A 54,560-nucleotide genomic window follows, 5' to 3' on the forward strand; every position below is an offset into this window, starting at 1 on the left:
GTCGGGGCCTCGACCGGCGACATCGTGTAGCCGTCGAGCCCGAGGGAGAGCCCCTTCAGGTCGTCCGCCGGAGCACTCTCGCCCTCGCCGGAACCGTCGGCACTCGCATCGTGAGTGTCGTGTTCGTCCATCTCCGCACCCTTCGTCCAGTCACTCACGGCACTCGCGGGGATGATGACGCCGGCGAGGCCGAAGGCCGCGCCGAACGCCACCACCAGGCCGGCCCCGAAGAGGCCGAGCCGTGCGCCGGAGTTCATGACGTCCGCACCGCCGAATAGCCCGCCTCGGCGACGGCTGCGAGGATCCGCGTCTCGTCGATGGGGGCGGATCCGGTGACGACGAGCGTGCCGTTCTGAGCGCTCACCTGAACGTCTTCGACGCCGGGAACTCCGGAGACCTCTTCACGGACCGACATCTCGCAGTGGCCGCATGTCATGCCCGTCACCTGGAACTCGTTCTTCGTCATCATGTCTCCTTGTCTTCGTTCTAGTACCCCAGGGGGTATTAGACACAAGCGTATACCCTCTCCGGGTATTCCACGATGGGCGCACGAAAATCGCACCGCACGAACCGGCAGTGCGGTGCGTGCGGTGCGTGCGGTGCGTGGGAGTGCGGGCGCGTCAGCGCGAGGAGATCGCCAGCTCACTCAGGCGCGGCGGGTTCGCGCCGCGCCGGGACACGGTGACGGCCGCGCCCGCGAGCGCGGCCTCGGTCACGCCTTCGAACCGCGTCAGATCGCCAGCGTCGGGATGGAACACCTCGCCGACGAGCGCCGGCGCCAGCCCGCCGGACACCACGCCGTGGATGAGGCCCGACATGAAGGAATCGCCCGCACCGATCGTGTCGACCACCTGGACCGGCGGCGCCTCTCTCTCGACCGGCCCCGCCCCTCCCTCGATGAGCGAGACGCACCCGTCGCCTCCGCGGGTGACGACGGCGAGCCGCGCACCCAGCGCGATCACCCGCGCGAGCACGTCATCGATCGGGCATCCGGGATACAGCCACTCGGCATCCTCATCGCTGAGCTTCACGATGTGCGACGCCGCCATGATCGCCTCAATACGCTCGGTCGCGGCCGCGCGCGGCCCGAGAAGCTCGCCCCGGATGTTGGGATCGTAGGTGCGCAGAATGCCGTCGGGCACCGCGTCGATCATCGCGCGGACGGCATCCGCCCCGGGGTCGAGCACCGCGCCGAGCGAGCCGACATGCACCACGTCGACGCCGGCGGCCTCTGCGATCGCGACCTCCGCTGACACATCCCACTCGATGTCGAAGTCGTAGGCCGCAGCCCCGTCGGCCCCGATCACGGCGACGGCGCGGGACGTGCGCTCCCCTGCTCTCATGCTCGTCGGCACGACGGCGACCCCCTCCCGGGCGAGGTGCTCGCCCAGCATCCGTCCGTGCGGGTCGTCACCGATCCGCGTGAGCAGTCTCGTCGCGAGCCCGAGACGAGAGAGCCCCACCGCCACGTTCATCGGCGATCCGCCGGGGTGGGGCACACCGCCGACGACGTCGACGAGCGCCTCCCCCACGACGAGGCACCGTGCAGTCGTCAGCACGTCAGCTCGGCGACGGCGACACGGGCGTCGAGGAGCGCTCCCCCGAGGCCTCCAGAACGCATGAGCGATGCGCAGCGGCAGGGATCAGCGCCGTGAGCACCCGAACGCCGTCCTCCGCGAAGAGCTCGAGAGACGACACCCTGTCGTTCAGCCGATCGATCCAGATCTCCCAGTCGATCTCGTCCGGGCGAGTGACGGGCATCGACATCGACCCGCCGACCCCTGCGGGAGGGATCAGCTCGGGGCGGACGACGTCGATGCGCCCGCTCGCGCGGTCCTGACGGATCACGACCCCACCCGCACCCGCACCCTCGAGGCGCAGTTCGACTCCTCGCGCGTCTCCGAACGCCGCCGAGACTCTGATCCGCGCGGCGTCCGGCAATTGCTCGGACACCGTGGTCGGGCCCGTCATCGAGCCGAGCTCGGTGAACTCGACGGGCGCGGCGTCGACCGCCGGCGCCTGGCGCAGACGCACCACGCCGCTGCGGTCGCGGGTGAGCGAGAGCCGGCGAGGGAGAGTCATCGCGGTGCGGTACTCGGACGACTCGTCCTGGGGGATGCGGCCGGCGTACTCCCAGTTGTCCATCCACGCGATCAGCGTCCGCTCGCTCTCGGCGAGGCCGTCGAAGGTGACACCGGCGTAGCAGTCCGGGCCGAAGTCGATCCAGCCGTACGCCTCGAGCTCGTCTCGTGATTGACTGCGGTCGACCATCAGCCGCCGCGAGGGAGTCGGATGCGGTGCGCTCGCGCGGAACGTCGTGCCGTCGAAGTCCCCCACGACGTAGTGGGTTCCCGATCCCCCCGCGATGCCCCCGGGGTTGAGGCTGATGAGCAGCACCCACCGCGAGTCGGTCTCATCGCCGTCGACGGCGAGCCGGAACATGTCGGGGCACTCCCAGACCCCGCCGACGGGTCCCGCGGGGCCGTACGACGAGAGATACGTCCAGGTCGTGAGATCGTCGGACCGGTGGAACAGCACCTGCCGGTCGTGGGCTTCGACCGCGACCATGACCCAGTACCCGCCGTCGGCGTCGTCGTAGCGGAACACCTTGGGGTCGCGGAAGTCGCTGGTGCCGCGGTCGAGCACCGGGTTGCCCTCGTGCTTCGTCCAGACGTATCCGCCGTCGGTGCTGTACGCGAGAGCCTGGGCCTGATGCCCTGCAGCGGCCGCCGTGTAGAGGGCCACCAGGGCCGGCTCCTCGGCGGTGCCGAATCCCGAGGTGTTGCCGTGATCGACCACGACGGAGCCGGAGTAGATCTGCGCCGCGTCGTCCGAGAGGATGGCCGGCTCGTGCTCGGTCCACCGTGCGAGATCCGTGCTCGTCGCATGCCCCCAGCTCACGTTCGAGTGCGAGATCCCGTGCGGGTTGCACTGGAAGTACAGGTGGTGGATGCCGTCGTGGAAGACGAGTCCGTTCGGATCGTTCATCCAGTTGTTCCGCGGCGCGAAGTGCGTGCGCGGGCTCGTGGTGCGGACCGGAGGAGAGTCAGTGGGGGTCACCGGGGTAGTCGTCTTTCTCTGTGATGGGGGCGTGCGTCACTTGCCGACGCCGGCGGTGAGTCCTTCGCGCAGCGGCTTCTGCCCGAAGAAGAACACCAGGAGTGCGGGGATCATCGAGAGGATCACTCCGGCGAGCACCGTCGACACGCTGCCCGTGCCGAGGTTGCCCTGCAGTGTGACCAGACCGAGCGGCAACGTGAAGTTCTGCTCGCTGATCGTCATGATCAGCGGACGGAAGAACTCGTTCCAGTGGTAGTTGAAGGCGAGGATGCCGACGATCGCGAGACCCGGGGTCGCGAGCGGCAGGTAGACGCCGAAGAACGTGCGCCAGGGGCCCGCTCCGTCGAGCTGGGCGGCCTCTCCCAGCTCGGTCGGGATGCCCATGAAGTACTGCCGCATCAGGAATGTGCCGAATGCCGTCGGGAGCGCGGGGACGATGAGCGCGAGCAGCGTGTCGGCGAGGCCCATGCCCCTCACGAGCATGAACACGGGGACGATCGTCACCTGCAGCGGCACCATCATCGTTGCGAGGATCAGGGCGAACAGCAGCTTCTTGCTGCGGAACTCGAACTTCGCGAACACATACCCGGCCATCGCGGCCGAGAGCATCTGACCGGCGGCGACCAGCACCACCACCAGCGCGCTGTTCCATGCGTAGAGCCAGATCGGGATCTTGGCGAAGACGTCGGCGAACGCACCGAACCCGACGCTGACCTCCTGGGTCACGGGGTCGGTCGGCGAGAGCGCCGTGATCAGGGTCCAGACGACCGGACCGATGGTCAGCAGGGCGGCGAGCCCGAGAAGGGCGAACTTTCCGCCGGTGCCGAGGGTGTAGAGCCAGGAACGCTTCGAAGACGCTGTCGTGGTCATGATGGGCCTCACCCGTAGAAGACGAATCGGCGGCTCAGCCGGAACTGGATGGCCGTGACGAGCATGATGAGAAGGGTCAGCACGATGCCGATGGCCGATGCGCCGCCGAAGTCGAGCTGTCGGAACGCGGACTCGTAGATCACCATCACCGCGGTGCGGGTCTCGTCGCCGGGACCCCCTCGGGTCAGCACCCACGGCTGGTCGAAGATCTGCAGCGCGTTGATGATCGCCATCACGGATGCGACGAGCAGGGTCGGGCTGACCAGCGGCAACGTGATCATGCGGAACTGGGTCCACCCGGCCGCGCCGTCGAGGGAGGACGCCTCGTAGACCTCGCTCGGGATCGCCGCGAGACCTCCGATGAAAAGCAGGAACGTGAACCCGAAGTTCTGCCACACGTAGACCAGCAGCACCACGACCTTGGCACCGAGGCCGGTCGTCAACCAGCCGACGTCCGCGATGCCGATCAGGTTGAGCGTCTGATTGACGAGCCCGAACTCCTGATTGAACAGGTACGCCATGATCAGCGAGACGGATGCCGCCGACAGGATCAGCGGGAAGAACAGCGCCGATCGGAAGAACGTGCGCAGCCAGTTCGGCATCCTGGACTGGACCAGCACCGCCAGCACCAGAGCCACCGACAGCTGCAGGATGACGGCGACGACGACGAAGCCGATGGTGTTCAGGAACGAGACGCTCACGGTCGGGTTCGCGGCGAGGTCGACGAAGTTGTCGAACCCGACGAACACCGGGTCGGAGATGATGTCCCAGCGGAAGAACGCCAGGACGAACGATCCGATGATCGGCACGAAGTTGAACAGGCCGAGCCCGATCAGCGTCGGCGCGAGGAAGACCCAGGTGAAGACGCGCCCCGATCGGGCGACCGTGCCGGTCTCCCGACGCAGCTTCGTGGGCACCGTGACGGTGCGGGTGCTGCTCTCGGACATCAGTTGCCCCCCAATGCGAGCTCGAGATCTCGCTGCATGGTCTCGAGTCCTCGGCGGACGCCGGACGGACCGTTCGTGATGGTCGACACCACGTTCTTCAGCAGGGCGGATTCGACGGCCGCCTGCTGGGGCGGTGCCGGCATCGGACCCGTGTCGGGGAACTTGTCGAGCGTGTCGTAGAAGACGTCCCAGTGCGCCGGCCCGACTCCCGCGCCGTAGAGCTTGGCGTTGAGTGAGCGACGGGGGAGCGACGAGTCGGGTTTCGAGTGCGCGATCGTCATGCCCTCGACCGAGACACAGTACTTGAGCCACTCCCACGCCTCGTCCTTGCGCGGCGAGGTCTCCATGATCGCGTAGCCGCCCGCGCCGAACTGGTGCCGCTGCCCCGCCATCCTCGGGAAGTAGGTGACGTCGTAGGCGTCGTTCGCGACGCCGGCCTCCTCGAGGCCGCGCACCCAGAAGCCGCCGGCCGGGGTCATCCCGACGGAGCCGGTGGAGAACAGGGAGACCAGCTCGTTGCCGCCGCCCTGCGCCGGGTTCGCCGCGAGCCCTTCCGAGACCATGCGCTCGAGCACCGAGAAGCTCTCGACCGCATGCTCGTTGAGCGCGTCGGCCTGCTTCCACACGTAGCCTCCGCTGCGGGCCGGCTGATCCGGATAGAAGCGGTCCCAGAGCCAGTCGCCGCCGGTCGCCTTCTCCTCATGCAGGAAGCTGGTGTTGTTCACATACAGCCAGGGCACCACTCCGCCCCACAGCCGGTTGTTCCAGAAGTACGGCAGGAACTGCCCCGAGGCGCTCTTCTTCATCGCGCGGGCGGTGCCGAGGAAGTCCTCCAGCGTCCAGTTGTCCGCGGGACGCTCCAGCCCCGCGCGCTCCATGGCCGTCGTGCTGTAGAACACGTTGGCGGCGTTGAAGTTGTCGGGCATCTGGAAGAGGCTGCCCTGGTACATGAACGCCTCGATGAGGGTGGGGTTCACGTCGTCGAAGTACTCCTGCATCTCGGACGCGTCGCGACGCACGAAGTCGTCGAGCGGGTGCGCGAGGCGCGAGGCGAAGAGCTGCGCCCCCTCGGTCGCGACGGTGACGACATCGGGTGGCGTGCCCGCGGCGATCATCGTGAGGATCTTCGCGAAGTACTCGCTCCAGTCCTGACCCTGGATGGCGACGATGCGCACCTCGACGCCGGGGTGCTTGCGCTGGAAGCCGTCGATCAGCGACTGACGAGCCAGCGCATCCTGCGCGGTGCCGAAGAGGGCGACCGTCAGAGTGTCCTTGCCGCGCCCGGGGATGTCCGATCCGGTGAGCCTCGGCCACGAGACGACGGTGCCGACGATGCCCAGTCCGATCGCGCCGAACAGAGCCCTGCGAGTGAGATCAACCACGATGTTCTCTCCTGTGTGATGACTTCGCGGCACGGATCGAGAGTCCCGCGCTGCGGTGCTAAATTGATTCAGCATCGCCGAGAGTAGCACCGTCGAATCGCGGTCGCAACGATTTTGCTAAATCAATTCAACACGGGTGGTTTCGGGGCTCGGCATCCACTGCCTATGCTGGATCGCAGCGACTGGAGGACGCCGATGCCGAAGAGAGTGGATCGCAGACCGACGCTCGCCGACGTCGCGGCGCTCTCGGGCATGTCGAAGGCCTCGGTGAGCATGATCCTCAACGATCGACCGGGGTCGCGACTCTCCGTCGACGCGGCGCGACGGGTCAAGGCCGCCGCCGAGGAGCTGGGCTATCGCCCGAATCCCGCGGCTCAGAGCCTGCGCCTGGGCAAGACGAAGACGCTGGGCTTCATCTCCGACCAGATCACCGTCACCCGCTACGCCTCCGAGATGATCCGCGGCCTGCTCTCGGCGGCGAAGGAGCACGGCCACACCGTCCTCATCGCCGAGACCGAGGGCGACGACGCGACCATCGCCGATGAGATCCAGGCGATGATCGACCGCCGGGTCGACGGCATCCTGATCGGCCTCCTCGGCGCCCGCATGATCGAGGTGCCCGAGACGCCCGCAGACGTCCCCGTCGTGATCGTCAACGGCACGTCGACGACGGGTCACCCCTCGGTCCTGCCCGACGAGCGCGTCGCGGGCCACGCGATGGCGCGCCTGCTCACCGATGCCGGGCATCGCCGTGTCGGCGTGATCGGCAACAATCCCCGTGCGGTCTCGTCCCCCGTGTACTCCGTGACCATCGGCTCGCGATTCGACGGCATCCGCGCCGCGTTCGCCGAGGCGGGCGTCGATCCGCTCATCATCGACGTCCCCGAGTGGAACCCCGACATCGGATACACGCGGACCCTGCAGATGCTCGACGCGCACCCCGACCTCACGGCGATCCTGGCGGGCAACGACGGCGTGGCGTTCGGCACGTACCAGGCGATCGCCGAGCGAGGGCTGAGGGTGCCGGACGACATCTCGGTCGCCTCCTTCGACGACGAGGAGCTCGCCAGCTTCCAGCGGCCGGGGCTCACGACCGCCCGGCTCCCGTACGACGTGATGGGTCGCACAGCGGTCGAGATGCTGCTCGGCGAGCGGCCGCTCGACGCCGTGCTGATCCCCATGCCGGTCATCGAGCGGGCGTCGATCCGCCGTGTGAGCTGACGCGCACGGATCCATTCACGTGCATCCATCTCCCTGAGACAGGCGTAGGCTGGAGACCTAGGACGGACCGTCCGAGAAGATCTCCCGGCACCGTGACCGTCCGGAAGAGGAGTCACTCGTGGCTCAGTACGACGTCTCGAACCGCTCGGCGATCGTGACGGGAGCAGGCAGCGGAATCGGACGCTCGACCGCTCTGCTGCTCGCCCAGAACGGCGCCTCCCTCGTGGTCAACGACCTGAACGCGGACAACGCGAACGCGGTCGTCGAGGAGATCCGCGCCGCCGGCGGCATCGCCGAGGCATCCGTCGGAGACGCGACGGACACCGACTGGATCGCCAGCTCGGTCGAGCTCGCGAACACGCTCGCCCCGCTGCGCATCGGCGTGAACAACGCCGGCATCGGCGGCGCATCCGCTCCTACCGCCGAGTACGACGACGCCGCGTGGGACAAGGTCATCTCGATCAACCTCAACGCCGTGTTCCGCAACATGAAGTCGCAGATCCCCTCGATCCTCGCGAACGGCGGCGGCTCCGTCGTCAACATCGCGTCGATCCTCGGCAGCGTCGGCTTCGCGAACTCCCCCGCCTACGTCGCCGCCAAGCACGCCGTCGTGGGCATGACCAAGTCGGCTGCCCTCGAGTACTCCGCCCAGGGCGTGCGCGTGAACTCGGTCGGCCCCGGCTTCATCGACACCCCCTGCTCGCCACCATGGGCGACGAGGCCAAGGCGTTCCTCGTGAGCAAGCACCCGATCGGTCGCCTCGGCCAGCCCGACGAGGTCGCGAACCTCATCGCCTTCCTCGCCAGCGACGCCGCCAGCTTCATCACCGGCAGCTACCACCTCGTCGACGGCGGCTACACCGCCCCCTGAGGCTCAGTCGCCACGCGCCGCTGTCCGCGCCGCGCCGTTTGCAGGACGAAAACACGGATGCAGGGCGAGATCGACCATCTCGCCCTGCATCCGCGCTCTGTCCTGCATCCGGCACCGACCTACCCGTCGGCACCGGATCAGGCCACCCGACGCCCCTCCGTCACCCGAGACGGTCCAACCGCAGGGTCGCCGTGGCGCTGTGCGCGGCCATGCCCTCGGAGTCCGAGATCACCTGCACGGCGTGCGCGAGCTCGGGCGTGGCCGCACGGCTGATGCGCTGATACGTGAGCGGCTTGAGGAAGCGCGAGACCGAGAGCCCGGCGCTGTGCTTGGCCCCGCCGGCCGTGGGCAGCACGTGGTTCGTGCCCGCCATGCCCTTGTCGGAGTATGCGACCGTGCTCCAGGGCCCGAGGAAGATCGAGCCGTAGTTGCGCAGATTCTCGTGGTACCAGTCGTCGTCAGCCGTGAGCAGTTCGAGATGCTCGGGGGCGAGGTCGTCCATCAGAGCGACCGCCGTCTCGCGGTCTTTCACGACGGTGACGACGCCGTAGTCACGCCAGGCGGCGCCGGCGATGTCGACCGTCGCCAGCGTCTCGAGCTGTCGTTCGATCTCGGCGATCACGGCATGACCGTGCTCGTCGGAGGTCGTGATGAGCGCCGCAGGCGAGTTCGGCCCGTGCTCGGCCTGCCCGAGCAGGTCAGCGGCGACGAGCACGGGGTCGGCCGTCTCATCCGAGATCACGGCGACCTCGCTCGGGCCTGCGAGCAGATCGATCGCGACTGTGCCGAACAGCTGGCGCTTGGCCTCGGCGACGTAGGCGTTGCCCGCGCCGACGAGCATGTCGACGGGCAGGTCGCCGAGCAGTCCGAACGCCATGGCTGCGAGCGCCTGCACCCCGCCGATCACGAACACCCGGTCGACGCCCGACAGGTGCGCGGCGTAGACGACGGCGTCGTTCGCTCCGCCGTCGGGCTGCGGGGGCGTGCACGCGATGACGGTCGGCACGCCGGCCGCCTTGGCCACACCCACGGTCATGAACGCGCTGGCCGTGAGCGGGAAGCGTCCGGCTGGCAGGTATGCGCCGACACGCGAGACGGGGATGTACTTCGCGCCGGTCACGATGCCCGGAACGAACTCGGTCTCGAAGTCGGTCAGGTGCTCGCGGGAGGCGCGGGCGAACGCCTGCGTCCGCTCGGCGCCGAGCTCGATGGCCGCCCGCAGGTCGGGGGCGAGGCGTTCTCCGCTGCTCGCGATCTGCTCGGGGGTGAGCTCGATGTCGGTCCCCTGGTAGTTGTCGAGCTTTCGCGCGTAGTCGAGCACGGCGTCGAGGCCGCGCTCGCGGATGTCGGCGAGCATGGCCGTGACCGTCTCGATCACGGCGGGGTCGCGCTGCGCGGCGGGTGCGTCGATGAGCGGGGTCTTGAGGTGGCGGAAGTCGCCGTCGAAGCGGGCGAGCACTGCAGAGGAGTAACGCATGCAGGAAGGCTAGATCCGCTCGCAACCACGAGACAAGCCTGATGATCCTGCACGATCCATCGGGTTTACCATTGGGTGTGACGATCACCCAGCTCACCGCCTTCCTCGCCGCACTCGACGACGGATCCTTCACGGCGGCGGCGAAGACCCTCGGGATGACGCAGGCCTCGGTCTCGGAGCTGGTCGCGCGCCTCGAACGGGAACTCGGCGTCACGCTGTTCGCCCGAGGCAGCAGACGCCTCGTCCCGACGGCCGCGGCGCTCGAACTGCGGCCGCACGCCGCGCAGGCGGTCAGCGCGGTGCAGAACGGCATCGACACGATCCAGGCGCTGGCCTCGCTCGAGCGGGGCACGTGCACCTTCGGCGTGCTGCGCAACGCGGCCTATTACGCGCTCGCCGATCTGGCCGAGACATTCCACCACCGGCATCCCAATGTGCGGTTGCGCCTGGTCGGCATCAACTCGGCGCACGTCGCCCGGTCGATCGCGGCGGGCGAACTCGAGGCCGGACTGCTCGTGCTGCCGGTCGATGAAGACGGCCTCGAGGTGCGCCCGCTCTTTCGCGACGAGGTGCTCTACGCCTCGGCCACGCGGACGCCGGAAGCCGGCCCGGTCACGATCGAGGAGGCCGCCGACGCCAAGCTCGTGCTCTACGACGCCTTCGCCGGGTGGGACGACCCGACCCGACGCCAGCTGCTCGAACGCGCACGGCTGCGGGGCCTGACCATCGAGCCGGCGGTCGAGGTCGAGCACGTCGAGACGGCCCTCAGCCTGGTCGCCGCAGGCACGGCCGACACGATCGTGTCACGTTCGATCGCCGAGTCCGACGCCTTCCCCTCCGGCATCCGCACGTTCCCCTTCGCCGAGCCGATGCACGACACGATCGCCCTGGTGCAGCGAGCGGGCGTGCTGCTCTCACCCGCGACGCAGAAGCTCGCCGACCTCGCCGAGCGGATGCTGCGCGAACGCCTGCCGGAGCATCAGGGTCGCACGGCACTGAGCTGAGGCCGACTCCGGGTGGGCGGGCGGCGCCACCTCGCCAGCCCACCGCGCGCCGTTTGCAGGACGAGAGCACGGATGCAGGACCAAATCAGCGATCCCGCGCCGCATCCGTGCTCTCGTCCTGCATCCGGCACAGGGCCGGGCTTCACATACCCACTCAGTACAGGTCGGCGCGCCGATCGGCGAACAGGTCGTTGTGCGGCGGCAGCGCCTTGCCGCGGGCGGCGTCGAGCGACAGCACGGCCGTCGCCCCCGTCACTGCGCGGAACGCGACGATCCAGCCCTGCTCGTCGATGATCGCCGTGCCGTCGGTCCAGTCGACGCCGCGCTCGGACCCCCATCGATCGGCGATCACGACGGGCAGTCGCGACGACCGCGCCGACGCCATCGCCTGGATCAGCTCGGGTGCATGTTCGCCGTCCGGCCGGGGCACGAGCGGCCAGTTGACCGGCAGCGCGAGCACATCCGCGCCCGCGAGCGCGAGACGGCGCGGCACCTCAGGGAACTCGTTGTCGTAGCAGAGCGCCACGCCGAGACGACCGAACGGGGCGTCCACGACGAGTCCGGCCTCGGACCCGCTGTCGAAGACGAGCTTCTCGGCACCCCACAGATGCGACTTGCGGTAGTCGGCCAGGCGCGCGTCGCGAGTGAGCACGGCGGCGGTGTTGAAGAGCCGCTCCCCGTCTGCTTCGGCGTATCCGACCACGACGACGGCATCCGCGGGGATCGCCTCCTGCAGCGTCGACCACCGCGGGTCGTCGGCGGTGAGAGCGGCGCTGTGCGCCTCCTCGCGATCCGCGAACACGTAGCCGCTGGTCGCGAGTTCCGGCAGCACGATCAGCTGCGCCTGCCGACGAGCAGCGGCAGAGATCGCCGAGCGGATGCGGTCGAGATTGCCGTCGACGTCGCCGAGCACGATCTCGGGCGACAGCGCCGCGACGCGCAGCTCAGCGGCATCCGATCCCGTCACGGACGCGCCGGGGCGCGAGAGGACAGAACCCCCTCGCGCCCCGTCGTTCTCAGTCATCTTCCGTGGCGGTGACCATCACTCCCAGCGGGGCCAGGTAGCCGTTGGGATCGATGGTCCAGTCGGCGGCGGCCGCCGCTTCGACGACCTCCGGAGCCCACTCGAGGTACACGCGGTCGTCGCCGCCGTTGATCACGAGCACCGTGCCGGTGCCGGACTCGTCGCCCTCGACGCAGACGTACGAGCGCCAGCTGCCCTCCGGAACCGAGAAGGTGTCTCCGGCGCCCAGCGTGACGGCGGTCGACGGGTCGCCGTTGAGGGTGACCTCCCAGCGGCCGGTCTTGAACAGCAGCGCCTGCGTCTTGTCGTGGCGGTGGCGCAGCACTCCCTGACCGGCTTCGGCCCGCACCCACGCGAGGTTGAACGAGTGGGGTTCCGTGACGTTCGGCACCTGGCGACGGTTCTCGCTCATGCCGTATCCGATGGCGGTGGCGAGCTCGACGTGCCCGCCGTCGACCGCCGCGCACAGCAGCGCCGCCGACGAGTACTTGCGGTCGCCGGGCTGGATGACCCGCGAGCGCATGTCCTCGACCGTGTAGGTCGTGAGCTCGTCGATGTAGTGCTGCTTCATCGGGGTGATCAGCGGCACATCGTCGGGCAGCACGTCACCGGCGACCGTGTCGATGAGCTTGTTGTCGGCCGTGAGGTGAAGGCCGTAGGACTCCGCCTCACGCAGCACCGACGGACCCCAGATGATGCCGCCGTTGTCGTCGCGGCCGAGCACCGTGTAGAGGATGCCGTCATCCGGCCCCTCGTTCGTGAATCCGCGGAAGATCCACGTGGGGATCGTCACGATGTCTCCGTCGTGACTGATGTATTCGCCCTGCTTGCCGTCGACACCCCAGCGGAGGCGGAACTCGCCGCCGAGGTTGATGAAGACCTCCGCAGTGAAGTGCAGATGCAGGTTGTTCGAGATGCCGTTCGGCATCCCCGCGGCTCCGGTGTTGAAGCCGTGATTCACCTCGAGGTTCACGTACTGGCTCGCGTTCTGCGAGACGCCGGCGCCGATGAAGGAGTAGTTCTCCTTGCGGTCGGATCCCGGAGTGCGGCAGTCGATGAAAGCGGAGTTGCACGGCACCCAGTCGGTGCGGCGGATGGTGCGGCGTGCGATCTCGTCCGCGGGGACGATGACGTCGACCTGGTCGACGATGGCGTTGCTCATTTCTTCTTCTCCTTGTCGATCAGTCGATGATCAGTAGATGTTGCTGAAGGCTGCCGGCTCGTCGCCGCGGGTACCCGCGATCTGGGCGCGCAGAGCGATGTCGTCCCACAGGCGCACCTCCTTGACGAGGGCTCCCTGATGGAAGGTGAACTGCGAGATGCCGAGCACATCGACGGGCTTGCCGGTGAGGCTGCCGTAGTTCGGGGCTCCGTTGTAGTCGCCGACGAACTTCCAGGTGACCGCGACGCGCAGTCCCGCATAGCGGACGTCGTAGTTGGTCTGGATGTCACGGATCTCGAACTGCCCGGCGGGGAACGACTCGAGGAATCGCAGCAATGCGCGGCGGTAGCCCTCGGGCCGGATGACGACGCGGTTGCCGACCGTGAGCAGCACGAGGTCGCGGTGGAAGAACTTCTCGACCTTCTGCAGGTCGCGGTCGTTCCACACTGTCTGGATCATGTCGATGACGGTCTCGACCTCGGAGCGGTGGTCGTCGGGACGCACGCCCGAGTCGCCCTTCGCGATCGGATCGGCGGGCGCCGGCTCGGTCCACGACCCCGTGTAGCCGCGGAAGGCCTGGGCGCGGGCGAGCTCGTCGAGGTCGTCGCCGCGTTCGAGTGGGCCGGCGAGCGAATCGCGCACGACCCACTCCTCGACCATGCGGCCCTTGCGGTACAGGCAGTTGGCGATGGTGCGGCTGTGCGAGGAGGTCTGCAGGTGCCCCGACAGCACGAGGTGCGAGCTGAGGAACGCATCGTCGCCGCGAGCCTCCCAGATCACGTCTTCGGCCTGGCCGGTGCGATCGGGTGTCGCCGAGATGCGCATGAGCGTTCCTTCGATGACCTCCTGTCGCGTCGTCGAGGTGCCGTAGGCGCCGTGCACGATCGAGTCGGGCTCGTAGTTGTCGCGGATGAAGCTGATCGACCGATCGACCCAGATCAGATCGGTGACCTCACGGATGAAGTCGTCGGGGTCTTGGTAGGGCAGATAGGCAACCGGGTCGAGAGACACGCGTTTCACTCCTTCGAGATGCGAAGCTGCGGTTCATCGGTGATCGCTGGCTTCTTCCTCGTCAGTGTATGCGTATGCACAAAGCAACGCAAGAGACGATCCTGCGCACACGGTGATCATCGCCGAGAGGCGGTCAGTCGGCGCGTGCGGCCGCGAGAGTGCGCCTCGGCACGAAGACGGACTCGAAGCGCGTCTTCTCGAGCTCGGCGCTCGGATCCTCGATGCGGCGCACGATGAGGTCGGCGGCCGTGCGCGCCATGCCGGCGATGTCGTAGCCGATCGTGGCGAGGTCGATGATCGGCCAGGCCGCTTCGGGAAGGTCGTCGAAACCGAGGATCGAGAGGTCGTCAGGCACCCGCAGACCGGCGCGGTGCGCGGCATTGAGCGCACCGTACGCCACCACATCGTTGCCGCAGAACAGCAGGGTCGGGCGCTCCGACCCTTCGAGGAGCTCGGATGCCGCAGCCTCGCCCTCGGCAGCTCCGTAGGGCACCCGGCGCACGTGACTCTCGGGCAGCGTCACACCCTCGGCGACGAGCGCCTCCCGCAGAGCGGCCTCGCGGCTCTGCGCCGTGCTCGTGTTGCTCGGTCCGAGCACCGCGCCGACCCTGGTGTGCCCGAGTGCGACAGCACGCCGAACCGCCTCGCGATAACCGGGAGCCGGGTCGACGACCGTGGCGTCCGCCTCGACGAACGAGCCGGTGCGGTTGAAGTACACGAAGGGCAGCCCGCGATCCTTGAGGCGCAGCGGCGCGACGGAGTCCACGGTGGTGGTCGCGAGGATCACGCCGTCGAGGCCGTTGGCCAGCAGTCGCTCGACGATGGTGTCGTTGTCGGCCGACTCGGTGTGCAGCATCAGCTGATACCCGAGCGTCTCGAGCTCTCGGTGCACCGGGGCGATGATGTGCGAGTAGAACTGGTTGTCGAGATCGGTCAGCAGCAGGCCGATGCGCCGCGTGCGACCGGACGACAGAGCTCGCCCCGCCTCGCTCGGCACGTAGCCCAGCAGCTGGGCCGCCTCGCGCACCCGGAGCTTCGTCGCCTCGGACACCCGCGCATCGTCGCGCAGTGCCCGAGACACCGTCGGCTGCGAGACTCCCGCCAAGCGGGCCACATCACGACTCGTGACGACCATCTGGCGCCTCCCCCTCGATCTCAGGATTCTACCGCCCTTGACGCCCGAATGCATACGCGGTCATAATCAGCACATACGTATGCAACGGAAGGAAGGGCCATGCCCCTGCATCTCAAGACCGCGCCGACGAAGACGTTCGCGGACACCGCTCAGCAGGACGTCGCCGAGCGGGTGAGGGGAATCATCGGCGACATCCGCGAGAACGGCGACGTCGCCGTGCGGCGGTACGCCGAGCAGTTCGACAACTGGAGTCGCGACTCGTATCGGCTCTCCGATGACGAGATCACCGAGATCATCGGCACGCTCGACGCCCAGGTGATCACCGACATCGAGTTCGTGCAGGGCCAGGTGCGCCGCTTCGCTCAGGCCCAGCGCGACTCGCTCGTCGACATCGAGGTCGAGACGCTGCCCGGGGTGTTCCTCGGACAGAAGCATGTTCCGGTTCAGGCGGCCGGTGCGTACATCCCGGGAGGGAAGTACCCGCTGACGGCATCCGCGCACATGACGATCATCACCGCCAAGGTCGCCGGCGTGCCCCGCGTCGTCGCGTGCACTCCGCCCATCCGAGGCGAAATCCCCGCCGCGACCGTGGCCGCGATGAAGATGGCCGGCGCCGACGAGATCTACATCCTCGGCGGAGTGCAGGCGGTGGCGGCGATGGCCGTGGGCACCGACTCGATCGAACCGGTCAACATGATCGCCGGCCCCGGCAACGCCTACGTCGCCGAGGCCAAGCGCCAGCTGTTCGGCGAGGTCGGCATCGACCTCTTCGCCGGCCCGACCGAGATCCTCATCGTCGCCGACGAGCACGCCGATCCCTTCTTCACCGCCGTCGACCTGCTCTCCCAGGCAGAGCACGGCCCCGACTCCCCGCCGTGCTCGTCACGACCTCGCAGGCGCTGGCGGAGGAGGTCATGGACTGGATCGAGAAGATCCTGCCCGGCATGCCCACTCGCGACTACGCTGGCCCGGCCTGGCGCGACTGGGGACAGGTGATCGTCGCAGACGACCTCGACGAGGCCTATCGGATCGCCGACGACTTCGCCTTCGAGCACGTGCAGATCTTCACGCAGAACCCGCGCGAGGCACTGACGCGGATGCACGACTACGGCGCGCTGTTCCTCGGCGAGAACACCTGCGTCTCGTACGGCGACAAGGTGATCGGCACCAACCACGTGCTGCCGACGCTCGGCGCCGCGAGGTACACCGGCGGACTCTGGGTGGGCAAGTACCTGCGCACGGTGACCTATCAGGAGATCCAGAACACCGAGTCGTCGGCCGAGCTCGGAGCCGTGTGCGGCCGCGCTGCACGGGTCGAGCTCTTCGAAGGTCATGCCCGCTCGGGCGATGCCCGCGCCTGGAGGCACGCCGGCACGGAGTTCGCCTGGATCGACGAGAGTCACGCGGCGGTCGGCGCGGAGTCGCGATGACCGACCTCGCCGGTCGCACGGCCGTGGTCACCGGTGGCGGCAGCGGGCTCGGGGCGGCCATCGCCCGGTCCCTGCACGCCGCCGGTGCGCACGTGGTCGTGGTCGGGAGGGACGCCGAGAAGCTCGACCGCGTCGTCGCCGGCCTCGGTTCACGGACACGCGGAATGACCTGCGACGTGTCGGATCCGGCATCCGTCGACAGGCTGCGGGAGCAGCTGGCGGACACCGAGGTGTCGATCCTGGTGAACAACGCCGGCATCCCGGGTCCGGTCGCAGCGCTCACCGACATCGAGGTCGACGACTGGGACGAGGTCTTCGCCGTGAACGTGCGCGGCACGTTCCTGCTCTGCAAGGCATTCCTGCCCGGCATGGTCGAACGCGGCGACGGCGACGTCATCAACGTGGCCTCTGTCTCGGGCAAGCGTCCGCTCGCGCACCGCACGCCGTACTGCGCGTCGAAGATGGCCGTGATCGGGCTCACCTCGACGCTCGCGTTCGAGGTCGGACCGGCAGGTGTGCGGGTGAACTCACTGTCGCCGGGCCCGGTGCAGGGACCGCGCATGGAGCGCAACTTCCGCCTCGAGGCCGCGAGATCGGGCACGAGCATCGACGACGCCGAGCAGGCCTTCGTCTCGCGCGCGGCGCTCGGACGCATGGTCACAGAAGAAGAGGTGGGCGCAGCGGTCATCGCGATGCTCGGGATGCCGGGCATGTGCGGTGCCGACATCGATCTCTCAGCAGGAATGGTCGCATGACGCGGTCGCTGCGAGCCCGAGCGCTCGCCGGCGAGAAGCTGATCGGGGCACTGCTCCGGATGCCGTCGGAAGAGCTGGTCGAGATGCTCGCCGTCGCCGAGTTCGACTTCGTGCTGATCGACTGCGAGCACGGCCCAGCCGACGTCGTCGCGCTGCGGCAGCACATCGCGCTGGCCCAGGTGCACGGCGTGCCGGTGATCGTGCGCGTCGGCGAGGGCGACCGCGGCCAGATCCTGCGGGTGCTCGACCAGGGAGCCCAGGGCATCCTCGCCCCTCACCTCGACACGACAGCGGATGCCGAGGCGCTGGTCTCTGCGGCGATGTACCCGCCGGTCGGGTTGCGCGGATTCGCGACCTACAGCCGGGCCGGACGCTTCGGTCTCGTCGACCCCTCAGAGCACCGCGACTGGTGGCTCGAGAACACTCTCGTGCTCGGGATGATCGAATCGCCCGGCGGGGTCGCAGACGTCGAGGGCATCGCCACGGTGCCACGACTCGACGGCATCATGGTCGGCCCCGCCGACCTCGCGGCGTCGAGTGGACCGGATGATCGACCGGTGCCCGAGGCGATCGCTGCGGTGCATTCGGCGCTGGCCAGGGTCGGTTCACTGCGCATGGACATCGTCGGCACGAGGGATGCGGCGAGCGCGGCCTTCGCCGACGGAGCCGACCTCGTCGTCTACAACCTCGCGTCCTCTCTCATGGCGCACCTGCGCGGCCTCGCGGCGCCCGAGCGCTGAGCGCTCGCCGCATCCCGCGCCGCCCGCGCCCCCCGCCCTGCCACCCACCGTCGATCCGGAGGAGATCTGCGATACGGAGGTCACCTCCCCCGCCTCCACCCTCCGAATCGCGGATCTCCTCCCGACTGCCGCAGCACCACAAGCCGAGGCGCAGCGAACCCGAGGTCAGACGACGATGCCGGCCAGTCGCTGCTGCGACATCCACGACCGGACGAGACGCCCGAACTCACGCGGCCGCTCGAGTGGCAGCAGGTGGCCGGCATCGAGGGTGACGAGACGGGCGTCAGGCATCGCCGACACGATCTCGGTGTGGAAGTGCGGCGGACAGATGGCGTCGTCGAGCCCCGAGACGACGAGGGTCGGCATCGTCAATCCGGTGATCCGCGAGAGCAGGTCGGTGCGCGTGAGCTGCATCCGCAGTTGAGCGCGCAGCCGGTCGGCACCGGTCTCCTCCCCCATGCGCAGAGTCCGCTCCACAAGCTCGGGCCGCTCTCGCACGAGCGCCTCCCCGAGCAAAGGAATGAGGATGCCGTCCTGCAGCGCGCGCGGCTCGACGCCCTCGTCGAGTGCCGTGAGCCACCCGCCCCATCCGGCACGCTGCGCGTCGGTCGGCGCCTTGGCATTGGTCGACACGAGGCAGAGGCCGGCCACCCTCTGAGGCGCGGCGAGGGCGAGAGCCATGCCGACGATGCCCCCGAGCGAGTGGCCGACGAGCACGAAGGTCTCGGGCAGATCCCGGAGCAGCGCCGCCACCTGCTCGTCGATCGAGGGACGATCCAGCACCGGCCGGACCGCCCCCTCGAACCGCGCATCCGTCCACAGGTCGGCCGTGCAGTTCATGCCCGCGAGGAGCACGAGCGGCGGCACCGCGGCAGCCACCTCAGCCCTTCACGGCACCGTCGCTGAGACCCGCGACGAGATACTTCTGCGCGATGAAGGCGATCACGAACACCGGGATCGTCAACAGCATCGACGCCGCTCCCGCCTGCTGCAGCATCGGCAGGGTCTGCCCGAGCTGCGTGGCGATGAACACGGGCACCGTCTTCGACGAGGTGTCGGTGAGCACGAGCGCGGTGAGGTACTCCTGGAAGGCGAACAGGAACACGAAGATGCCGGCGGTCAGGATCCCCGGCCCCATCAGCGGGATCATGACCCTGCGCAGCATCCCGATCCTGGTGCAGCCGTCGATCATGGCCGCCTCATCGAGCTCCTTCGGAATCTCGGCGAAGAAGTTGCGCAGCAGCCAGATCGTGAACGGCTGGTTGATCGCGACGAGGGCGATCGCGAGCGCGAACGTGGTGTCGTAGATGCCGAGCGCGCGGCTGATGTCGTACATCGGCAGCACCACCGCGAAGCGGGGCAGCGCACGGAAGATCAGTGCGAGCACGAGCAGCAGCGCCGAGACGTAGCTGGGGAACCGCGACAGCGCATAGGCCGCCGGGATGCCGATCGCCAGCGCGATCACGGTGGACACGACCGCCACGACCACGGTGTTCACGAGGTAGTCGGCGAAGTACGTGGTCTGCCACAGATCGACGAACGCCTGCAGGGTCGGCTGGTAGTCCCAGAGCACCGGCGGGTTGGCGAAGGCGACGTCGGTGGGCTTGGTCACCGACAGCGTCATCCAGATGAACGGGCTCAGCATCACGATGCAGAGCATGCCGAGCAGCAGCCCCGTGATCACCGGCGGGCGGTTGGGGCCGCGGCGACGGCGCTGCGGCACGCCCTTCGTGACGATGGCCCTCGTCGAGAGTTCTGCGGAGGTGAGACTCATCGTTCGGCCTTCGCTTCCTTGAAGATGCCCCGGATGAACGGGATCAGCATGATGAGGATCAGGAGGATGGTGAGCACGTTGATCGCGCTGCCGAGACCGAGGTTCTCGGCGCCATCGGCGAATGCCACGGAGTAGACGTAGAGCATGATCGATTCGTTGCCGATGTTCTGCGCCTGCGGCGACAGCGGGATCAGGTTGTCGAACATGCGCAGCACATCCATGATCGTGATCAGCGTCACGAATCCGAGCACTCCGCGGATGGTCGGGATGATCACGTTGAGGTGCGTCTGGAAGCCGTTGGCGCCATCGATCTTCGCCGCCTCCTTCAGCTCGTTCGGCACGCCCTGGAGTCCGGCCAGGATGATCAGCATCGCGAACGGGAGCATGTGCCAGACGGTGTTGGCGATCACGAGGATCGCGTTGGGCACCTGATCGGTGAACCAGAGCACCTGCGACCCGCCGAAGAAGCCGATCAGGCGGTTCACCACACCGCCGAAGTTGTCGTCGAAGAGCCACGAGAAGGCGACGGCGCCGACGAGGTTCGGCAGCACGTACGAGACGAGCATGATGCCGAGCACGAGCGGACGCGACGTGGTGATGCGGTTGATGCCGGTGGCGATGATGTACCCGAAGACGAGCAGGATCGCCGTGGTGACGATCGTGACGGCGACCGTGAACATCACCGCCTTGTGGAAACGGGGATCCGTCAGCGCGTCGGTGAAGTTCTCCAACCCGATGAAGGTGCCTGGTGTGCCGTAGCGGACCTGCTCGAAGCTCCACTGCACCGTGCGCACCAGCGGCAGGACGAGCAGTGCACCCATCACCAGCAGGCTCGGAGCGAAGAGCAGCCAGAATTCGCGTGCCTTCATGTGCGTCCTCCCTTGGACGGACTGTGGCCTGAACTCGCGCTCAGGCCACAGTCATGGACGGTCGGATCGGGGTCAGCCGGCGATCTTCTCGCCGGCGGCCTGCATCTGGGCGAGCCCGTCGTCGACGGACACCTGGCCGTTGAGGATCGAGACCAGGATCGGCCGGATCTCGTTGGTGATGTCGGCGATGACCGGCGACACGACCGGCGGCATGGCGCTCGCGATCGAGTCGTTGGCGGCGGCACCGTACGGGGAGTTCTCCTCCGTCACCATGCCCTCGCGGGCCGGGTAGGCGGCGGGGACGGATGCCGTGGACGCGTCCTCGCTGACGGCGGACGCCATCATCTGGAAGAGCATGTCGTGGTCGAGCTTGGTGTTGAAGGGGATCGACCAGCCGTCGATCGAGAGGCGGTTGTAGGAGTACTCGGCGTCGTCGGAGACCTTGGGCGCACCGGCGAATCCGAAGGAGTCGGACAGCTTGGAGTTCGCGGGCAGGGTCAGGTCGAACATGCGACCGGAGAACATGATCGACATGGCCGCCGTGCCGTTGAACATCTGCTGCTGCACCTTGGGCTGGTCGAAGGTCGTGACCTGCGGGTCCATGTACGGCTTGAGTGCGAGCATCGCCTCGACGGCCTGCTTCGCCTCGGGTCCGTCGAGGGTGACCTCGCCGTCTGCGGTGACGAAGTCGGCGCCGAGGGAGTTCATCGCCCCTTCGAAGCCGGTCGTCACGTCGGCCGTGGCGAGCCAGGGCAGCGCGATCGGGTAGTCCATGAGGCCCTCGGCCTTGATCGCCTCGGCCGCGGCGATCATCTCGTCGAAGGTGGTCGGCACGTCGAGGCCGAGGTCTTCGAAGATGTCGGTGCGGTAGGCCATGACGAACATCTGCGCCTGCATCGGGATGGCGTAGATGTCGCCGTCGTAGGACATGCCCTCGACCATCGACTCGCTGATCTCGCCGAGCCCGTAGTCCTCGCCATACTTGTCCCAGAGGTCGTTCAGCGGAACGAGCTTCTCCTCTTCGCCGAAGCCGGGGATGACGAATCCGTAGGTCTCGATGATGTCGTAGGTGCCCGTGTCGCCGGCCAGGGTGGCCGTGGTCTTGGTCACCTGCCCGCCGAAGTCGATCGGATCGTGCTTCAGCGTCACGTCATCGGTCGAACAGCTCTTGACCATGGTGTCGGTGAAGGGGTCGATGGCGGAGGAATTGTAGGCGAGGACGTTGACCGTGGTCTTGCCCTCGGGAACCGTGTAGTCGCACGACACCGTTGTCGCGTTCTCATTGTCGGTTCGGGTCCCGGCGCCGCAGCTGGAGAGGGCGATCATGCCCACTGCTGCGAGGGCGAGTACCGGCAGTGCTCGATGCTTGATGTGTCCCATGACGCTGATGGTATACGTATGCAATCGACTTAGGGAAGCCTATGTTCCCGGAAACTTTCAGGATTGAATACGTATACTGCGAAAACCCGCGATGCGGGAGGACGAACACCCGTCCGCATCACTCTCACGGCCCGCCGCGGCCGACCCGAACTGCTACTCCCGAACCCTGCGCTTCTCGAGCACTCCGGCGAGAAGCACCGCGACCAGAGCCGCAGCCGGGGCCACGATCAACCCGGCCCGCAGGCTCTCGGTGTCGGCGATGAACCCGACGATCGGCGGTGACAGCAGGAAGCCGAGCCGCAGCAGCCACGACACGACCGTGAGCCCCACTCCCGGTCGCAGGCCGGGCAGTTCGTCCGCCGCATGCATGGCGGCCGGGATGAGCGTCGCGATGCCGAAGCCGACGGCGGCGAATCCGGCGATGGTTCCCGGCACGCTCGGGAAGATGAGCGCGAGTGTCATGCCCGCTGCGGCGATCAGTCCTCCGACGCGGGCCACCGCGCGCTGCCCGAACCGGTCGGTCATGCCGTCGCCCAGCATCCGGCCGATGAACTGTGCGCCGACGAGCGCGATGAATCCGAGCGGCGCGATGGCGGCCGCGGCGCCGAGCGATTCACTCAGATAGAGAGTCGCCCACGAGTTGCCGGCGTCTTCGGCCACGGCACCCGCCATCGCGATGAGCGTGAGCGCGATGATGATCATCACGGTGCGAGGGCTGACTCCGCGGCGCACGGCGCTGCCCAGCTCGACCGGCTCGGCCGTCGCCTCCGCATCCGCCTCCTCATCGCGTCCAGGCAGGCAGAACCAGAGCGCGGTGAAGGCGACGGCCGCGAACACCGCGGTCGAGATGCCGAGATGCACGCCGAGCGGCAGCTGCAGGGCGATCGCGACAGCGGCCATGCCTCCGCCGAGAACCGCGCCGATCGACCAGATGGCGTGGAAGGAGTTGATGATCGAGCGGCCGTATCGCCGCTGCACGCGCAGACCGTGCGCGTTCTGCGCGACGTCGGTGATCGCGTCGGATGCCCCGCCGAGCAGAAGGGCGACGGCGAAGAGGATGCCGGAGGGTGCCAGTGCGGCCGCGAGCAGGCCGAGCCCCGTGGCGATCGTGCCGAACACGGCGATCCGCGCCGAGCCGAATCGACGGATCAGCACGGCGGCGAGAAGACCCGCGGCGATCGCGCCGGCAGGGAAGGCCGCGATCGCGAGGCCGTACCCGGCGTTGTCGAGCCCCAGAGCAGCCTTGATCTCGGGGTAGCGGGGCAGGATGTTGGCGAACAGTGCGCCGTTCGTGAGGAACAGCGCCGAGACCGCGATGCGCGCTCGGCGCGACGCCTGGTCGACAGCCGGCCGTCGAATCGATTCGATCGAAGTCATAGCAACGACCGTACACGTCGAGGGACGCCGTCGAAAATCGCCTTCCGCATCGCGTATGCCACCCGTGCGGCGATCGCGATCGACCTCAGTGGAGCTGCGGTTCGCCCTGTGCGATCTCTTCGGCGATCACGGATGCCGCAGCGACCGCTGCCTTGGCGGCATCCAGGTCGTCGAACTGGCCGATGAAGTCGGACTGCGCTCCGAAAGCCCGAAAGCCCTCACGCGGCGTCCCCGTGATCGATCCGAGGAACTGGCGCCGGTCATTGCCGACGTGGAAGCCGGGATCGACCTCGACCCACAGCCCTCGCGTCCGCGAGGCACCTCGCACCCGCGCGCTCGTCGCCGCCTTCGCGGCATTTCTGATTCGTACGGACATGGCTCACGCAGTCATCGCGTGCAGCACACGCGACCCCGTGAGCGCCGGAGCGAACTCAGCCCGGGTGAGGTCGAGCCCGCCGGCCGAGTTCGCCGCGTTCATCATCGAGACCACCAGCGAGCGGTCGATGCTCGGCTCCTCGTCCATGGCAAACCGGAGGGGGATGGAGGCGTGCACCCAGAGCGTCTCGATGGCGCCGTCGCCGATCGAGAGGGTCAGGGGAAGGACTCGTTGCGCCGCAGCTTGGTGACGATCACCAGCCGCAGGTGGGTCAGCAGCTCGTCGTCGATCTCGATCGGTGCGGCGGTGCTTCCGTAGGTCAGGTAACCCATGTTCTCTCCCTCACGCTCAGACTGGCTTGAGAAATAGATTACTAGGTTACCTAGCTAAATCCCAGTCGGACGTCAGGGAAGGTCGCCGATCTCTTCCGTCAAGCGGTGCAGGAACCGTGAGATCGCATCGGTCTGCTCGGGCGTGAACTCGTCGGCGAGGGCGGCGATGCGCTGCGTGAGCTCGTCGCCGGGCGAGTGGAGATCGCGCAGAGAGGGTCGCAGTACCTTCGATCGCGCGTCGGCCGGATGCGGGGCGACGACGATCTGGCCGCGCTCCTGCAGACGGCGCAGCAGGCTCGTGATCGCGGCCGTGCTCACGTTCAGGTGCGCAGCGAGTCCTCCCGGGGTCGCGGGAGCATCCGCCGGCGCCTCCGTGATGTACCTCATGGCCTCACGATCGGTGTCGTTGGGCGCGCGCAGCGCGGCGAGACGACGGCCCAGCTGCGCCTCGGCGCGACGGAGTTCGTCGACCCGAGCGACGAGATCGGTCGACGTCGTTCTGATGTCGGTCCTGCTGGCCATGTGTCACCCCCTGACCCCTCCATGCTACTCGAAAGACAGGTAACGAGGTGGCCTAGCGAATTCCAATGCCACCAGGGACTCTGATCGGGTGCGAAGATAGAACACGGGCAGGAAAGGGACGTCATGGTCGAGCGATTCACACTCGGGGATGCGGGGTACATCATGTACGCCGACATGCTCGATCGCCTGCGAGCGCGGTTCCCGTCGGTTCCCGCCTGGCGGCTCGACCAGATCGTGGCCGCCGAGCACGACGCCATCACGGGCGGACTGCTGCGGATCGTCCCTGCCGAGGTCGAAGCCGGCGCGATCGAGATGCTCGCGCGCGAGCATGGAGAGAACGAGGGATCCCTGAGCGATGACGGCGAGGTGGCGTGATGGAGCGCTCTGAAGAATTCGGCCGATCGGGGTACTGGTACCCCGACTCCGACAGCGCGAGCACGGTCGACGTGCTCAACATGCTCCGCCGCTACCGCTCGGCCGAGACCGCCATGCGCGCCCGCACCAGGGCGTCGATGGGCATGAACGAGACCGACCTGGTCGCGCTGCGATTCCTGCTGCGCGAGCAGCGGGCCGGCCGCATCGTGCGCCCGATCGACATCGCCCGCATGCTCGACATCTCCACGGCGTCGACGACGACCCTCATCGACCGTCTCGAGAAGGGCGGGCACGCGAAGCGCGAGCCGCACCCGACCGATCGCCGCGCCGGGGTCGTCGTGCCCACCGTCAGCAGCGACGACGAGGTGCGCGAGACCCTCGGCGCGATGCACCGGCGGATGCTGTCGCTCGTCGACGAGATGAGCGACCGCGAGCGTGGCATCGTGACGCGATTCCTCGCCGGCATGACCTCGGCCATCGAAGAGGCGTCGGATCTCGATCAGGAGCTGCGCGACGTCATCCGCTCGCACGAGGAGTCCGAGCCCTCCGGCGAGTGACCCCTCCGCCGCGGGTCAGGCCTTCTCGACCTGATCCTCGACCCGAGCGCCGGCTTCTCCGTCGTCGTCCGCGGCGTTCTCGAGGCGTTCGGGGAACAGCTCGTCGAGGTCGAGGTCGGGGTTCTCCTCCTGCGTCTCGACCAGTTCCACGGCCTCCTCGATCGTCTGCACGCTCGGCATCGCACCCGGCAGCGGCCTGCGCGCCGACTCCTTGAGCACCACCACGGCGATGAAGCCGGCGATCGAGGTGCCGATCACGTAGAACGCCGGGGCCAGCGACGATCCGGTCATCTGCACGAGCGCCTCCATCACGACCGGAGCCGTGCCCGCGAACAGGGCGACGGCGAGGTTGTACGAGATGCCCATGCCGCCGTAGCGCGACGACGTCGGGAAGAGCGCGGGCAGAGACGAGGCGAGGTTGGCCACATAGAAGGTCACGGGGAAGGCGAGCAGCACCAGGCCGAGGAGCGTCGACCAGATCTCCCCGTGCATCATGAACAGGAACGACGGCACGGCCAGCACGATCGCCGAGATCGACCCGATGAACAGCACCTTGCGGCGTCCGATGCGGTCGGAGAGCTTTCCGGTGAGCGGGATGCAGAGCGCCATCGCCACGAGCACGGGAAGGGTGAGCAGAGTGCCGTGCACCTCGTCGTAGCCCAGGGTTCCGGTGAGGTACGTGGGCATGTAGGAGGTGAGGGCGTAGCCCACGGTGTTGGCGGCGGCGACGAGCACGAAGGCCGTCAGCAGTTCGCGCCAGTATGCGCGGATCAGTGCGAGCACGCCCTTGGGCGCATCCGCCGACGCCTGTGCGTCGTCGGCCGCGCGCTTCGCCGAGTCCTGTGCCTCCTGGAATGCCGGGGTGTCCTCGATCTTCAGCCGGAAGTAGATCGCGATCAGTCCGAGCGGAAGCGCGACGAGGAACGGGATGCGCCAGGCGAAGCCCTGCATGACCTCGGCCGACAGCGTCAGCTGCAGGATCGAGACGAAGGCGGCGCCGATCGCGAAGCCCATGTACGAGCCGAGGTCGAGCAGGGAGGCATAGAAGCCGCGACGCCGGTCGGGCGCGTACTCGGTGATGAAGGTCGTGGCGCCCGCGTACTCGCCGCCGGTCGAGAAGCCCTGCGCGAGCTTGAGCACGATCAGCAGGATCGGCGCCCAGACGCCGATGACCGAGAAGTCGGGGAGCACGCCGATGAGGAATGTGGCCGCGGCCATCATGATCAGCGTGAAGGCCAGCACGCGCTGACGGCCGAGTCGATCGCCGAGCTGGCCGAGCACGATGCCGCCGAGCGGACGGGCGACGAAGGTCACCGCGAAGACGCCGAGCGAGAAGAGCGACTGCGCCCCCGCGGATGCGTCCGGCAGGAACGCCCGCCCGATGATCACCGCGAGATAACCGTAGACGCCGATGTCGTACCACTCCATGAGATTGCCGACCACGGTGCCGGCGACCGCGCGGCGGAGCATCGGGCGGTCGACGACGGTGACGTCCTCGACCGTGAGCCGACGAGGCTCTGCCGCGGCGGGACGCAGCCGTCGCAGCAGGCGCTGCCACAGGTTCGGCGTGTCATTGTTCAGGCGGTCGGACATGCTGTCTCACTCTCTCTCGCCGCACGACCATCGCAGGTCGGGCCGCACAGAAGGCGGGGAGGTGGCTCGCGCCACCTCCCCGCCGTTTTGCTCACCGGTGTCAGTTGTTGAACGCGTCCTTCACGTTCTCTCCGGCCTTCTTGACGTCGGCCTTCGCCTGGTCGGCGCGGCCCTCCGCCTCGAGCTTCTCGTTGTCGGTCACCTTGCCGACGGCCTCCTTCGCCTTGCCGGCGAGGTCCTGAGCCGTGTTCTTGATCTTGTCATCGAGTCCCATGGGGGCTCCTCTCTCTTATCAGCGGTGGTCTGTGGTCGAGCGCCCGCGCCGTGCGGTCACAGGGGGATGTTGAGGGCGGATGCCGCCAGCGGCAGAGTGCCGGCGGCGATGACCGCGATGAGGCCGACGACTCCCGCGGACTTCCAGAACGGCGTGCGCGATGCGGGGAGCGGGACGCTGCGGAGCCCGGTGGAGCGGCCGACGGCAGCACGTGCCGACAGCGGGGCGACGTCGACAGGACCGTTCGGCAGGATTCGCCGAGACCGGAGCTCACGACGGGTGGGGTACTGCGTGGCTGTCGACATGTGATCACCTTCCTCCGCCAAAAGATTACTAGATGAACTAGTCAATCGCCAGCCTAGTGAAATTTCCGGTCATCACGCCTACGCTCGACACATGACCGAGCTCACCCAGCCCACCGGGCACGAAGAGGCCCTGCGCGCCCTCCCCCGCGAAGACGGATCGGCGCCTCGCGCGCTGGTGCTCGGCGCCACGGGATACATCGGCGGGCGGCTGACGCCTCGTCTGCTGAACGCCGGATACCGGGTGCGAGCACTGGCCCGGGACGCCGCGCGCGCGGCATCCTTCCCGTGGGGTGCCGACTGCGAGATCGTCGAGGGCTCGGCTGACGACGCGGACGCCGTGGCCGAGGCCATGCGCGATGTCGACGTGGTCTACTACCTGATCCACTCGATGACGGCGGGCAAGGGGTTCGAGGAGAGCGACGAACGAGCGGCCACCACGGTGGCGGATGCCGCGGCGAAGGCCGGCGTGCGCCGCATCGTGTATCTCGGCGGACTGCATCCCGACGATGTGAAGCTCTCGCCTCATCTGCGCTCCCGGGTGCGGGTGGGCGAGATCTTCCTCGAGTCGGGCGTTCCGACGCTCGTGCTGCAGGCCGGCGTCGTGATCGGCTCCGGTTCCGCATCGTTCGAGATGATCCGGCACCTGACCGACGTGCTGCCGTACATGCCGGCACCGAAATGGGTGCGCAACCGCATCCAGCCGATCGCGGTGCGCGACGTGCTGCACTACCTGCTGGGCGCCGCGCGCGTCGATGACAGCGTCAACCGCGCCGCCGACATCGGCGGACCCGACGTGCTGCGCTACGGCCAGATGATGAACGGCTATGCGCTCGAGGCGGGTCTGCGTCAGCGCGCGATCGCTGCCCTGCCGGTGCTCACTCCGGGACTCGCATCGCACTGGGTGAACCTGGTGACCCCGGTTCCGCGATCGATCGCGCGGCCGCTCGTCGCGTCGCTGCAGAACGAGTGCATCGTGAAGGACCGCGCGATCGATGACCTCATCCCCCGCCCGGACGGCGGGCTGACCCCGTACCGCACCGCCGTCTCGATGGCGCTCGGCCGTCTCGACGCCGACACCATCGAGACGAGCTGGCAGGATGCCGAGGTCTCGGGCGCCCCGAGCGACCCGCTGCCCAGCGACCCGGACTGGGCGGGACGCACCGTCTTCACCGACACCCGCAAGCTGAAGACGTCGGCCCCGGTCGACGGACTGTGGCGGGTGATCATCGGCATCGGCGGGTCGAACGGCTGGTATTCGTCGAAGTTCCTCTGGGCGGTGCGCGGCTGGATGGACCGGCTCGTCGGCGGAGTCGGGCTCCGCCGCGGACGCCGCAGCAAGGCCGAGGCGCGGGTCGGTGATGCGATCGACTTCTGGCGCGTCGAGGCCGTCGAGGAGCCCGGCCGCAAGACCGACTCGTCGCCCGCGAGCGGCGGACTGCTGCGGTTGCGCGCCGAGATGAAGGTGCCGGGCGAGGCCTGGCTCGAGCTGCGCGCACTGCCCGACGGCGACGGATCCCGCTACGAGCAGCGGGCGGTCTTCTTCCCCCGCGGGCTCGCGGGACGGCTGTACTGGCTGGCCGTGCTGCCGTTCCACGGCTTCATCTTCGCGGGCATGGCGGCGAAGATCACCGCCGCGGCATCCGTCCCCGTCGAGACGGTCGCGCCCGGTGTCGGCGAGGCGGGTGCCGGCGAAGCGGGTGCGAGCGAGGCGGGTGCGAGCGAGGCCGCCCCCGTCGCCTGAGCCTCTGGCCCGGGGCTGAGGCGGCATCCGCCTGAGCCCCGGCGCCCCGCGCCTGCAGGCTCCCGCCTCGCGCCTCCCGCCTCCCGCACGCCTTCGCGCATGCGGGGCCACTTCGGCACCGGAACTCACGTGCGGGGCCACTTTCACATCGGAAGCGGTCGATTCGGATGCGTTACTGACCCCGCACCGCGATGGAACCCGCGGGTAGGGGCAACCTCACGCCCCACCCACATGGCGGGGCCACTTCGGCACCGGGACTCACGTGCGGGGCCACTTTCGCAGCGGAAACGGCCGATTCGGATGCGTTACTGACCCCGCACCGGACCGACGGCGGCGCGGGCGGGGTCAACAATGCGACTGACGTCAGGAAGGACGCTCGGCGAGGCCCGCAGGGTCGCCCCCGTCATCCGACCCGGCGTCCGCAGCCGCACCCGCACTCGCATCGCCGGCCGCACTCGCATCTCCGGTCGCACTCGCATCTCCGGCCGGACTCGCATCGCCGGCATCGGCGCCGGCATCCGCTGCGCCACCACCGGCGTCGGGGATGATGTCGATCGCCTCGGTCGCGGTCGCGTAGACCTCGGCGAGGCTGTCGTCGACGTCGGCCTCATCGATCCAGGCGAGGTCGTCTTCGGAGTGGTCGTACTCGACAGGCACGAGCGCGAAGTCGTCGCCGTACTCCTCGAGTCCGGCCATGACGCTGTGGCGAACGGCCATGCGGGCATAGCGCTCGCGCAGGATCATGGGGTCGCGTCGCAGATCCTTCATGAACGCGACCATCATGAAGGCCATGATCACGGCGAACGGCAGCGCCGCGATGATCGTGACGTTCTGCAGCGACTTCAGGCCGCTGCCCTCTTCGCCGGTGACGAGCAGCACCGCCGCGATCACCCCGACCAGGACTCCCCAGACGACGGCGACCCAGCGCGACGGCTCGGGGCGACCCTGCTGCGAGAGCGTGCCCATGACGAGCGAGGCCGAATCGGCGCCGGTGATGAAGAAGATCGAGATCAGCAGGATGAGCACGATGCTGGTGATCAGCGGGAACGGCAGGTTCTCGAGCACGCCGAAGAGCACCTCTTCGGGCGGGTCGACCGTGAGCCCTGCCCCGTTCATCTGCTGCTGGATCGCCGTGGTTCCGAAGATCGCGAACCAGATGAGCGAGATCGCGGCCGGAACCAGGATGACGACGGAGACGAACTGGCGCAGCGTGCGGCCCCGCGAGATCTTGGCGATGAACATGCCCACGAACGGCGACCAGGAGATCCACCATGCCCAGTAGAAGATCGTCCAGCTCGACAGGAACATCTGCGCCTCGTCACCCTGCGAGGCCGACCGCGCGACCATCTCGGGCAGGTCACCGAGGAACTGCACGGCGACCGAGGGGATGACGTTGAGGATCAGCAGCGTCGGTCCGACGAAGAAGACGAAGAATGCGAGCAGCAGCGCGACGACCGCGTTGATGTTCGACAGCGCGCGGATGCCCTTCGAGACGCCCGAGACCGCCGAGGCGATGAAGCAGGCGGTGAGCACGGCGATGGCCGCGATGAGCACGCCGTTGCCGAGTTCGCCGATGCCGCTGACGATCTCGACGCCGTGGCCGATCTGCAGGGCTCCCAGGCCGAGCGACGCGGCGGTGCCGAAGAGGGTGACGATGATCGAGAAGATGTCGATCGTGCGACCGAGGGGTCCGGTGGTGCGGCCCTCGCCGAGCAGCGGCGCGAAGATCGACGAGATCAGGGGCGTGCGGCCACGACGGAACGCCCCGTACGCGATCGCGCCGCCGACCAGCGCGTAGAAGGCCCACGCCTGCGGGCCCCAGTGGTAGAGCACCTGCGCCTGCGCCGTGTGCATGGCCTCGAGGGTGTTCGCCTCGACCGTTCCGGGCGGCGGGTTCTCGAAGAAGGTGAGCGGCTCGGCGGCGCCCCAGAAGACGAGACCGATGCCCATTCCGGCGGCGAAGAGCATCGAGATCCACGAGAACATCGAGAACTCGGGCTCTTCGTCGTCGCGGCCCAGGGGAATGCGTCCGTAGCGGCTGAAGCCGACGAAGAGCATGAAGACCAGGATGACGGTGGCGATCGTGGTGAAGAAGAAGCCGAAGTACTCGACGACCCACCCGAGCACGGTCGAGGTCGTGCCCGAGAGGTTGTCACCCGCGAACACGCCCCACGCGATGAACGCGAGGGTCAGCGCGACGGCGATGCCGAAGACGAGCGGATCGGTGCGGTAGGTGCGTCCGGTCTCTTCGACCGAGACGCCGGGCACCAGCGCCGGGTGCACGCCGCGCGGCGGAACCGCAGCGATGTCGCGCACGATCTTCTGCGCGGTCTCGGTGGCCTTCGCGGCCTGCCTGATCGCGGCGGTGGAGGTCTTCGGAGGGTCGTTCCTCGTGGGCGTCTTCTCGTCCGGAGTGTCCATGAGAACCCATTCTCCCATGCCGGCATTCTGCGACCTGGACGGAAAGGCCAGATGAACGGGTCGATCCGCGGCGCTCCAGGGCGCACACGCCGGGCGGATGCCGGATGCTCCGGGTTCTCCGGGCGCGTCAGCGCAAGCAGTCCGGGCGCATCAGCGCGAGCGACGACCGCCGAACACCGAGTGCAGCAGGGGCAGCGCCGAGACGCAGATGAGGGTGATGCCGAGCGGCGGCAGCGGCGTGACGAGCAGCGCGCCTCCGACGAGCATCGCGGCGAACAGCACGCCCGATCCGATGCGGCGGGCGATGCCCTCGAGCCGGTCGAGGCGGCGCTCGAGGGCCGAGGTGTCGAAGGTGACGTTGCCGTCGTCGACGCGGGTGATGATCGCGTCGATCCGCTTCGGCAGGCGGTAGGTGACGGCGGCGGTCTCCATGGCCTGCTGCGCCATGTCCTGCATGAGGTTGCCCGACTCGTCGCGCAGCAGGCGGCCGGCGTAGGGCTCGGCGGCGTCCCACACGTTGAACGACGGGTCGAGGCTCGAGCACATGCCCGAAGTCAGCGACACCGCACGGATGAGCAGCAGCATGTTCTCGGGCAGCTGGAGCGGAAGCGAGCGCACCATGTCGCCGAACTCGTCGGCGAAGTCGGTGAACTCCCGAGGGTCGACCTTGCTGAGCTCGGCGAAGCCCATGCCGCCGAAGCGGGCGAACAGCGCGCGGAGCGCCCGTTCGAGCTCGGCGGTGTCGGCGGAGGGCAGCAGCACGCCGATCTCCTGGGCCGCTGTGACCAGGCCTCGACTGTCGCGACCGGCGACCGCGATCAGCAGGGTGCGCAGACCGTCGCGGAGGTTGTCGGGCACCTCGGCCATCATCCCGAAGTCGATGAAGGTGAGGCGGAAGTTGCGGCCGGTCGTCGAGTCGGCCTCCGGTGTCACGAAGATGTTGCCCGGGTGCGGGTCGGCGTGCACGAAGCTGTGCGTGAACACCTGGTCGAACATGACCTCGGCGAACACGTCGGCGACCTCGGCCGGATCGATGCCGGCTGCCCGTAGAGCATCCGTGTCGTTGATCTTGATCGCGGTGACGTCCGAGAGCGTGAGCACGCGCCGGGTCGACCGCTCCCAGACGATCTCGGGGGCGCTGACGCGGGGGTCGCCGGCGAAGTTCTCGCGGAACCGCTCGGCACTGGCGGCCTCGTGCAGGTAGTCGATCTCCTCGAGGCTGGTCTGCGCGAACTCCTCGACGAGGCCGGGCGCGTCGACCCGATCGGCGACCAGTCGCACGCGCATCGCCCAGCGGGCGACGCGGCGCAGAGCCGCGAGGTCGACCGCGACGATCTCGTCGATGCCGGGGCGCTGCACCTTGACGACGACGTCGCCGAGACCGGTGTCGACGGCATCCTGCGCGGAGAGGCGGGCCCGGTGCGCCTGGCCGAGGGATGCGGCAGCCACCGGCGTCTCATCGAACCAGGCGTAGGCCTCAGCGAGTGGACGGCCGAGTTCGGCCTCGGCGGCCGCGCGGATGTCGGCGAACGGCACGGCCGGGACCTCGTCCTGCAGTCCCTCGAGCTCCTTCGTGATCTCGGGCGGCAGCACGTCGAGGCGCGACGACATGAACTGCCCGACCTTGATCATGAGGCCGCCGAGTTCGACCGCGAGCACGTGGAACCGCTTCGCGAAGCGCTGCATGCGCGGCGCCCGGGTACGCTCGGCGATCGAGCTCATGCCGAAGCGCGGCAGCACGAGCTCGAACCACCAGACCTTGAGGAACTCGCGCGCCGCGAACGACAGGATGCGGCGGTACCGGGCACGATGGGCGCCCTGCGCCGCAGCATCCGTCATGTGTCGTCCCTGTGTCGTGTGCGATCAGTCCTGAGCGAGGATCGAGTACAGCCTACGGCGGGCCTCGTCGAGGATCTCGACCGCCTGCTGCACCTGCTCGGTGCTGCCGCTGCGACCGACGGCCGCGGCTGCCGCCGCGAGGTCGACGCCCGCCTTCGGCAGTGCGCTGTAGCGAGGGTTGTCGTGCGAGCCCTCGCTCTTCGACTGCGACTCCCACGGAGCGGGGGTCTCGGTGTGCTCGGCGGCGACGGCGCGGCCGGCCTCGGTGAGCGAGTAGGTCTTGCGACCGTTCTGCTCCTGAGCCTCGATCAGGCCCTCGTCGGCCAGCAGCTGCAGGGTGGGGTAGACCGAGCCTGCGCTCGGCTTCCACGATCCGCCGCTGCGATCGGCGATCTCGTTGATGATCTGGTAGCCGTGCATCGGCTTCTCGGTGAGCAGCGACAGCACCGCGGTGCGGACGTCGCCCTTCGCCATGCGCGAGCCGCCGCTGGGGCGCTGCTCGAAGGACTTGCGGAGCTGCTCCATGGCATCGAAGATCGCGGATGCGGGTCCGCCCTGGCCCGAGCCGAAGCCGGATCCGCCGAACGGGTTCGAGGGGAATGCGTTGTTCATGATGACCTCCCGGAAGTGGTGAGCGATAGTCAACGATATATCGTTAAGGCTGAATGTGGGGTGGGAGTCTCGGCCCGGAAGGTGAACTTCGGCGGATGTGTCGATCGGCCTGCTGCTCGATCGTCATCTCTCTGTACGCTGACCGTCGAACAGTGAGGAAGAGACATGCGCTACACACTGCTGTTGCACTACGAAGAGCTCGATGCCGAGACTCTGGGCGCCGAGGCGCTCGCAGAGGGCCAGGCCGCATTCGCGAGCTACGCCGCCACCCTGCAGTCGGCAGGGGTGCTCGTCTCGGCCGAGGTTCTGCAGCCGTCGGCCGTCAGCACCACCGTTCGCGTGCGCGATGACGCGCTGCAGGTGCAGGACGGCCCGTTCGCCGACACGAAAGAGCAGCTCGGCGGCACGGTCGTCATCGACGTGCCCGACCTGGATGCCGCGATCGGATTCGCCCGCCAGGCCCCGCCGGCGTTCTGGGGTGCGGTCGAGATCCGCCCGGGTGCCGTGTTCACGGTCGACGGCGTCTGGACTCCGAACCGATGATCCCCGAGGGGGTCCGGGCCGCTGCAGAGAGTGCGGCGCGGACCTCCTACGGCCGGCTGGTCGCGCTGCTCGCGGCGCGGTCCGGCGACCTCGCGCTCGCCGAGGACTCCCTGTCGGGAGCGTTCGAAGAGGCGCTGCGGCGCTGGCCGGATGCCGGAGTGCCCGACAACCCGGAAGGGTGGTTGATGACCGTGGCGAGGAACAGGCTGCGCGATATGTGGAAGTCGGCCGCGGCGACGGCATCCGCTCCCTCGCCGAGGAGAGCGCTCGCGTCGATCCGCTCGCCGACCATGATCCGCTCGCGATCGGCGACAAGCGACTCGAGCTGCTGTTCGTGTGCGCGCATCCGGCGATCGACCCGGCCGTGCGCGCGCCGCTCATGCTCCAGACCGTGCTCGGATTCGAGGCGGCCGAGGTCGCGCGCGCGTTCGCCGTTCCGGCGACGGCGATGGCACAGCGCCTGGTGCGGGCGAAGCGACGCATCAGAGATGCCCGCATCCCGTTCGCGATTCCGGACCGCCGCTCGATGCCCGAACGATTGCCCGCTGTGCTGGAGGCGGTCTACGGATGCGCCGCGCTCACCTGGCGCGGCGACGCCGAGTCGATGGCGGGCGAGGCGCAGTACCTGGCCGTCACCCTGGCGGGGCTTCTCGAGGACGAGCCCGAGGCGTGGGGGCTGGCCGCCCTCACGACGCTGACTCTCGCGCGGCGCTCTCGCGAGTTCATCCCCCTCGACGAGCAGGATCCTCAGACCTGGGATGCGGCCCTGATCGCCGAGGGCGAGGCGTACCTGCGGCGAGCGCGGCCGACCGGTGCGCCGGGACGATTCCAGCTCGAGGCGGCGATCCAGGCGGTGCACTGCGATCGGCTGCGCACGGGGGCGACCGATTGGGACTCGCTGCGGATGCTGTACGCCGCGCTTCTCGCGGTCGCTCCGACCCTCGGTGCCCGGGTCGCGGCCGCCGTCGTCACTGCACGCATCGACGGAGCCGAGACGGGCCTCGCCGCACTTCCGGCCCACGCAGAGGGATTCCAGCCGTACTGGGCGGCTCGGGCGGGCCTGCTCGCCGAGACCGGACAGGATGCCGGTGAGGCCTACGCGCGGGCGATCGCGCTCGCCGACGACGACGGCGTCATCGGCTTCCTCCGCGGCCGCGCGGCGGCCCACGCACGATCCCACTGACACGCACAGCACGCACACGGCGCACGCACTGCACGCACACGGCGCTGAAAGCAAGCCCCGTGCGCTCCATAGCCGACGATGTTTGACTGCCGTCGATGTCGTCTTCCCCTGCCGTTTCCCCACCGTCCACTTCGATCAGAGTGAGCGTCGTCGTTCCCGTGTTCCGTCCGGGAGCGGCATTCGACGAGCTCATCGCGTCTCTCGATCGGCAGACGCTCGATCACGGCCGGTTCGAGGTGCTGCTCTGCGACGACGGCTCCGGTGAGGAGACGGCGGCTCGACTGGTCGAGATCGCGCGTGATCGTCCCTACGTGCGCGTCGCGTATCTGCCGCATTCGGGGTGGCCGGGAACGCCGCGCAACCACGGGATCGACGATGCGCGCGGCACGTACATCCAGTTCGTCGATCAGGACGACTGGCTCTACGACGGCGCCCTAGAGGCGCTCTGCGACTACGCCGACGAGCATGCATCCGATGTCGTGGTCGGCAGGGAGGTCGGCATCGGCCGGCGGCTTCCGAGTCGCATCTTCCGCCGCGACATTCCCCGTGCGCGCCTCGGCGAGGATCCGCTGCTCGAGATGCTGACGCCGCACAAGATGTTCCGCACCTCGTTCCTGCGCGAGAAGCGCATCCGATTCCCCGACGGCAAGGTGCGCCTCGAAGACCATCTGTTCGTGATGAGGGCGTACTTCGAGGCGTCGACGATCTCGATCCTCGCCAGCCGCCCCTGCTACGCGTGGGTCAAGCACGCGGGCAGTGCCAGTTCGTCGCGGATCGAACCCGAGACGTACTTCCCGCATCTCGAGGCCGTGCTCGATCTCGTCGAGCGGTACACCGAACCGGGGCGACTGCGCGACCGGCTGCTGCGGCACTGGTTCCGCGGCAAGATCCTCAAGCGGGTGTCGGGCAAGAAGTACGCCGGGTACCCCGAGGAGTATCGCCAGCGACTGCTCGACGTCGTCATCCCGCTCGCGCGACGGCGCTTCGGACCCGGCGTCGACGGGGGCCTGGCCTTTCCGAACCGCATCCGGGCCGCACTGCTGCGAGCCGATCGACGCGCCGACCTGCTGACGTTCGCGCGGTTCGAGGCCGAGCTCACCTGCCGGGCGGTGGTGACGTCGGCACGGTGGTCGCGGGGCGGCGGACTGTATCTCACCGTCGATGTCTCGATCACCCGCGACGGGCAGGACGCACTCGAGTTCGAGCCGGGCACGGGCGTCATGACGTCACTGCCGATCGCGATGGACGGCCTTCCGACCGGTCTTCTCGAAGCCAAGCGGGAGATGTCCAACGATCACGTCGAGCTGGTGTGGCGCGACAAGGCCGCGGCGATCGAGCGTCGTGTGGCGAACCTCCACCCACGCAGCCTCGACTCCCTCCGCATCGCGATCGACCCGCTGAAGGTGTTCCGACCCGACGACGAGTCGCGCGGGGCGAAGCTCTTCGTGACCGTGCGACGGGCGGGGTGGACCTTCGACGTCCCTCTCCGAGCGGATGCTGCGACGCTCGCCGCCGCGGGACGCTCACCCCTGCTCGCCGGGCGCACGTGCACGCCGGTCGCGGGACGCGGCGGCGCCGTCGAGCTGCGCAGGCAGTACCCCGGCGGCCGGCTCAAGGACCTGGCCGGCCGCGCTGTGCGTCGGGTGCGGAGCGGCTCGCGCACGAAGTGACGAGGGTCAGCGCGGCAGCGTGAGCACCTCGGCCCCGGTCTCGGTGATGGCGATGGTGTGCTCGGTGTGGGCTGTGCGGCATCCGGTCGCACTGCGCAGCGTCCAGCCGTCGTCGTCGGTGACCAGCCGGTCGGTGTCGGCCATCACCCACGGTTCCAGTGCGAGCAGCAGGCCGGGGCGCAGTCTGTAGCCGCGGCCGGGGCGTCCGTCGTTCGCGACGTGCGGATCCTGGTGCATCGTCGAACCGATGCCATGGCCGCCGAACTCGAGATTGATCGGGTAGCCCGCGTCGCCGAGCACCGTGCCGATCGCGTGGGAGAGGTCGCCGATGCGCGCGCCGGGTCGGGCTGCGGCGATCGCGGCGGCCAGCGCACGCTCGGTCGCGTCGATCATGTCGAGGTCGGCGGATGCCGCACCGTCGCCGACCACGAAGCTGATGGCGGCATCCGCTGAGATCCCCCGGAGCGTGACGGCGAGGTCGAGAGTGAGAAGGTCGCCGTCGAGGAGGGCGTAGTCGTGCGGCATCCCGTGCAGCACCGCGTCGTTCACGGCAGTGCAGACGTAGTGGCCGAAGGGCCCCCGACCGAAGGAGGGGCGTAATCGACGTAGCAGGACTGCGCACCGGCATCCTCGATCATCTGCTTCGTCCAGCGGTCGAGGTCGAGCAGGTTCACCCCGACCGCCGCTCGCTCCTTGAGGGACTGGAGGATGCCGCCGACGAGGGCGCCCGCGTCTCGTGCACGAGCCAGTTCGTCGCGGTTCAGGATCTCGATCATGGGGTTCTCCACAGCTCGCCGTCGGTCGTTCCAATAACTATCCCGGTAATACTATCCCGGTATTACAATGGGCACATGATGGTTCGGATGCCCCTGACTCCCGCCGAGGTCGAGCGGGGCGAGCGCCTCGGCGCGCTGCTGCGGCGAGCGCGCGGTGAGCGATCGATGCTGAGCGTCGCCCTCGAGGCGGGGGTCTCGCCCGAGACCCTGCGCAAGATCGAGTCGGGTCGCGTGGCGACCCCCGCCTTCTCGACCATCGCCGCGATCGCCGGCGTGCTCCACCTCTCGCTGGACTCGGTGTGGTCCGAGATCGAGCCGGCGGTGCATGCGGTCGGTCGCACGCAGGTCGCGTCCTGAGATGGCGCATGCGCTGATCACGGGCAGCTCGCGCGGCATCGGCCGCGCAGTGGCGCAGGCCTTCGCCCGACGGGGCGACCGGGTCGTCGTGCACTACGGCCGCGATCGCGCGGCCGCGGAAGAGACCCTCGCCTCACTCGAAGGCTCGGACCATGCGATCGTGGGCGGCGACGTCGGGGATCCGGCGGAGGCGCAGCGCGTGGTCGAGGAGGGCATCACAGCCCTGGGTTCACTCGACATCCTGGTGAACAATGCAGCCGTGGCCCCGAGCGCGGCGAACGAGCATCGCGTCGACTCGACGACGTATGCCGAGTGGCAGCGCGCCTGGTCTGCCATGGCCTCGGTGAACCTGCTCGGCGCCTCGAACGTCACGATGCTCGTCGCTCAGCACATGATCGAGCGGGGCAGCGGCGGATCGATCGTCAACATCGGGTCACGCGGCGCGTTCCGCGGAGAGGCCGACCACCCCGCGTACGCCGCGACGAAGGCAGGGCTGCAGGCGTTCGGGCAGTCACTGGCACTGGTGCTCGCACCCCACGGCATCTCGGTCACCTCGGTCGCTCCGGGAATGGTGGCGACAGACCGGCAGACGGCGAAGCTCGAAGGAGAGCAGGGCGACAGCATCCGCGGCCAGAGTCCGTTCGGCCGGGTGGGCACGCCCGAAGAGGTGGCGGATGCGGTCGCCTATCTCACCTCGCCGACCGCGGTGTGGGCATCAGGCACGGTGCTCGACCTGAACGGCGCGTCGTACTTCCGCTGAGGCGGTGGGCTTTCGCCTGCGCGGTTGCGGGTCACGAACGCAGCACGGACTCCAGCAGGCCGGGGAACAGCTCATCGAGCTCTGCGCGGCGCAGCGTCAGCATCCGTCGCCGGCCGTTGGGCTCGTTGCGGATCACGCCCGCTTCGCGCAGCACCTTCATGAAATGCGACTTGGTGGACTTCGGCAGGTTCGGGTCGGTCGCGTGGCATTCCGCCATGTCGAGCGGGCCGTCGGCGAGCTGTCGCGCGATCGCCAGACGCTCGGGGTCGCTGAGGGCGAAGAGCACGTCGGTGAGCTGGATCTCGGATCGCTCGGGGTGCGGGAGTTCGCCTGGCATGGTTCGAGAATAGTTGAACAATTGCGGGATCGCGAGTACGCTCCGATAGTTCGATGAATCTCGAACCAATACCGCGGGAGCACTCATGACCACCACGTCACCGATCGACACGACCGCGACGGCACCTCGGGTCCGTCGCCCGCGCTTCGGCTTCGCCCTGGCCGTCGTGACGCAGATCGCGATGATGATGGGCGCGAGTGCGCCGTCGCCGTTCTACCCCGTGCTCGCCGCAGAGATCGGATTCGACGCGATCGTCATCAGCGCCGTCTTCGCCGTCTACGCGGTCGCCCTGCTGCTCGCCCTGCTCACCGCAGGCTCGCTCTCCGACCACGTCGGGCGGCGACCGGTCGCGATCGGCGGTCTCCTGGTGCTCGCCGCGAGCATGGTGCTGTTCTGGCATGCCGATACGGTCGCCACGCTCATGCTCGCCCGCATCCTGCAGGGTGCGGCGAGTGGCGTGCTCATCGCCGCCCTCTCGGCCGCCGCGCTCGACCTCGCCCCCGGTGGCCGTTCGAGGGTCGCCGCACTGTGGAACGCGCTCAGCCCCGGAATCGGCCTCGCCCTCGGCGCGCTCGTCTCGGGCATCGCGCTGGACGTGACCGGACAGCCGCTGCTCGACGTGTTCGCACCCCTGACCGCCGTGTACATCGTGCTCGCGGGGCTCTTCTTCCTGGCACCCGAGACCGCTCCGCTGCGGCCGGGTGCACTCGCGTCGCTGAGCTTCCGGCTGTCGGTGCCGGCCGGCATCCGCTCGGACTTCTGGCGCGGAGCCCCCGCGATCATCGCCGGCTGGGCGACGGGTGGACTCTTCCTCTCACTCGGCGCGAACATCGTGCGCACCCAGCTCGGCGGTGAGGCGCACGTCTGGCAGGGACTCGCGGTCGCGATGCTGGCCGGCGTCGGCGCGGTCACCGCATTCCTCTTCCGCAACCGGCGCCCGCGCACCTCGGTGATCTTCGGCACCGCGGCCCTCGCCGTCGGCACTGCACTGTCGCTCTGGGCGCTCGCGACCGGGTCGCTTCCGTTCTACCTCGCCGCGACCGCCGTGACCGGCATGGGATTCGGCACCGCCTTCTCGGGAGTCGTCGCCTCACTCGCACCCCGCATCCCCCCGACCGACCGCGCCGACACGTTCGCCGTGATCTACCTGCTCGCCTACCTCGCCTTCGGCGTGCCCGCAGTCATCGCAGGGATGCTCGTCGGAGTCTTCGGACTCGGCGCCGTGTGCGTCGGGTACGGCGTCGCGGTCATCGCGCTCGCGCTCATCGCACTGGTGCTGCGGGTGCGTCGAGCGGAGTAGCGGCTCTGTGTGTGGAGGAGGCCTCTCGCGTCGGAGGAGGTCTCTCGCGCCGAAGGAGATCTCTCGCGCCGAAGGAGAGATGCCACCGACACCTCCTTCGGTAGGCGCGATCTCCTTCCGAGCGCGCGCTGCCGCCAGCATCCCACCGACTGCGAAGGAGATCTCTCGCCCCGAAGGAGGGATGCCGCCGACACCTCCTTCGGTAGCCGAGATCTCCTTCCGAGCGCGCGCCGCCTCCGGCATCCACCCCCAGTACGAAGGAGATCTCTCGCCCCGAAGGAGGGATGCCGCCGACACCTCCTTCGGTAGCCGAGATCTCCTTCCGAGCGCGCGCCGCCTCCGGCATCCACCCCCACCGCGAGGAAAATCTCTTGCCTCGAAGGAGGTATGACGGCGACACCTCCTTCGGTAGCCGCAATCTCCTTCCGAGCGCGCGCTGCCCTCCCGCATCCACCCCCAGTACGAAGGAGATCTCTCGCCCCGAAGGACGGATGCCGCCGACACCTCCTTCGTTATGCGCGATCTCCTTCCGAGCGCGCGGCCCCGGCATCCACTCCCACTGCGAGGGAAATCTCTCGCCTCGAAGGAGGGATGTCGCCGATATCTCCTTCGTTATGCGCGATCTCCTTCCGAGCGCGCGGCCCCGCATCCGGAGGAGATCTGCGCACCGGCGGAGATCTGCGTAGCGGAGGAGATCTGCGCACCGGAGGACGAACTCGCGCAGTTGATCCTCCCTTCCGTAGATCTCCTCCGCATCGAACACGCCCCCGCACATCCACCTTGCCGAATCGAACGATTAACGATAGATTTCTGCTGTTGTTCGATGAGAGGTGGAGTCATGGCGAAGTCGACGATCATCGTGCTGCGGGTCGTGATCGCGCTGGCGCTGGTCGGGTCCGTGGCCGTGCAGGCGCTCATCGTGCCGCTGCTGTGGCTCGACCTCGCCGACGAAGAGCTGTGGGGACGGATCGCCTTCGTGTCGATCGTCGTCCTCGGGGTCGGCACTCTGCAGGTCTTCGGCATCTGCGTGTGGCTACTGCTCACGAAGGTGCGTCGCGGATCGATCTTCTCGACCTCGTCGTTCCGCTACATCGACGTGATCATCGGCGCGATCCTCGTGGCCGCGGCTCTTCTGTGGATCCTCGCGGCGATACTCGCTCCGGGCTCGGCAGCTCCGGGTCTCGTCGCGCTCATCGGCGGAGCCGGCGTGGTGCTCGCCGGCGTCGCCCTGCTGGTCGTGGTGATGAAGGCGCTGCTGCGGCAGGCGATCGACCGCGATGTCGAGGCGCAGGCGCTGCGGTCCGAGCTCGACAACGAGGTCATCTGATGCCCGTCGTCGTCGACATCGACGTGATGATGGCGCGACGCAAGATGGGTGTCGGCGAGCTGGCCGAGCGCATCGGGATCACGCCGACGAACCTGGCCGTGCTGAAGAACGGGCGGGCGAAAGCCGTGCGGTTCTCGACCCTCGACGCACTGTGCGAAGTGCTGGAATGCCAGCCCGGCGACATCCTGCGCTGGGAGGCGTGAGGGGACCTCTTTCGCCGCGGCACCCACACCCACGCACCCACACACACACACACGCACCTACGCACCGGAGGAGGTCTGCGCTTCAGAAGGCCTGATCCCGGGATTCTCTCCTTCGGAAGCGCATTTCTCCTTCACAATGCGTGATGCGCGCGCTTCGAGACCTCGACACGGCAGCCATCGCACTCCTACGGTGCGGAGGAGAACAGCGCACCGGAGGATGGGATCGTCGATACGGCCCTCCGCATCGCAGATCTCCTCCGCATCGACGATGGCCAGCACGAGAAGGACAGCACTGGATGCCGGGCGTCGAGCCCCCGGAGGCCAATACCTACCGCCGCGCGAGCAGGTCGCGCAGTCGCGCGGCCTCGCCCTCGGGCATCCCGTAGCCGTGCTCGGGCGCCGGGTACTGCCCGCCTCGCACCTCGTCGGCATAGGCCGCGACCCCCGCGATGGACACACCGCGCACATCGGCGTAGCGCTTGACGAACTTGGCGGCCCCGCCGGCGTATATGCCGAGCAGGTCGTGGAAGACGAGCACCTGGCCGTCGGCATCCGCTCCGGCTCCGATGCCGATCAGCGGAATGCGCAGCAGGGGCGCGAGAGCGGCGGTGACCTCGGACGGCACTGCTTCGATCACGAGCAGCGAAACTCCGGCATCCTGCAGTGCGAGGGCGTCATCGATCACTGCGAGCGCCGCCTCGGCGGTGCGTCCCTGGGCGCGGTATCCGCCGAGCGAGGTCGCAGTCTGCGGCGTGAGCCCGACATGGCCGACGACGGGGATGCCGGCATTCACGAGCGCTCGGGCGCGGTCGACCGTGGTGCCGCCGCGCTCGATTTTGACCAGGTCGACGCCGGCCTCCTTGATGAAGCGCTGCGCGGTCGCGAGGGCGAGCTCATCCGACGCCTCGTACGAACCGAAGGGCAGGTCGCCGACGAGCAGTGGCTTCGTGAGTCCGCGCCGCACGGCTTTCGTCAGCATCAGCATCTCGTCGATCGTGACGGGCACGGTGCTGTCGTAGCCGAGCACGGTCATCGCGGCCGAATCGCCGACGAGCACCAGGTCGACGCCGGCCTCCTCGACGATCTGCGCACTCGGGAAGTCGTACGCGGTGACCATGACGATCGGCTCGCCGGCATGCTTCTTGGCGTCGAGATCGCGCAGGGTCAGTCGCTTCGTCGGGGCGGCGTGGGCGCTCATGGCGTGAACCCTCTCAGCAGGTGGTTGTCGATCAATCGGGCGGCGCCGACACGGGCGGCGACGAGCAGCAGGGCGTCGCGGTCGATGCGGGTGACGGGCTGAAGCGTCTCGGCATCCCGGAGTTCCAGGTACTCGACGTCGATTCCCGCCTCGGCGAGAACATCCCGGGCAGCGGACAGGATGGCGCCGCCATCCCCGTCGCCCGAACGGTGCGCCGCATCCGCCGCGTCGAGCGCACGGTTCAGCGCGGTCGCCCGGGCGCGAGCATCCGCGTCGAGGTACACGTTGCGCGAGCTCATGGCGAGTCCGTCGGGTTCGCGGACGATGGGGCACGCCTCGATGCGCACATCGAGGTTCAGGTCACGCACGACCCGCCGGACGACGAGCACCTGCTGCGCGTCCTTCTGCCCGAAGTACGCGACGTCGGGCTGCACGATGCCGAACAGCTTCGTGACGACGGTCGCGACGCCGTCGAAGTGGTGGGGGCCGCGGCTCGCGCCGTCGAGCACCTCGGTGATGCCCGCCACGTGAATGTTCGTGGCGAAGCCGTCGGGGTAGATCTCGGCCGGCTCGGGGGCGAAGAGGATGTCGACGCCCTCCGCTTCAGCGAGCGCGGCGTCACGCGCTTCGTCGCGCGGGTAGGTGCTGAGGTCTTCGTTCGCGGCGAACTGGGTCGGATTGACGAAGAGCGAGACGACGACGAGGTCGTTCTGCGCCCTCGCCGCGCGCATGAGCGAGAGGTGCCCCTCGTGGAAGGCGCCCATGGTCGGGACGAGCCCGACAGTCCCGCCGTCACCGCGGGCGTCTCGAACCGCGGTGCGCACCTCGGCGATCGTACGGAGGATTCTCATGACCGGGGCTTTCTGTCGGCGACCGCTCGGGTGGCGGCGGCGAGTGCGTCGAAGAGGTCGGCGACGTCGGCGGATGCTGCGCGCTGCCGCGCGACGGTCGCCTCGTCGCCGCGAGCGATCGGACCGGTGAGGGCGGATGCCGCGCCGGATGCCACCCAGTTGTCGACCGTCTGCTGCACGAGCGGTGCGAGGTGGGGGCGATCCAGCCCGGAGGGAGCCGCGAGGCGCTCGGCGGCGTCGAGCACCGTGAGCACGAAGTTCGAGGCGAAGGATGCGGCCGCGTGATACTCCGCGCGGTGGGCGTCGTCGACGCGGAAGGGTGTCGCACCGAGCGCTGCGGCGAGCTGCTCGGCCACCGCGAGCGCCTCGGATGTGCGGCCGTCGACCGCGACGCCGATTCCGCGGAAGACCTCGGGCGTCTCGGTGCCGGTGAAGGTCTGCAGCGGGTGGATGCTGAAGTCGACGTCGGCGAGCGGCGTCGCACCTGAGACGTGCGCGACGAGTCGAGCATGCGGTCGCGCGGCGAAGGCCACCGCCGCGATCGCCGAATCGGGAACGCAGAGCAGCGCGATATCGGCATCCGGCCTCCGGTCGTCGCGACGAAGCGGCCCGAGGACGCCGAAGCCCGCTGCACGCAGGGCCCGGGCGAGAACGCCGCCGAGACGACCGGCGCCGACGATGGCGATGGTCGTGTCAGGGGCGAGAACAGGGGTGCTGTGCATGTCGATTCCCCGGCCGAGAAGGGCGGCGCGGATGGGATGAGTATCCGCCCGAGACCGGGTACGCGCAAAATCTCGGAGCATACTGACAATCCGAACGCGCCCAGCCCTTGTCATACTGCTGCACATAACACGCAGATACCTGCTCGCAATGACCTCGCGATCTCGCCACCCTCCCGCGACACCACCGATCGGGAGGGGATCCTCGATGCGGAGGGCCGATTCCCGGCATCCGCCCTCCGTACTGCAGAAATCCTCCGCATCGAGACCGAGGTCTTACGCTGGAACGTCTGCCCCATCCCCGGGCACCTTCTCTGGAGCATCCCCATGTCTGCACTCGCGGTCGACGATCGCGCCCGCTATCGGGCGAATCCCACTGTCCTCCAGGCGCTGAAGAGTCCGCGGATGCTGACGCGCGAGGTGCTCGCGGGCCTGGTCGTGGGTCTCGCGCTGATCCCCGAGGCGATCGCGTTCTCGGTGATCGCGGGCGTCGACCCGAAGGTGGGGCTGTTCTCGTCGTTCATCATGGCGGTGTCGATCGCGTTCCTCGGCGGGCGCCCCGCGATGGTGACCGCGGCGACCGGAGCCGTCGCGCTCGTGATCGCACCGGTCGCTCCGACCTACGGGATGGACTACTTCATCGCGACCGTGATCCTCGCGGGCATCTTCCAGGTGCTCCTCGGGGTGCTGGGCGTCGCGAAGCTGATGCGATTCATCCCACGCAGCGTCATGGTCGGGTTCGTGAACGCGCTCGCGATCTTCGTGTTCAGCTCGCAGTTCCCGCAGCTGATCGATGTGCCGTGGCTGGTGTATCCGCTGGTCGCACTGGGGATCGTCGTGATGATCGTGATGCCGAGGATCACCCGGGTCGTGCCGGCGCCACTCGTGTCGGTGATCATCGTGACCGGTGTCGTGCTGGCGTTCGCGATCACCGTGCCGACGGTCGGCGATCAGGGCGAGTTGCCGAAGAGCCTTCCCGAGCTGTTCATCCCGAACGTTCCGCTCACCTGGGAGACGTTCACGATCATCGCTCCGTTCGCCCTCGGGGTCGCGCTGGTCGGGCTCATGGAGTCACTGCTCACCGCCAAGCTCGTCGACGAGATCACCGACACCCACTCGAACAAGACGCGCGAGTCGTGGGCGCAGGGCGTGGCGAACATGCTCTCCGGAATCTTCGGCGGCATGGGCGGATGCGCGGTGATCGGCCAGACCATGATCGGCGTCAAGGCATCCGGGGCACGCACCCGCATCTCGACGTTCTGCGCCGGCATCTTCCTGTTCCTGCTGGTCGTCGTGTTCGGCGACTTCGTCGGCACGATCCCCATGGCCGCGCTCGTCGCCGTGATGATCATGGTCGCGATCGGCGCCTTCGACTGGCACAGCGTGAAGCCGTCGACCCTCAAGCGGATGCCGAAGAGCGAGACCTTCGTGATGGTGGCGACCGTCGTGCTCGTGCTCCTCACCCACAACCTCGCGGTCGGCGTCGTCGGCGGGGTGCTGGTCGCATCCGTGCTGTTCGTGCGCCGCGTGGCGCACTTCGTGTCGGTCGACCGCTCGGTCGACCGCTCGGTCTCGGGCGACGTCGCGCGCTACGTCGTGAACGGCGAGCTGTTCTTCGCCTCGAGCAATGACCTGACCACGCTCTTCGAGTACCCCGACGACCCCGAGCACGTCGTGATCGACCTGTCGGGATCGCACATCTGGGATGCGTCGACCGTCGCCGCCCTGGATGCGATCGAGACGAAGTACGCAGCGCTCGGCAAGAGCGTCGAGATCGTCGGGATGAACGAGAGCAGTCAGCGGATGCGGGGACGGCTCACCGGCGGGTTCGAGTAGCGATTCACCCGGGTGCGCCTCACCGCACGAGGGCGGGCCGCTTGCTGTCGAACTGCCAGTCCGGCACGAGGTACTGCATGCCGATCGCGTCGTCGCGGGCGCCGAGCCCGTGCTCGACATACAGCTCGTGGGCCTCGGCGAGCCGCACGCGGTCGATCGTCACACCGAGTCCCGGCCGGTCGGGCACGCGCACCGCGCCGTCGCGGATCTGCGGCGCATCGACCGTCAGCTGCTGACCGTCCTGCCAGATCCAGTGCGTGTCGAGTGCCGTGATCTCGCCGGGCGCGGCGGCACCGACCTGCGTGAACATCGCCAGCGAGATGTCGAAGTGGTTGTTCGAGTGCGAGCCCCATGTGAGGTCGAAGTCGTTGCACAGCTGCGCGACGCGCACCGACCCTGCCATGGTCCAGAAGTGCGGGTCCGCGAGCGGGATGTCGACGGCATCCGATCGGATCGCATGCGCCATCTCGCGCCAGTCGGTCGCGATCATGTTCGTCGCGGTCCGCAGTCCGGTGCGCCGCCGGAACTCCGCCATCACCTCTCGGCCCGAGAACCGGCCCTCGGCGCCGCAGGGGTCCTCGGCGTAGGCGAGCACGTCGCGCAGTCGTCGACCGATGCGCACCGCATCCTCCAGCAGCCACCCGCCGTTCGGGTCGAGCGTGATGCGCGCCTCGGGAAAGCGCTGGGCGAGGGCGGTCACGACGTCGGCCTCGATCTCGCCGTCGAGCACGCCGCCCTTGAGCTTGAAGTCCGAGAATCCGTAGCGCTGCTGGGCGGCTTCGGCCAGGCGCACGACGCCCTCGGCCGTCATCGCCTCTTCGCGTCGCACGCTCTCCCAGCTGTCGCCGCTCTCGCGCAGATAGGGGAGGTCGGTCCTGTCGGCATCGCCGACGAAGAACAGATAGCCCAGCATCGGCACGCTGTCGCGCTGATGACCGTCGCCGAGCAGTTCGGCGACCGGCACGCCGAGGTGCTGCGCATGGAGGTCGAGAAGCGCCGACTCGATGCCGGTGACGGCGTGCACGGTGGTGCGCAGGTCGAACGTCTGCAGCCCGCGGCCACCGGCGTCGCGATCGGCGAAGCGCGTAGCGATCGACCGCAGCAGCGAACGGTAGCGGCCGACCGGCTGACCCGAGAGCATCTCGCCGGCCTCGGTGATGGTGCGGCGGATCGGCTCTCCGCCGGGGACCTCGCCGAGACCCTCGCGTCCGTCCGAATCCGTCACGATGACGATGTTGCGGGTGAAGAACGGCCCGTGCGCGCCCGAGAGGTTCAACAGCATCGAGTCGTGGCCGGCGACCGGAACGACCTCGACTCTGTCGACGGTGGGAACGGCGCTCATGCGGACGCCTCGCGCCGCCCGTCGATGAAGCGCGGGACGTGCCACGGGTTGGCGTCGCGCAGGGCCTCGGGCAGCAGCTCGTCGGGGATGTTCTGATAGGCGACGGGCCGCAGGAAGCGCTCGATCGCGAGGGTCCCGACGCTCGTGGTGCGCGAGTCGCTCGTCGCCGGGAACGGTCCGCCGTGAACCATGGCGTGCCCGACCTCGACCCCGGTCGGCCAGCCGTTCGCGAGGATGCGTCCGACCTTGCGCTCGAGCACCGGCAGCAGCGCCGCCGCGAGCTCATTGTCGTCCGCGCTGAGCTGCAGCGTGGCCGTCAGCTGACCCTCCAGACGCGACGCCGCCTGCACCAGCTCGGCGACATCGCCGTAACGCACCACCAGCGATGCCGCACCGAAGATCTCCTCGTGCAGCACGTGGTTCTCCTCGAACGATCCGAGGTCGGCCGCGTGGATCACCGGCGCGGGAGCATGCGGACCCTGTCCGTCGGATCCCCTCGCGAGGATCTCGGCGTTGGCGTCCCTCGTCTCGACGCCCTCGCGCCATGCGGCGGCGATGCTCGGGGAGAGCATGGTCTGCCCTGTGGCCGCGCGCAGCGCCTCGGATACGGCCTGCAGGAAGGCGTCGCCCTGCTCGCCCCGCGGGACGAAGACGATTCCGGGCTGCGTGCACAGCTGCCCGCTGGATCCGGTCGCGCTCTGCACGTACCCCGCGGCGAGCGCTCCGACATCGCCGCGCAGAGCGCCGGGCAGGATGAACACGGGGTTCACCGAGCTCATCTCGGCGTAGACGGGGATCGGCACCGGCCGCGCCTGCGAGGCGCGCACGAGGGCGAGACCGCCTTCGCGGGAGCCGGTGAACCCGACGGCCTGGATCTCGGGGTCGGAGACGAGCGCCTGTCCGACGCTGCGGCCCGGGCCGAAGATGTGCGAGAACACTCCCGGGTGGAGTCCATGGGCGTCGATGGCACGCGCGATCGCCGCCGCCACGAGCTCGCTCGTGCCGGGGTGCGAGCTGTGCGCCTTGAACACGACCGGGCAGCCGGCTGCGAGGGCGGATGCGGTGTCTCCGCCGGCGGTGGAGAACGCGAACGGGAAGTTCGACGCCCCGAACACCGCCACCGGCCCGAGAGGGATCTTGCGCTGACGGATGTCGACGCGGGGCACCGGCGTGCGGTCGGGCTGCGCCGGATCGATGCGCACGCCTCGGTGCTCGCCGGCTCGGACGACCTCGGCGAACAGCCGCAGCTGCCCGGTGGTGCGCGCACGCTCCCCGAGAAGACGCGCCTGCGGCAACCCGGTCTCCTGCATCGCCCGTTCGATCAGCGTGTCGCCGATCGCCTCGATCTCCTCCGCGACCGTCTCGAGGAAGGCTGCGTGGGCCTCGGGCTCGAGGCGCGAGAACGTCACGAACGCCTCGGCGGCGGCCGCCGTCGCCTCGCGGAGCTGGTCGACGTCGATCTGCGAGTAGGGCGGGTCGAGCTGCTCGTCGGTGTCGGGCGCGATGGCGTGCAGTGCCGAGCCGGTGCCGGCGACGGAGCGTCCGGCGATCGAGGAATGCCCGGTGAGGACGGGAACGGTCATGTCACTCTCCTTGAGTCGAGGGTGGGGATGGTGAGGATCAGACGGGGACGGACTCGAGCAGCCCGGCGCGGTCGAGAAGCTGCAGGAGGTCGGCGTCATCCTGCTCCGACAGGTCGTGCAGCGGCGGGCGGACCGGTCCGACGCCGTGTCCGGTGAGACGCAGCCCCGCCTTGACGATCGAGACGCCGAAGCCGCGGCCCCGATCGCGGATCGCGATGTACGGCAGCACGAAGCGTCCCAGCTTCTCGGTCACCGCGACTCGGTCCTGGGCACGCACGTCCCGGTAGAACTCGAGGGCGAACTCGGGAACGAAGTTGAACATCGCGGACGAGTAGGTGCTCATGCCCATCTGCAGCAGCGGCAGCGCATACGTCTCCGCCGTCGGCAGCCCGCCCAGGTAGAACAGCCGCTCGCCGTTGCGGACGTAGACCGAGGCGAGGTGCTCGATGTCGGCCGTCGCATCCTTGAAGCCGATGACGTTCTCGTGTCGGTCGGCGAGGATCGCCATCGTCTCGGCCGAGTAGATCGCGTTGCCCCGGTTGTAGACGATGATCGCGAGACGGGTCGCTGCGGCGATCGCCGAGACGTGCTCGACGAGACCGGGCTGGTCGCATTCGGTGAGATACGGGGGCAGCACGAGGATGCCCTCGGCACCGGCCTCCTCCGCTGCGCGAGCGTTCGCGATCGCATTGCGGGTCCAGCCTCCGGCCGACGCGAGCACCGGCACCTCGGGTCGGGACGCCTGCACGGCCGCGCGGACGACCGCGGCCGACTCTGCGGCATCGAGGCTGAAGCCCTCGCCGGTGCCGCCGGCGGCGAACAGACCGGCGACGCCGAATCCGGCCTGCCACTCGACGTGCTCGCGGTAGCGCTTCTCGTCGAACTCGAGCTCCGGCGTGAATGCCGTCGCGGGGAACGAGAGGAGACCTTCGCGAAGGTGGTCGGCCAGCTCGGTGGGCGTGAATCGTGCCACGGTGCACTCCTGGGGTGTCGCGCCGGTGTCCGGCTCGGATCTGAACAATCGTCACGCTATGCGGGAAACGATGCGCCTACAAACCAAATGGTGGATAGATCAATGCGCCGCCTGCATCAAAGCGCAGACATCTCCGGCACCGGCGTCGGGAGCGGCTCGCCTGCGAGGTACGCCCGGAGGTTCGCCAGCGTGAGGTCTCGCATGTCGCGCCGGGTCTCGTGCGTTCCGCTGCCGACGTGGGGCAGCAGCGTGACATCGTCGCGGATCAACCGCTCGGGCACGTGCGGCTCCTGCGCGAACACGTCGAGACCCGCCCCCGCGATCTCACCGGCCTCGAGAGCGGCGATCAGCGCGTCCTCGTCGACGACCGAGCCGCGGGCGATGTTGACCAGGAACCCGTCCGGTCCCAGCGCCCGGATGACCTCGGCATCCACGAGCCCCACGGTCGCCGCGCCGCCGGGAACCGCGATGACGAGCACGTCCGATCGGCGTGCGAGTTCGACGGCGGAGGCCACGTGCTCCCACGGCACTCCGTCGACCGGGCGGCGGGTCGTGTAGAGGATCGTCGCGTCGAATGCTGCCGCGCGCCGGGCGATCGCCTGCCCGATGCGGCCGAGGCCGAGCACGCCGACCGTGCTGCCCGAGAACCGACGCGTCAGCGGGAAGCCGCCGGACTCCCAGCGGCCCTCGCGCAGGAACCTCTCGGATGCCCCGAACCGTCGGAACACGTCGAGCATGAGCCCGAGGGCCGTATCGGCGACGCAGTCGGTGAGCACATCGGGCGTGTGGGTGACCTGGATGCCGCGTGCGACCGCCTGCGCCACATCGGTCGTGTCGTAGCCCACCCCGAAGTTGGTCACGATCTCGAGGTTCGGGAGCGCGGCCATCAGAGCGGACGGGACACCGTTGCGACCGCTCGTGACGACGGCGCGCACCTTCGCGGCATCCGCGGGATCGAGGGTCGTGAGGTCGTCGGGAAGACGCACCACGGAGTACTCGTCCTGAAGCGTCCGCTCGAGAGAGTCGAGCAGTGGCCCCGCCTGGGCCACGGAGCCGGGGGCGACGGGCGAGGGGGCATCGATGATGTTCGTCATGGCGCGAGACTACGACCCGTCAACGATGCAGTTCCATAAGCGAAGTTGCATGGATTGATGCGTCCGCTGTATTCATCGGGCGAGAACGGCGGAATCCCGCGGATCGCCGCATGTCGCTCCACCGCTGCCGAGCGCCGAGCCCCGGTTCCGCCCGCCGATGCGTGCCGCGCATCGGTTGACGCTCGTGAAGCGGTCTGCGACATTCTGAACGAGCCGACGACCACTCTGGGCCTCGGCCGTCCCCTACCTGGAGGAACCGATGAAGCTTTCTTCCCCCGACGCAGAGCGGCCCGCGCATCCGCCGTCACCGCTGGAATCGCGTCGATCGCACTGCTCGCATCCTGCTCGGTCGCGAACTCGGAGTCGCAAGGCGGCGGCGAGGGTGGCACCGAAGACACCCTCCGCGTCGTGCTCACGCAGGAGCCGCCCACGCTCGAGGCATGCGACGCGAACCTCACCTCGACCGGTGTGGTCGTGCGCAGCACGGTGACCGAGCCGCTCGTCGAGCGCAACCCGTCGACCGGAGAGCTCGAGCCGCTGCTCGCCACCGAGTGGGAGCAGACCGGCGACACCGAGTGGACGTTCACCGTCCGCGATGACGTGACCTTCCAGGACGGCACCCCCTTCGACGCCGAAGCGGCCGCCTACTCGATCGACCGCGCCGTGAACGGCGACCTCGGCTGCAACGTCGAGGGCTACATCTTCGGTGACGACGACCTCGAGGTCGCCGCCACCGATGCCACCACCCTCACCGTGACCACCCCGAGCCCCGACCCGATCCTCCCGCTGAAGCTCTCGTTCATCGAGATCGTCTCCCCCGAGACCTCGAACACCGAGTTCGTGCGCGAGCCCATCGGCACCGGCCCCTACGCGATCGGCGACTGGCAGGCCGGCACGAAGCTCACCCTCGACCGCAACGACGACTACTGGGGCGACGCTCCGCAGTTCGCCGAGGTCGAGTACCAGTGGCGGTCGGAGGGCACCGTCCGTGCCGCGATGATCACCAGCGGCGAGGCGGACATCGCCCTCGGCCTCAGCGCCGAGGACGGCATCGGCGACTTCGGCGTGAGCTACCCGAACAACGAGACGATCGCACTGCGCTTCTCCGGGCAGACGGCGCCGCTCGACGACATCCGCATCCGCCAGGCGATCAACTACGCGATCGACCGCGAGGGCATCGTCTCCTCCCTCTACCCCGACGGCGACGTGGTCGCCGCGCAGCTGATCCCCGAGGGCATCGTCGGCTTCAACTCCGACCTCGAGCCCTGGGAGTACGACCCCGAGAAGGCGAAGGCCCTCGTCGAGGAGGCTGCGGCTGACGGTGTCCCGACGGACACGAAGATCCTCATGCCGGTGCGCACCGCGCAGTTCCCGAAGGTCAGCGAGCTCGGCGAGGTCCTGCGCGAGCAGCTCGCCGCCGCCGGCCTCAACGTCGAGCTCCGCATGGTCGACACCACGCAGCACCTGCAGTACCAGCTGAGCCCGTTCGTCACGAACGAGGGCCCCATCTCGATGCTCATCCAGCACGGCAACCAGGCGGGTGACGCGCAGTTCACGGTCGAGCAGTACATGCTCACGGGCGGTGCGCAGGCCGAGTTCGGCGACCCGGGTCTGGACGAGCTCATCAACACGGCCCGCACCCTGACCGGCGATGAGCGTCAGGCGGCCTACGAGGACGTGTTCGCCTACGAGCGCGAGAACGTCGTGGCCCTCGCCCCGATCGCGCACCAGACGGTCATGCTCGGTCTCGCCGACCGCGTGACGTACGAGCCCAACTCGTCGACCGGCGACGAGCTGCGCATCAAGGAGGTCTCGCTCGCGGGCTGACCGCGAGCGAGAGTGAGAGGCGGGCGACCATGTGGACCTACCTGAGAAAACGGATCCTGCAGAGCGCGCTGCCGCTGATCGCCGTCGTACTGGGTGTCTTCGTGCTCGCCCGTCTCACCGGCGATCCGTCGCAGCTGTACCTTCCGCTGAACGCCACCGACCAGATGCGCGAGGACTTCGCCGCGCGCAACGGCTTCGACCAGCCGCTGTGGAAGCAGATGGGCGACTACTTCCTCGGTGTCCTGC

Annotated in this window: 55 protein-coding genes and 3 pseudogenes (2 of these 58 cut by a window edge); 22 read left to right on the forward strand and 36 right to left on the reverse strand. The window is 68.7% G+C overall.

Going from position 1 to position 54,560, the window contains the following annotated elements; all coding sequences use genetic code 11:
* The 7 genes from ACZZ93_RS09585 to ACZZ93_RS09615 form a co-directional block, all read right to left on the reverse strand.
* Window positions 1-257: the start of an Ig-like domain-containing protein gene (locus ACZZ93_RS09585; RefSeq protein WP_463510947.1), read on the reverse strand. It extends 706 nt beyond the left edge of the window; only the first 257 of its 963 coding nucleotides appear in the window; the start codon lies at window positions 255-257; its stop codon lies off the left edge, out of view.
* Window positions 254-466 (reverse strand): heavy-metal-associated domain-containing protein, encoded by a 213-nt coding sequence (locus tag ACZZ93_RS09590; protein WP_187248995.1) that lies wholly within the window; start codon window positions 464-466, stop codon window positions 254-256. The genes ACZZ93_RS09585 and ACZZ93_RS09590 overlap by 4 nt, the downstream gene beginning before the upstream one ends.
* Before the next feature lie 154 nt (window positions 467-620).
* Window positions 621-1,559, reverse strand: coding sequence for a carbohydrate kinase family protein (locus tag ACZZ93_RS09595; RefSeq protein WP_463510948.1), 939 nt, complete (start codon window positions 1,557-1,559; stop codon window positions 621-623).
* Window position 1,560: 1 nt separating this feature from the next.
* Window positions 1,561-3,060: a glycoside hydrolase family 32 protein gene (locus ACZZ93_RS09600; RefSeq protein WP_463510949.1), complete on the reverse strand. Its 1,500-nt coding sequence runs from the start codon at window positions 3,058-3,060 to the stop codon at window positions 1,561-1,563.
* 36 nt (window positions 3,061-3,096) lie between these two features.
* On the reverse strand, window positions 3,097-3,930 hold the full coding sequence (locus ACZZ93_RS09605) for a carbohydrate ABC transporter permease (protein ID WP_463510950.1): 834 nt from the start codon (window positions 3,928-3,930) through the stop codon (window positions 3,097-3,099).
* Window positions 3,931-3,938: 8 nt separating this feature from the next.
* On the reverse strand, window positions 3,939-4,877 hold the full coding sequence (locus tag ACZZ93_RS09610; protein ID WP_201778482.1) for a carbohydrate ABC transporter permease: 939 nt from the start codon (window positions 4,875-4,877) through the stop codon (window positions 3,939-3,941).
* Window positions 4,877-6,259 carry an extracellular solute-binding protein gene (locus ACZZ93_RS09615; protein ID WP_056276254.1) on the reverse strand — a complete coding sequence of 461 codons (1,383 nt, stop codon included), beginning with the start codon at window positions 6,257-6,259 and terminating at the stop codon, window positions 4,877-4,879. Before ACZZ93_RS09615 ends, ACZZ93_RS09610 begins: the two co-directional genes overlap by 1 nt.
* A 195-nt stretch (window positions 6,260-6,454) precedes the next feature.
* Between ACZZ93_RS09615 and ACZZ93_RS09620 the strand changes: the two genes are divergently transcribed.
* Window positions 6,455-7,480, forward strand: a complete 1,026-nt coding sequence (locus ACZZ93_RS09620; protein ID WP_053098481.1) for a LacI family DNA-binding transcriptional regulator — start codon at window positions 6,455-6,457, stop codon at window positions 7,478-7,480.
* Between the two features lie 118 nt (window positions 7,481-7,598).
* Window positions 7,599-8,350, forward strand: a pseudogene (locus tag ACZZ93_RS09625) (SDR family NAD(P)-dependent oxidoreductase).
* Between the two features lie 160 nt (window positions 8,351-8,510).
* Here ACZZ93_RS09625 and hisD (ACZZ93_RS09630) read toward each other — a convergent pair.
* Window positions 8,511-9,827 carry a histidinol dehydrogenase gene (gene hisD, locus ACZZ93_RS09630; RefSeq protein WP_463510951.1) on the reverse strand — a complete coding sequence of 439 codons (1,317 nt, stop codon included), beginning with the start codon at window positions 9,825-9,827 and terminating at the stop codon, window positions 8,511-8,513.
* A 41-nt stretch (window positions 9,828-9,868) separates the two neighbouring features.
* On the opposite strand from hisD (ACZZ93_RS09630), the gene ACZZ93_RS09635 reads away from it, so the two are divergent.
* Window positions 9,869-10,831: a LysR family transcriptional regulator gene (locus ACZZ93_RS09635; RefSeq protein ID WP_463510952.1), complete on the forward strand. Its 963-nt coding sequence runs from the start codon at window positions 9,869-9,871 to the stop codon at window positions 10,829-10,831.
* A 154-nt stretch (window positions 10,832-10,985) separates the two neighbouring features.
* Here the strand turns inward: ACZZ93_RS09635 and ACZZ93_RS09640 are convergent, their stop codons facing one another.
* From ACZZ93_RS09640 to ACZZ93_RS09655, 4 genes are all read right to left on the reverse strand, one after another.
* Window positions 10,986-11,855, reverse strand: coding sequence for a nitrilase-related carbon-nitrogen hydrolase (locus ACZZ93_RS09640; RefSeq protein ID WP_463510953.1), 870 nt, complete (start codon window positions 11,853-11,855; stop codon window positions 10,986-10,988).
* Complete coding sequence (locus ACZZ93_RS09645; RefSeq protein WP_053098471.1) at window positions 11,848-13,017, reverse strand: cupin domain-containing protein; 1,170 nt, start codon at window positions 13,015-13,017, stop codon at window positions 11,848-11,850. Before ACZZ93_RS09645 ends, ACZZ93_RS09640 begins: the two co-directional genes overlap by 8 nt.
* 30 nt (window positions 13,018-13,047) lie before the next feature.
* On the reverse strand, window positions 13,048-14,028 hold the full coding sequence (locus ACZZ93_RS09650; protein WP_463510954.1) for a nuclear transport factor 2 family protein: 981 nt from the start codon (window positions 14,026-14,028) through the stop codon (window positions 13,048-13,050).
* A 133-nt stretch (window positions 14,029-14,161) separates the two neighbouring features.
* Window positions 14,162-15,163, reverse strand: a complete 1,002-nt coding sequence (locus tag ACZZ93_RS09655) for a LacI family DNA-binding transcriptional regulator (RefSeq protein WP_053098469.1) — start codon at window positions 15,161-15,163, stop codon at window positions 14,162-14,164.
* 99 nt (window positions 15,164-15,262) lie between these two features.
* Between ACZZ93_RS09655 and hisD (ACZZ93_RS09660) the strand changes: the two genes are divergently transcribed.
* Genes hisD (ACZZ93_RS09660) through ACZZ93_RS09675 form a run of 4 tightly spaced genes read left to right on the forward strand, consistent with a single transcriptional unit; the run spans window position 15,263 to window position 18,088 of the window.
* Window positions 15,263-16,159, forward strand: a complete 897-nt coding sequence (gene hisD, locus ACZZ93_RS09660) for a histidinol dehydrogenase (RefSeq protein ID WP_463510955.1) — start codon at window positions 15,263-15,265, stop codon at window positions 16,157-16,159.
* Window positions 16,078-16,593, forward strand: coding sequence for a histidinol dehydrogenase (locus tag ACZZ93_RS09665; RefSeq protein ID WP_463510956.1), 516 nt, complete (start codon window positions 16,078-16,080; stop codon window positions 16,591-16,593). Before hisD (ACZZ93_RS09660) ends, ACZZ93_RS09665 begins: the two co-directional genes overlap by 82 nt.
* Window positions 16,590-17,348, forward strand: a complete 759-nt coding sequence (locus ACZZ93_RS09670; protein ID WP_463510957.1) for an SDR family NAD(P)-dependent oxidoreductase — start codon at window positions 16,590-16,592, stop codon at window positions 17,346-17,348. Before ACZZ93_RS09665 ends, ACZZ93_RS09670 begins: the two co-directional genes overlap by 4 nt.
* Window positions 17,345-18,088, forward strand: coding sequence for an HpcH/HpaI aldolase family protein (locus tag ACZZ93_RS09675; RefSeq protein WP_463510958.1), 744 nt, complete (start codon window positions 17,345-17,347; stop codon window positions 18,086-18,088). Before ACZZ93_RS09670 ends, ACZZ93_RS09675 begins: the two co-directional genes overlap by 4 nt.
* Window positions 18,089-18,253: 165 nt before the next feature.
* Here ACZZ93_RS09675 and ACZZ93_RS09680 read toward each other — a convergent pair whose 3' ends face one another.
* The 9 genes from ACZZ93_RS09680 to ACZZ93_RS09720 form a co-directional block, all read right to left on the reverse strand.
* A complete protein-coding gene (locus ACZZ93_RS09680) occupies window positions 18,254-18,967 on the reverse strand; it encodes an alpha/beta fold hydrolase (RefSeq protein WP_463510959.1) in 714 nt (237 codons plus the stop codon).
* 1 nt (window position 18,968) lies between these two features.
* On the reverse strand, window positions 18,969-19,862 hold the full coding sequence (locus ACZZ93_RS09685; protein WP_463510960.1) for a carbohydrate ABC transporter permease: 894 nt from the start codon (window positions 19,860-19,862) through the stop codon (window positions 18,969-18,971).
* On the reverse strand, window positions 19,859-20,731 hold the full coding sequence (locus ACZZ93_RS09690; RefSeq protein ID WP_056276212.1) for a carbohydrate ABC transporter permease: 873 nt from the start codon (window positions 20,729-20,731) through the stop codon (window positions 19,859-19,861). Before ACZZ93_RS09690 ends, ACZZ93_RS09685 begins: the two co-directional genes overlap by 4 nt.
* Window positions 20,732-20,803: 72 nt before the next feature.
* Window positions 20,804-22,111: an ABC transporter substrate-binding protein gene (locus ACZZ93_RS09695; RefSeq protein ID WP_463510961.1), complete on the reverse strand. Its 1,308-nt coding sequence runs from the start codon at window positions 22,109-22,111 to the stop codon at window positions 20,804-20,806.
* Window positions 22,112-22,264: 153 nt separating this feature from the next.
* Window positions 22,265-23,488 (reverse strand): MFS transporter, encoded by a 1,224-nt coding sequence (locus ACZZ93_RS09700; protein WP_463510962.1) that lies wholly within the window; start codon window positions 23,486-23,488, stop codon window positions 22,265-22,267.
* Between the two features lie 85 nt (window positions 23,489-23,573).
* Entirely contained in the window at window positions 23,574-23,864 is a 291-nt protein-coding gene (locus ACZZ93_RS09705; protein ID WP_157557383.1) for a hypothetical protein, read from the reverse strand.
* Window positions 23,865-23,867: 3 nt separating this feature from the next.
* On the reverse strand, window positions 23,868-24,041 hold the full coding sequence (locus ACZZ93_RS09710) for a DUF7882 family protein (protein ID WP_463510963.1): 174 nt from the start codon (window positions 24,039-24,041) through the stop codon (window positions 23,868-23,870).
* A 38-nt stretch (window positions 24,042-24,079) separates the two neighbouring features.
* Window positions 24,080-24,196, reverse strand: coding sequence for a DUF7882 family protein (locus tag ACZZ93_RS09715; RefSeq protein WP_463510964.1), 117 nt, complete (start codon window positions 24,194-24,196; stop codon window positions 24,080-24,082).
* Window positions 24,197-24,268: 72 nt separating this feature from the next.
* The gene (locus tag ACZZ93_RS09720; RefSeq protein WP_056276197.1) at window positions 24,269-24,718 is read right to left on the reverse strand and encodes a MarR family winged helix-turn-helix transcriptional regulator; all 450 of its coding nucleotides are present in this window, start codon (window positions 24,716-24,718) and stop codon (window positions 24,269-24,271) included.
* Window positions 24,719-24,841: 123 nt separating this feature from the next.
* Between ACZZ93_RS09720 and ACZZ93_RS09725 the strand changes: the two genes are divergently transcribed.
* Both ACZZ93_RS09725 and ACZZ93_RS09730 read left to right on the forward strand, forming a co-directional pair.
* Complete coding sequence (locus tag ACZZ93_RS09725; RefSeq protein ID WP_053098457.1) at window positions 24,842-25,093, forward strand: hypothetical protein; 252 nt, start codon at window positions 24,842-24,844, stop codon at window positions 25,091-25,093.
* Complete coding sequence (locus tag ACZZ93_RS09730) at window positions 25,093-25,650, forward strand: MarR family winged helix-turn-helix transcriptional regulator (RefSeq protein ID WP_053098456.1); 558 nt, start codon at window positions 25,093-25,095, stop codon at window positions 25,648-25,650. Before ACZZ93_RS09725 ends, ACZZ93_RS09730 begins: the two co-directional genes overlap by 1 nt.
* A 15-nt stretch (window positions 25,651-25,665) precedes the next feature.
* On the opposite strand, the gene ACZZ93_RS09735 is transcribed toward ACZZ93_RS09730, so the two are convergent.
* From ACZZ93_RS09735 to ACZZ93_RS09745, 3 genes are all read right to left on the reverse strand, one after another.
* On the reverse strand, window positions 25,666-27,243 hold the full coding sequence (locus ACZZ93_RS09735) for an MFS transporter (protein WP_187249003.1): 1,578 nt from the start codon (window positions 27,241-27,243) through the stop codon (window positions 25,666-25,668).
* Between the two features lie 100 nt (window positions 27,244-27,343).
* Window positions 27,344-27,517: a CsbD family protein gene (locus ACZZ93_RS09740; protein ID WP_072590528.1), complete on the reverse strand. Its 174-nt coding sequence runs from the start codon at window positions 27,515-27,517 to the stop codon at window positions 27,344-27,346.
* 56 nt (window positions 27,518-27,573) lie between these two features.
* Complete coding sequence (locus ACZZ93_RS09745; protein ID WP_463510965.1) at window positions 27,574-27,822, reverse strand: hypothetical protein; 249 nt, start codon at window positions 27,820-27,822, stop codon at window positions 27,574-27,576.
* A gap of 91 nt (window positions 27,823-27,913) precedes the next feature.
* On the opposite strand from ACZZ93_RS09745, the gene ACZZ93_RS09750 reads away from it, so the two are divergent.
* A complete protein-coding gene (locus ACZZ93_RS09750) occupies window positions 27,914-29,563 on the forward strand; it encodes an SDR family oxidoreductase (protein WP_463510966.1) in 1,650 nt (549 codons plus the stop codon).
* A gap of 363 nt (window positions 29,564-29,926) precedes the next feature.
* On the opposite strand, the gene ACZZ93_RS09755 is transcribed toward ACZZ93_RS09750, so the two are convergent.
* From ACZZ93_RS09755 to ACZZ93_RS09765, 3 genes are all read right to left on the reverse strand, one after another.
* Complete coding sequence (locus ACZZ93_RS09755) at window positions 29,927-32,002, reverse strand: BCCT family transporter (protein WP_295104533.1); 2,076 nt, start codon at window positions 32,000-32,002, stop codon at window positions 29,927-29,929.
* Between the two features lie 132 nt (window positions 32,003-32,134).
* On the reverse strand, window positions 32,135-33,823 hold the full coding sequence (locus tag ACZZ93_RS09760) for an ABC1 kinase family protein (protein ID WP_053098453.1): 1,689 nt from the start codon (window positions 33,821-33,823) through the stop codon (window positions 32,135-32,137).
* Window positions 33,824-33,847: 24 nt separating this feature from the next.
* Window positions 33,848-34,435: a PadR family transcriptional regulator gene (locus tag ACZZ93_RS09765; protein ID WP_053098452.1), complete on the reverse strand. Its 588-nt coding sequence runs from the start codon at window positions 34,433-34,435 to the stop codon at window positions 33,848-33,850.
* Window positions 34,436-34,600: 165 nt separating this feature from the next.
* Here ACZZ93_RS09765 and ACZZ93_RS09770 point away from each other — a divergent pair, with 165 nt between their 5' ends.
* The 4 genes and pseudogenes from ACZZ93_RS09770 (at window position 34,601) to ACZZ93_RS09785 (ending at window position 37,831) form a co-directional block, all read left to right on the forward strand.
* Window positions 34,601-34,978: a YciI family protein gene (locus tag ACZZ93_RS09770; RefSeq protein ID WP_053098451.1), complete on the forward strand. Its 378-nt coding sequence runs from the start codon at window positions 34,601-34,603 to the stop codon at window positions 34,976-34,978.
* Window positions 34,975-35,151 (forward strand): annotated as a pseudogene (locus ACZZ93_RS09775) (RNA polymerase subunit sigma-70); the annotation flags it as partial. The gene ACZZ93_RS09770 and the pseudogene ACZZ93_RS09775, both read left to right, overlap by 4 nt.
* A gap of 44 nt (window positions 35,152-35,195) precedes the next feature.
* Entirely contained in the window at window positions 35,196-36,161 is a 966-nt protein-coding gene (locus tag ACZZ93_RS09780) for an RNA polymerase sigma factor (protein ID WP_463510967.1), read from the forward strand.
* Window positions 36,162-36,301: 140 nt separating this feature from the next.
* Window positions 36,302-37,831, forward strand: coding sequence for a glycosyltransferase family 2 protein (locus tag ACZZ93_RS09785; protein WP_053098449.1), 1,530 nt, complete (start codon window positions 36,302-36,304; stop codon window positions 37,829-37,831).
* Window positions 37,832-37,837: 6 nt separating this feature from the next.
* Here ACZZ93_RS09785 and map read toward each other — a convergent pair.
* Window positions 37,838-38,607, reverse strand: a pseudogene (map, locus tag ACZZ93_RS09790) (type I methionyl aminopeptidase).
* Window positions 38,608-38,685: 78 nt separating this feature from the next.
* Here map and ACZZ93_RS09795 point away from each other — a divergent pair.
* Together ACZZ93_RS09795 and ACZZ93_RS09800 are read left to right on the forward strand one after the other, a co-directional pair.
* Complete coding sequence (locus ACZZ93_RS09795) at window positions 38,686-38,964, forward strand: helix-turn-helix domain-containing protein (protein ID WP_056277652.1); 279 nt, start codon at window positions 38,686-38,688, stop codon at window positions 38,962-38,964.
* 1 nt (window position 38,965) lies between these two features.
* Window positions 38,966-39,724, forward strand: coding sequence for an SDR family NAD(P)-dependent oxidoreductase (locus ACZZ93_RS09800; RefSeq protein WP_463510968.1), 759 nt, complete (start codon window positions 38,966-38,968; stop codon window positions 39,722-39,724).
* Window positions 39,725-39,755: 31 nt separating this feature from the next.
* Here the strand turns inward: ACZZ93_RS09800 and ACZZ93_RS09805 are convergent, their stop codons facing one another.
* A complete protein-coding gene (locus ACZZ93_RS09805; protein ID WP_053098447.1) occupies window positions 39,756-40,061 on the reverse strand; it encodes an ArsR/SmtB family transcription factor in 306 nt (101 codons plus the stop codon).
* 85 nt (window positions 40,062-40,146) lie between these two features.
* On the opposite strand from ACZZ93_RS09805, the gene ACZZ93_RS09810 reads away from it, so the two are divergent.
* The 3 genes from ACZZ93_RS09810 (at window position 40,147) to ACZZ93_RS09820 (ending at window position 42,891) form a co-directional block, all read left to right on the forward strand.
* The gene (locus tag ACZZ93_RS09810) at window positions 40,147-41,361 is read left to right on the forward strand and encodes an MFS transporter (protein WP_463510969.1); all 1,215 of its coding nucleotides are present in this window, start codon (window positions 40,147-40,149) and stop codon (window positions 41,359-41,361) included.
* Between the two features lie 838 nt (window positions 41,362-42,199).
* On the forward strand, window positions 42,200-42,688 hold the full coding sequence (locus ACZZ93_RS09815; RefSeq protein ID WP_053098445.1) for a DUF2975 domain-containing protein: 489 nt from the start codon (window positions 42,200-42,202) through the stop codon (window positions 42,686-42,688).
* Window positions 42,688-42,891, forward strand: a complete 204-nt coding sequence (locus ACZZ93_RS09820; RefSeq protein ID WP_042540715.1) for a helix-turn-helix domain-containing protein — start codon at window positions 42,688-42,690, stop codon at window positions 42,889-42,891. The genes ACZZ93_RS09815 and ACZZ93_RS09820 overlap by 1 nt, the downstream gene beginning before the upstream one ends.
* A gap of 328 nt (window positions 42,892-43,219) precedes the next feature.
* Here ACZZ93_RS09820 and panB read toward each other — a convergent pair whose 3' ends face one another.
* Genes panB through ACZZ93_RS09835 form a run of 3 tightly spaced genes read right to left on the reverse strand, consistent with a single transcriptional unit; the run spans window position 43,220 to window position 45,662 of the window.
* On the reverse strand, window positions 43,220-44,089 hold the full coding sequence (panB, locus tag ACZZ93_RS09825) for a 3-methyl-2-oxobutanoate hydroxymethyltransferase (RefSeq protein WP_053098442.1): 870 nt from the start codon (window positions 44,087-44,089) through the stop codon (window positions 43,220-43,222).
* Window positions 44,086-44,940 (reverse strand): pantoate--beta-alanine ligase, encoded by an 855-nt coding sequence (gene panC, locus ACZZ93_RS09830; RefSeq protein ID WP_463510970.1) that lies wholly within the window; start codon window positions 44,938-44,940, stop codon window positions 44,086-44,088. The genes panB and panC overlap by 4 nt, the downstream gene beginning before the upstream one ends.
* A complete protein-coding gene (locus tag ACZZ93_RS09835; protein ID WP_463510971.1) occupies window positions 44,937-45,662 on the reverse strand; it encodes a DUF2520 domain-containing protein in 726 nt (241 codons plus the stop codon). Before ACZZ93_RS09835 ends, panC begins: the two co-directional genes overlap by 4 nt.
* Window positions 45,663-45,986: 324 nt before the next feature.
* Here ACZZ93_RS09835 and ACZZ93_RS09840 point away from each other — a divergent pair, with 324 nt between their 5' ends.
* A complete protein-coding gene (locus ACZZ93_RS09840) occupies window positions 45,987-47,495 on the forward strand; it encodes a SulP family inorganic anion transporter (protein WP_463510972.1) in 1,509 nt (502 codons plus the stop codon).
* A 19-nt stretch (window positions 47,496-47,514) separates the two neighbouring features.
* Here the strand turns inward: ACZZ93_RS09840 and ACZZ93_RS09845 are convergent, their stop codons facing one another.
* The 4 genes from ACZZ93_RS09845 to ACZZ93_RS09860 all read right to left on the reverse strand — a co-directional run bounded on the left by ACZZ93_RS09845 (window position 47,515) and on the right by ACZZ93_RS09860 (window position 52,487).
* A complete protein-coding gene (locus ACZZ93_RS09845) occupies window positions 47,515-48,837 on the reverse strand; it encodes an enolase C-terminal domain-like protein (protein WP_463510973.1) in 1,323 nt (440 codons plus the stop codon).
* On the reverse strand, window positions 48,834-50,420 hold the full coding sequence (locus tag ACZZ93_RS09850; RefSeq protein WP_463510974.1) for an aldehyde dehydrogenase (NADP(+)): 1,587 nt from the start codon (window positions 50,418-50,420) through the stop codon (window positions 48,834-48,836). Before ACZZ93_RS09850 ends, ACZZ93_RS09845 begins: the two co-directional genes overlap by 4 nt.
* A gap of 37 nt (window positions 50,421-50,457) precedes the next feature.
* Window positions 50,458-51,393 (reverse strand): 5-dehydro-4-deoxyglucarate dehydratase, encoded by a 936-nt coding sequence (locus tag ACZZ93_RS09855; RefSeq protein WP_053098437.1) that lies wholly within the window; start codon window positions 51,391-51,393, stop codon window positions 50,458-50,460.
* A gap of 116 nt (window positions 51,394-51,509) precedes the next feature.
* The gene (locus ACZZ93_RS09860; protein WP_463510975.1) at window positions 51,510-52,487 is read right to left on the reverse strand and encodes a 2-hydroxyacid dehydrogenase; all 978 of its coding nucleotides are present in this window, start codon (window positions 52,485-52,487) and stop codon (window positions 51,510-51,512) included.
* 57 nt (window positions 52,488-52,544) lie between these two features.
* Here ACZZ93_RS09860 and ACZZ93_RS09865 point away from each other — a divergent pair, with 57 nt between their 5' ends.
* Both ACZZ93_RS09865 and ACZZ93_RS09870 read left to right on the forward strand, forming a co-directional pair.
* Window positions 52,545-54,314 (forward strand): ABC transporter substrate-binding protein, encoded by a 1,770-nt coding sequence (locus ACZZ93_RS09865; protein ID WP_463510976.1) that lies wholly within the window; start codon window positions 52,545-52,547, stop codon window positions 54,312-54,314.
* 29 nt (window positions 54,315-54,343) lie between these two features.
* A protein-coding gene (locus ACZZ93_RS09870; protein WP_463510977.1) for an ABC transporter permease crosses the window boundary here: on the forward strand, window positions 54,344-54,560 show its 5' end (the start). 773 nt of this gene lie beyond the right edge of the window; 217 of the gene's 990 nt are visible here — the first part of the coding sequence; its start codon is at window positions 54,344-54,346; its stop codon lies off the right edge, out of view.

The sequence above is a fragment of the Microbacterium sp. AC026 genome, assembly GCF_979258475.1.

Excerpts from the sequence above, each read along its gene's own strand:
- ACZZ93_RS09590 (WP_187248995.1), bottom strand. The coding sequence starts at position 466 with ATGACGAAGAACGAGTTCCAGGTGACGGGCATGACATGCGGCCACTGC.
- ACZZ93_RS09605 (WP_463510950.1), bottom strand. The coding sequence starts at position 3,930 with ATGACCACGACAGCGTCTTCGAAGCGTTCCTGGCTCTACACCCTCGGC.
- ACZZ93_RS09610 (WP_201778482.1), bottom strand. The coding sequence starts at position 4,877 with ATGTCCGAGAGCAGCACCCGCACCGTCACGGTGCCCACGAAGCTGCGT.
- ACZZ93_RS09620 (WP_053098481.1), top strand. The coding sequence starts at position 6,455 with ATGCCGAAGAGAGTGGATCGCAGACCGACGCTCGCCGACGTCGCGGCG.
- hisD (WP_463510951.1), bottom strand. The coding sequence starts at position 9,827 with ATGCGTTACTCCTCTGCAGTGCTCGCCCGCTTCGACGGCGACTTCCGC.
- ACZZ93_RS09635 (WP_463510952.1), top strand. The coding sequence starts at position 9,869 with ATGATCCTGCACGATCCATCGGGTTTACCATTGGGTGTGACGATCACC.
- ACZZ93_RS09640 (WP_463510953.1), bottom strand. The coding sequence starts at position 11,855 with ATGACTGAGAACGACGGGGCGCGAGGGGGTTCTGTCCTCTCGCGCCCC.
- ACZZ93_RS09645 (WP_053098471.1), bottom strand. The coding sequence starts at position 13,017 with ATGAGCAACGCCATCGTCGACCAGGTCGACGTCATCGTCCCCGCGGAC.
- ACZZ93_RS09655 (WP_053098469.1), bottom strand. The coding sequence starts at position 15,163 with ATGGTCGTCACGAGTCGTGATGTGGCCCGCTTGGCGGGAGTCTCGCAG.
- hisD (WP_463510955.1), top strand. The coding sequence starts at position 15,263 with ATGCCCCTGCATCTCAAGACCGCGCCGACGAAGACGTTCGCGGACACC.
- ACZZ93_RS09665 (WP_463510956.1), top strand. The coding sequence starts at position 16,078 with ATGGACTGGATCGAGAAGATCCTGCCCGGCATGCCCACTCGCGACTAC.
- ACZZ93_RS09670 (WP_463510957.1), top strand. The coding sequence starts at position 16,590 with ATGACCGACCTCGCCGGTCGCACGGCCGTGGTCACCGGTGGCGGCAGC.
- ACZZ93_RS09675 (WP_463510958.1), top strand. The coding sequence starts at position 17,345 with ATGACGCGGTCGCTGCGAGCCCGAGCGCTCGCCGGCGAGAAGCTGATC.
- ACZZ93_RS09685 (WP_463510960.1), bottom strand. The coding sequence starts at position 19,862 with ATGAGTCTCACCTCCGCAGAACTCTCGACGAGGGCCATCGTCACGAAG.
- ACZZ93_RS09690 (WP_056276212.1), bottom strand. The coding sequence starts at position 20,731 with ATGAAGGCACGCGAATTCTGGCTGCTCTTCGCTCCGAGCCTGCTGGTG.
- ACZZ93_RS09695 (WP_463510961.1), bottom strand. The coding sequence starts at position 22,111 with ATGGGACACATCAAGCATCGAGCACTGCCGGTACTCGCCCTCGCAGCA.
- ACZZ93_RS09700 (WP_463510962.1), bottom strand. The coding sequence starts at position 23,488 with ATGACTTCGATCGAATCGATTCGACGGCCGGCTGTCGACCAGGCGTCG.
- ACZZ93_RS09705 (WP_157557383.1), bottom strand. The coding sequence starts at position 23,864 with ATGTCCGTACGAATCAGAAATGCCGCGAAGGCGGCGACGAGCGCGCGG.
- ACZZ93_RS09715 (WP_463510964.1), bottom strand. The coding sequence starts at position 24,196 with ATGGGTTACCTGACCTACGGAAGCACCGCCGCACCGATCGAGATCGAC.
- ACZZ93_RS09720 (WP_056276197.1), bottom strand. The coding sequence starts at position 24,718 with ATGGCCAGCAGGACCGACATCAGAACGACGTCGACCGATCTCGTCGCT.
- ACZZ93_RS09725 (WP_053098457.1), top strand. The coding sequence starts at position 24,842 with ATGGTCGAGCGATTCACACTCGGGGATGCGGGGTACATCATGTACGCC.
- ACZZ93_RS09730 (WP_053098456.1), top strand. The coding sequence starts at position 25,093 with ATGGAGCGCTCTGAAGAATTCGGCCGATCGGGGTACTGGTACCCCGAC.
- ACZZ93_RS09735 (WP_187249003.1), bottom strand. The coding sequence starts at position 27,243 with ATGTCCGACCGCCTGAACAATGACACGCCGAACCTGTGGCAGCGCCTG.
- ACZZ93_RS09740 (WP_072590528.1), bottom strand. The coding sequence starts at position 27,517 with ATGGGACTCGATGACAAGATCAAGAACACGGCTCAGGACCTCGCCGGC.
- ACZZ93_RS09745 (WP_463510965.1), bottom strand. The coding sequence starts at position 27,822 with ATGTCGACAGCCACGCAGTACCCCACCCGTCGTGAGCTCCGGTCTCGG.
- ACZZ93_RS09750 (WP_463510966.1), top strand. The coding sequence starts at position 27,914 with ATGACCGAGCTCACCCAGCCCACCGGGCACGAAGAGGCCCTGCGCGCC.
- ACZZ93_RS09755 (WP_295104533.1), bottom strand. The coding sequence starts at position 32,002 with ATGGGAGAATGGGTTCTCATGGACACTCCGGACGAGAAGACGCCCACG.
- ACZZ93_RS09760 (WP_053098453.1), bottom strand. The coding sequence starts at position 33,823 with ATGACGGATGCTGCGGCGCAGGGCGCCCATCGTGCCCGGTACCGCCGC.
- ACZZ93_RS09765 (WP_053098452.1), bottom strand. The coding sequence starts at position 34,435 with ATGAACAACGCATTCCCCTCGAACCCGTTCGGCGGATCCGGCTTCGGC.
- ACZZ93_RS09770 (WP_053098451.1), top strand. The coding sequence starts at position 34,601 with ATGCGCTACACACTGCTGTTGCACTACGAAGAGCTCGATGCCGAGACT.
- ACZZ93_RS09795 (WP_056277652.1), top strand. The coding sequence starts at position 38,686 with ATGGTTCGGATGCCCCTGACTCCCGCCGAGGTCGAGCGGGGCGAGCGC.
- ACZZ93_RS09800 (WP_463510968.1), top strand. The coding sequence starts at position 38,966 with ATGGCGCATGCGCTGATCACGGGCAGCTCGCGCGGCATCGGCCGCGCA.
- ACZZ93_RS09805 (WP_053098447.1), bottom strand. The coding sequence starts at position 40,061 with ATGCCAGGCGAACTCCCGCACCCCGAGCGATCCGAGATCCAGCTCACC.
- ACZZ93_RS09810 (WP_463510969.1), top strand. The coding sequence starts at position 40,147 with ATGACCACCACGTCACCGATCGACACGACCGCGACGGCACCTCGGGTC.
- ACZZ93_RS09815 (WP_053098445.1), top strand. The coding sequence starts at position 42,200 with ATGGCGAAGTCGACGATCATCGTGCTGCGGGTCGTGATCGCGCTGGCG.
- ACZZ93_RS09820 (WP_042540715.1), top strand. The coding sequence starts at position 42,688 with ATGCCCGTCGTCGTCGACATCGACGTGATGATGGCGCGACGCAAGATG.
- panB (WP_053098442.1), bottom strand. The coding sequence starts at position 44,089 with ATGAGCGCCCACGCCGCCCCGACGAAGCGACTGACCCTGCGCGATCTC.
- panC (WP_463510970.1), bottom strand. The coding sequence starts at position 44,940 with ATGAGAATCCTCCGTACGATCGCCGAGGTGCGCACCGCGGTTCGAGAC.
- ACZZ93_RS09835 (WP_463510971.1), bottom strand. The coding sequence starts at position 45,662 with ATGCACAGCACCCCTGTTCTCGCCCCTGACACGACCATCGCCATCGTC.
- ACZZ93_RS09840 (WP_463510972.1), top strand. The coding sequence starts at position 45,987 with ATGTCTGCACTCGCGGTCGACGATCGCGCCCGCTATCGGGCGAATCCC.
- ACZZ93_RS09845 (WP_463510973.1), bottom strand. The coding sequence starts at position 48,837 with ATGAGCGCCGTTCCCACCGTCGACAGAGTCGAGGTCGTTCCGGTCGCC.
- ACZZ93_RS09850 (WP_463510974.1), bottom strand. The coding sequence starts at position 50,420 with ATGACCGTTCCCGTCCTCACCGGGCATTCCTCGATCGCCGGACGCTCC.
- ACZZ93_RS09860 (WP_463510975.1), bottom strand. The coding sequence starts at position 52,487 with ATGACGAACATCATCGATGCCCCCTCGCCCGTCGCCCCCGGCTCCGTG.
- ACZZ93_RS09865 (WP_463510976.1), top strand. The coding sequence starts at position 52,545 with ATGCGTCCGCTGTATTCATCGGGCGAGAACGGCGGAATCCCGCGGATC.